This window comes from Pseudomonas sp. W3I7 (assembly GCF_030816095.1).
GTDB classification, from domain to species: Bacteria; Pseudomonadota; Gammaproteobacteria; order Pseudomonadales; family Pseudomonadaceae; genus Aquipseudomonas; species Aquipseudomonas salomonii.
This window is the reverse complement of record NZ_JAUSXP010000001.1, coordinates 1,659,751-1,717,421: the sequence shown is the minus strand read 5'-3', so window position 1 is coordinate 1,717,421 and position 57,671 is coordinate 1,659,751. Positions and strand designations below refer to the sequence as shown.

General features: G+C 60.0%; 49 protein-coding genes, 1 tRNA gene and 1 pseudogene (1 of these 51 running past the window's edge). 12 read left to right on the top strand and 39 right to left on the bottom strand.

Annotated elements, in window-relative coordinates:
* The 8 genes and pseudogenes from QF043_RS08060 to QF043_RS08025 all read right to left on the bottom strand — a co-directional run.
* On the bottom strand, positions 1 to 789 hold the 5' portion of the coding sequence (locus tag QF043_RS08060) for a hypothetical protein (RefSeq protein WP_307418082.1). It extends 453 nt beyond the left edge of the window; the window shows 789 of its 1,242 coding nt (coding positions 1–789); the start codon lies at positions 787 to 789; the stop codon falls past the left edge of the window.
* A 16-nt stretch (positions 790 to 805) separates the two neighbouring features.
* Positions 806 to 2,068: a beta-ketoacyl-[acyl-carrier-protein] synthase family protein gene (locus QF043_RS08055; RefSeq protein ID WP_307418081.1), complete on the bottom strand. Its 1,263-nt coding sequence runs from the start codon at positions 2,066 to 2,068 to the stop codon at positions 806 to 808.
* Positions 2,065 to 3,207, bottom strand: coding sequence for a hypothetical protein (locus QF043_RS08050; RefSeq protein ID WP_307418080.1), 1,143 nt, complete (start codon positions 3,205 to 3,207; stop codon positions 2,065 to 2,067). Before QF043_RS08050 ends, QF043_RS08055 begins: the two co-directional genes overlap by 4 nt.
* Positions 3,200 to 3,562, bottom strand: a complete 363-nt coding sequence (locus tag QF043_RS08045; protein WP_307418079.1) for a phosphopantetheine-binding protein — start codon at positions 3,560 to 3,562, stop codon at positions 3,200 to 3,202. Before QF043_RS08045 ends, QF043_RS08050 begins: the two co-directional genes overlap by 8 nt.
* Before the next feature lie 261 nt (positions 3,563 to 3,823).
* The gene (locus QF043_RS08040) at positions 3,824 to 6,880 is read right to left on the bottom strand and encodes a multidrug efflux RND transporter permease subunit (protein ID WP_307418077.1); all 3,057 of its coding nucleotides are present in this window, start codon (positions 6,878 to 6,880) and stop codon (positions 3,824 to 3,826) included.
* Positions 6,877 to 8,032 (bottom strand): annotated as a pseudogene (locus tag QF043_RS08035) (efflux RND transporter periplasmic adaptor subunit). Before QF043_RS08035 ends, QF043_RS08040 begins: the two are co-directional and overlap by 4 nt.
* 288 nt (positions 8,033 to 8,320) lie before the next feature.
* Positions 8,321 to 8,396: transfer RNA gene (locus tag QF043_RS08030), tRNA-Asn, on the bottom strand.
* Between the two features lie 86 nt (positions 8,397 to 8,482).
* Entirely contained in the window at positions 8,483 to 9,367 is an 885-nt protein-coding gene (locus tag QF043_RS08025; RefSeq protein ID WP_307418076.1) for a LysR family transcriptional regulator, read from the bottom strand.
* Positions 9,368 to 9,468: 101 nt separating this feature from the next.
* Here QF043_RS08025 and lldD point away from each other — a divergent pair, with 101 nt between their 5' ends.
* Positions 9,469 to 10,611: an FMN-dependent L-lactate dehydrogenase LldD gene (gene lldD / locus QF043_RS08020; protein ID WP_307418075.1), complete on the top strand. Its 1,143-nt coding sequence runs from the start codon at positions 9,469 to 9,471 to the stop codon at positions 10,609 to 10,611.
* 281 nt (positions 10,612 to 10,892) lie between these two features.
* Positions 10,893 to 11,819 carry a GGDEF domain-containing protein gene (locus tag QF043_RS08015; protein ID WP_305454453.1) on the top strand — a complete coding sequence of 309 codons (927 nt, stop codon included), beginning with the start codon at positions 10,893 to 10,895 and terminating at the stop codon, positions 11,817 to 11,819.
* Positions 11,820 to 11,840: 21 nt separating this feature from the next.
* Here QF043_RS08015 and QF043_RS08010 read toward each other — a convergent pair whose 3' ends face one another.
* The 7 genes from QF043_RS08010 to QF043_RS07980 all read right to left on the bottom strand — a co-directional run bounded on the left by QF043_RS08010 (position 11,841) and on the right by QF043_RS07980 (position 19,703).
* Positions 11,841 to 12,614 (bottom strand): TenA family transcriptional regulator, encoded by a 774-nt coding sequence (locus QF043_RS08010; RefSeq protein WP_373460777.1) that lies wholly within the window; start codon positions 12,612 to 12,614, stop codon positions 11,841 to 11,843.
* Positions 12,615 to 12,692: 78 nt separating this feature from the next.
* The gene (locus QF043_RS08005; protein WP_307418073.1) at positions 12,693 to 15,167 is read right to left on the bottom strand and encodes an EAL domain-containing protein; all 2,475 of its coding nucleotides are present in this window, start codon (positions 15,165 to 15,167) and stop codon (positions 12,693 to 12,695) included.
* 65 nt (positions 15,168 to 15,232) lie between these two features.
* On the bottom strand, positions 15,233 to 17,035 hold the full coding sequence (locus QF043_RS08000; RefSeq protein ID WP_305454457.1) for an ABC transporter ATP-binding protein: 1,803 nt from the start codon (positions 17,033 to 17,035) through the stop codon (positions 15,233 to 15,235).
* Positions 17,025 to 17,630 (bottom strand): DsbA family protein, encoded by a 606-nt coding sequence (locus QF043_RS07995; protein WP_177034541.1) that lies wholly within the window; start codon positions 17,628 to 17,630, stop codon positions 17,025 to 17,027. Before QF043_RS07995 ends, QF043_RS08000 begins: the two co-directional genes overlap by 11 nt.
* A gap of 36 nt (positions 17,631 to 17,666) precedes the next feature.
* The gene (locus QF043_RS07990; RefSeq protein ID WP_065931357.1) at positions 17,667 to 18,608 is read right to left on the bottom strand and encodes a rhodanese-related sulfurtransferase; all 942 of its coding nucleotides are present in this window, start codon (positions 18,606 to 18,608) and stop codon (positions 17,667 to 17,669) included.
* 276 nt (positions 18,609 to 18,884) lie between these two features.
* Positions 18,885 to 19,178, bottom strand: a complete 294-nt coding sequence (locus QF043_RS07985; RefSeq protein WP_305454465.1) for a BolA family transcriptional regulator — start codon at positions 19,176 to 19,178, stop codon at positions 18,885 to 18,887.
* 6 nt (positions 19,179 to 19,184) lie between these two features.
* The gene (locus QF043_RS07980) at positions 19,185 to 19,703 is read right to left on the bottom strand and encodes a DUF2059 domain-containing protein (protein ID WP_181075663.1); all 519 of its coding nucleotides are present in this window, start codon (positions 19,701 to 19,703) and stop codon (positions 19,185 to 19,187) included.
* A gap of 192 nt (positions 19,704 to 19,895) precedes the next feature.
* On the opposite strand from QF043_RS07980, the gene QF043_RS07975 reads away from it, so the two are divergent.
* The gene (locus tag QF043_RS07975; protein ID WP_307418071.1) at positions 19,896 to 21,284 is read left to right on the top strand and encodes a class II fumarate hydratase; all 1,389 of its coding nucleotides are present in this window, start codon (positions 19,896 to 19,898) and stop codon (positions 21,282 to 21,284) included.
* Positions 21,285 to 22,081: 797 nt separating this feature from the next.
* Here QF043_RS07975 and QF043_RS07970 read toward each other — a convergent pair.
* The 13 genes from QF043_RS07970 to pap form a co-directional block, all read right to left on the bottom strand.
* Positions 22,082 to 23,041, bottom strand: a complete 960-nt coding sequence (locus tag QF043_RS07970) for a DMT family transporter (RefSeq protein WP_307418070.1) — start codon at positions 23,039 to 23,041, stop codon at positions 22,082 to 22,084.
* 79 nt (positions 23,042 to 23,120) lie between these two features.
* Entirely contained in the window at positions 23,121 to 24,077 is a 957-nt protein-coding gene (locus QF043_RS07965) for a fimbrial protein (RefSeq protein WP_307418069.1), read from the bottom strand.
* Between the two features lie 92 nt (positions 24,078 to 24,169).
* Positions 24,170 to 25,141 carry a fimbrial protein gene (locus QF043_RS07960; RefSeq protein ID WP_307418068.1) on the bottom strand — a complete coding sequence of 324 codons (972 nt, stop codon included), beginning with the start codon at positions 25,139 to 25,141 and terminating at the stop codon, positions 24,170 to 24,172.
* 81 nt (positions 25,142 to 25,222) lie between these two features.
* Positions 25,223 to 25,759: a fimbrial protein gene (locus QF043_RS07955; protein ID WP_307418067.1), complete on the bottom strand. Its 537-nt coding sequence runs from the start codon at positions 25,757 to 25,759 to the stop codon at positions 25,223 to 25,225.
* 11 nt (positions 25,760 to 25,770) lie between these two features.
* The gene (locus tag QF043_RS07950) at positions 25,771 to 26,250 is read right to left on the bottom strand and encodes a fimbrial protein (protein ID WP_307418066.1); all 480 of its coding nucleotides are present in this window, start codon (positions 26,248 to 26,250) and stop codon (positions 25,771 to 25,773) included.
* A gap of 13 nt (positions 26,251 to 26,263) precedes the next feature.
* Complete coding sequence (locus QF043_RS07945; RefSeq protein WP_307418065.1) at positions 26,264 to 26,758, bottom strand: fimbrial protein; 495 nt, start codon at positions 26,756 to 26,758, stop codon at positions 26,264 to 26,266.
* A 10-nt stretch (positions 26,759 to 26,768) separates the two neighbouring features.
* On the bottom strand, positions 26,769 to 27,353 hold the full coding sequence (locus QF043_RS07940) for a fimbrial protein (protein ID WP_307418063.1): 585 nt from the start codon (positions 27,351 to 27,353) through the stop codon (positions 26,769 to 26,771).
* Positions 27,354 to 27,378: 25 nt separating this feature from the next.
* Positions 27,379 to 28,137, bottom strand: a complete 759-nt coding sequence (locus QF043_RS07935) for a fimbria/pilus periplasmic chaperone (RefSeq protein WP_307418062.1) — start codon at positions 28,135 to 28,137, stop codon at positions 27,379 to 27,381.
* Positions 28,134 to 30,737, bottom strand: a complete 2,604-nt coding sequence (locus QF043_RS07930) for an outer membrane usher protein (protein WP_307418061.1) — start codon at positions 30,735 to 30,737, stop codon at positions 28,134 to 28,136. Before QF043_RS07930 ends, QF043_RS07935 begins: the two co-directional genes overlap by 4 nt.
* 20 nt (positions 30,738 to 30,757) lie before the next feature.
* Positions 30,758 to 31,318 (bottom strand): fimbrial protein, encoded by a 561-nt coding sequence (locus tag QF043_RS07925; RefSeq protein ID WP_307418060.1) that lies wholly within the window; start codon positions 31,316 to 31,318, stop codon positions 30,758 to 30,760.
* Positions 31,319 to 31,370: 52 nt separating this feature from the next.
* A complete protein-coding gene (locus tag QF043_RS07920; RefSeq protein ID WP_307418059.1) occupies positions 31,371 to 31,892 on the bottom strand; it encodes a fimbrial protein in 522 nt (173 codons plus the stop codon).
* 494 nt (positions 31,893 to 32,386) lie between these two features.
* Positions 32,387 to 33,571 (bottom strand): thiolase family protein, encoded by a 1,185-nt coding sequence (locus tag QF043_RS07915; protein ID WP_307418058.1) that lies wholly within the window; start codon positions 33,569 to 33,571, stop codon positions 32,387 to 32,389.
* Positions 33,572 to 34,923: 1,352 nt separating this feature from the next.
* Positions 34,924 to 36,438 (bottom strand): polyphosphate:AMP phosphotransferase, encoded by a 1,515-nt coding sequence (gene pap, locus QF043_RS07910; RefSeq protein WP_307418057.1) that lies wholly within the window; start codon positions 36,436 to 36,438, stop codon positions 34,924 to 34,926.
* A 156-nt stretch (positions 36,439 to 36,594) separates the two neighbouring features.
* On the opposite strand from pap, the gene mnmC reads away from it, so the two are divergent.
* The 5 genes from mnmC to QF043_RS07885 all read left to right on the top strand — a co-directional run bounded on the left by mnmC (position 36,595) and on the right by QF043_RS07885 (position 43,939).
* The gene (gene mnmC / locus QF043_RS07905; RefSeq protein WP_307418056.1) at positions 36,595 to 38,592 is read left to right on the top strand and encodes a bifunctional tRNA (5-methylaminomethyl-2-thiouridine)(34)-methyltransferase MnmD/FAD-dependent 5-carboxymethylaminomethyl-2-thiouridine(34) oxidoreductase MnmC; all 1,998 of its coding nucleotides are present in this window, start codon (positions 36,595 to 36,597) and stop codon (positions 38,590 to 38,592) included.
* A gap of 155 nt (positions 38,593 to 38,747) precedes the next feature.
* Positions 38,748 to 40,520 carry an N-acetylglutaminylglutamine amidotransferase gene (locus QF043_RS07900; protein ID WP_307418055.1) on the top strand — a complete coding sequence of 591 codons (1,773 nt, stop codon included), beginning with the start codon at positions 38,748 to 38,750 and terminating at the stop codon, positions 40,518 to 40,520.
* Between the two features lie 3 nt (positions 40,521 to 40,523).
* Positions 40,524 to 42,269, top strand: coding sequence for an N-acetylglutaminylglutamine synthetase (ngg, locus tag QF043_RS07895; RefSeq protein WP_056861134.1), 1,746 nt, complete (start codon positions 40,524 to 40,526; stop codon positions 42,267 to 42,269).
* Between the two features lie 167 nt (positions 42,270 to 42,436).
* Positions 42,437 to 43,621, top strand: coding sequence for an osmoprotectant NAGGN system M42 family peptidase (locus QF043_RS07890; protein WP_056861133.1), 1,185 nt, complete (start codon positions 42,437 to 42,439; stop codon positions 43,619 to 43,621).
* Positions 43,622 to 43,711: 90 nt separating this feature from the next.
* The gene (locus QF043_RS07885) at positions 43,712 to 43,939 is read left to right on the top strand and encodes a YheU family protein (protein WP_056861132.1); all 228 of its coding nucleotides are present in this window, start codon (positions 43,712 to 43,714) and stop codon (positions 43,937 to 43,939) included.
* 7 nt (positions 43,940 to 43,946) lie between these two features.
* Here the strand turns inward: QF043_RS07885 and csrA are convergent, their stop codons facing one another.
* Both csrA and QF043_RS07875 read right to left on the bottom strand, forming a co-directional pair.
* Positions 43,947 to 44,144: a carbon storage regulator CsrA gene (csrA, locus tag QF043_RS07880; protein ID WP_056861131.1), complete on the bottom strand. Its 198-nt coding sequence runs from the start codon at positions 44,142 to 44,144 to the stop codon at positions 43,947 to 43,949.
* 262 nt (positions 44,145 to 44,406) lie between these two features.
* Entirely contained in the window at positions 44,407 to 45,222 is an 816-nt protein-coding gene (locus tag QF043_RS07875) for an SDR family oxidoreductase (protein WP_307418053.1), read from the bottom strand.
* Between the two features lie 329 nt (positions 45,223 to 45,551).
* Between QF043_RS07875 and QF043_RS07870 the strand changes: the two genes are divergently transcribed.
* Positions 45,552 to 45,704, top strand: a complete 153-nt coding sequence (locus QF043_RS07870; protein WP_003236711.1) for a DUF3309 family protein — start codon at positions 45,552 to 45,554, stop codon at positions 45,702 to 45,704.
* A gap of 53 nt (positions 45,705 to 45,757) precedes the next feature.
* On the opposite strand, the gene QF043_RS07865 is transcribed toward QF043_RS07870, so the two are convergent.
* From QF043_RS07865 to QF043_RS07845, 5 genes are all read right to left on the bottom strand, one after another.
* On the bottom strand, positions 45,758 to 47,845 hold the full coding sequence (locus QF043_RS07865; protein WP_307418052.1) for an LTA synthase family protein: 2,088 nt from the start codon (positions 47,843 to 47,845) through the stop codon (positions 45,758 to 45,760).
* 409 nt (positions 47,846 to 48,254) lie between these two features.
* A complete protein-coding gene (locus QF043_RS07860; RefSeq protein WP_003172956.1) occupies positions 48,255 to 48,446 on the bottom strand; it encodes a PLDc N-terminal domain-containing protein in 192 nt (63 codons plus the stop codon).
* A gap of 67 nt (positions 48,447 to 48,513) precedes the next feature.
* Entirely contained in the window at positions 48,514 to 49,044 is a 531-nt protein-coding gene (locus QF043_RS07855; RefSeq protein ID WP_307418051.1) for a hypothetical protein, read from the bottom strand.
* Between the two features lie 40 nt (positions 49,045 to 49,084).
* Positions 49,085 to 49,600, bottom strand: coding sequence for an ankyrin repeat domain-containing protein (locus tag QF043_RS07850; RefSeq protein WP_307418050.1), 516 nt, complete (start codon positions 49,598 to 49,600; stop codon positions 49,085 to 49,087).
* A gap of 100 nt (positions 49,601 to 49,700) precedes the next feature.
* A complete protein-coding gene (locus tag QF043_RS07845) occupies positions 49,701 to 51,527 on the bottom strand; it encodes a long-chain-acyl-CoA synthetase (RefSeq protein ID WP_307418049.1) in 1,827 nt (608 codons plus the stop codon).
* 394 nt (positions 51,528 to 51,921) lie between these two features.
* Between QF043_RS07845 and QF043_RS07840 the strand changes: the two genes are divergently transcribed.
* Entirely contained in the window at positions 51,922 to 52,200 is a 279-nt protein-coding gene (locus QF043_RS07840; protein ID WP_016970113.1) for a DUF3509 domain-containing protein, read from the top strand.
* A gap of 62 nt (positions 52,201 to 52,262) precedes the next feature.
* On the opposite strand, the gene QF043_RS07835 is transcribed toward QF043_RS07840, so the two are convergent.
* The 4 genes from QF043_RS07835 to aroC form a co-directional block, all read right to left on the bottom strand.
* Positions 52,263 to 52,532 carry a response regulator transcription factor gene (locus QF043_RS07835; protein WP_307418048.1) on the bottom strand — a complete coding sequence of 90 codons (270 nt, stop codon included), beginning with the start codon at positions 52,530 to 52,532 and terminating at the stop codon, positions 52,263 to 52,265.
* Positions 52,533 to 52,740: 208 nt separating this feature from the next.
* A complete protein-coding gene (locus tag QF043_RS07830) occupies positions 52,741 to 53,271 on the bottom strand; it encodes an acireductone dioxygenase (RefSeq protein ID WP_307418047.1) in 531 nt (176 codons plus the stop codon).
* Positions 53,268 to 54,431, bottom strand: a complete 1,164-nt coding sequence (locus QF043_RS07825; RefSeq protein WP_307418046.1) for an MFS transporter — start codon at positions 54,429 to 54,431, stop codon at positions 53,268 to 53,270. The genes QF043_RS07830 and QF043_RS07825 overlap by 4 nt, the downstream gene beginning before the upstream one ends.
* An 88-nt stretch (positions 54,432 to 54,519) precedes the next feature.
* Positions 54,520 to 55,611, bottom strand: a complete 1,092-nt coding sequence (aroC, locus tag QF043_RS07820) for a chorismate synthase (RefSeq protein WP_099548922.1) — start codon at positions 55,609 to 55,611, stop codon at positions 54,520 to 54,522.
* Positions 55,612 to 55,754: 143 nt separating this feature from the next.
* Here aroC and QF043_RS07815 point away from each other — a divergent pair, with 143 nt between their 5' ends.
* Both QF043_RS07815 and QF043_RS07810 read left to right on the top strand, forming a co-directional pair.
* Positions 55,755 to 56,717 (top strand): alpha/beta hydrolase, encoded by a 963-nt coding sequence (locus QF043_RS07815; protein WP_307418045.1) that lies wholly within the window; start codon positions 55,755 to 55,757, stop codon positions 56,715 to 56,717.
* A 99-nt stretch (positions 56,718 to 56,816) separates the two neighbouring features.
* Entirely contained in the window at positions 56,817 to 57,623 is an 807-nt protein-coding gene (locus QF043_RS07810; protein WP_056861121.1) for a hypothetical protein, read from the top strand.
* Positions 57,624 to 57,671: the final 48 nt, after the last annotated feature.

Genomic DNA, 57,671 nt, shown 5'->3' with positions numbered 1-57,671 from the left:
GGTGACCAACAGTTCACCTTGCTCGCTGACCTCCACGAAAAACCAGTCGGAAAGCACCAGGTGGTGGCCCGCACTCATCTGTGGGGTATTGATCGCGGCAAACCCCAATTCCGTCGCACCGTAAATGCTATAGAAAGACGCCAGCGGCCACTGTTCACTGACGAACTTGCGCTTGGACAGGTGGAAGGCTTCGCCGACAAACACAATCTTGCGTATGGGCAACGACACGCCGGCACTCAGTGCGGCCTGAGCAACCTGCACAATCCCACTGGGTGACCCCACCAGGACATCAGCAGAAAAGCGCTCCAGCAAATCGAGCAAGAGTGCGTTATTGGACAGGGTATCCGGCCGGCCCACAGGCAGGATGGTCACCCCAATATTCTCAAGCAACCGGCACATGCCCTCGTAGCTGTTACCCAGGCCGCCAGCCGTGAGCAGGTTTGCCACAACGTCATTGGCACTGAATACGTGCTCGGCCATGGCCTGGCGTACTTGGTAGGGGTAGCTGTTTTCGGTAACACCCTGCAGGAACTTATTCGCCAGAATGACAGGGCTGCGGGTAGTGCCCGAGGTCGAAACGACATAACAGCCGTGCATTTTGCCGGCCGCCAGCAGTTGCCGACCCGACGCTGCCAAGGCGCTTTTATCCATGACGGGGTAGGCGTCGATAAACCCCTGATAGTCCGTTACCGTTTGCAGCGAACCTGGGTAATCCTCACTGATATACCCCATCACCATTTGATTAAACTTATCGACTGGAAAAGCGGTGCGGCGCTGGATTGTTTTCATTGTGCAATCCTTATAATCAAGCATCGACTCGGCGAAAAATCATGGATGCGGCAAGCCCGCCCATGCCAAAAGAGTTCTTGAGGCAATATTCAATATGAGCGCTGCGCGTTTCGCCTATGACATTGGCTGAACACTGCGGGTCTTTCACATCAAGATTACGCGTGCCGGGAATAAAGCCTTCTCTCAACGCAATCAAGGTATTAAGCGTTTCCATGGCCCCGGCGGCAGCGATCATATGCCCATGCAACGACTTGTTCGCGGTGACCGGAACAGCCTCGGACAACACCGAACAAATCGCGGCGGACTCATGCAAGTCGTTCAACACCGTCGACGTGCCGTGCGCATTCACCAAGCCTATTTGGCTTGCATTCAACTGGGCACTTGCCAATGCGCGCGTCATTGAGAGTTTCATTTCCCGGCTGTCAGGGTCCGGTTTCACAATATGACTCGCATTCATGCTCGCGCCATACCCCACGACTTCCAGTAACGGCACGGCCCCTCTCTTGAGCGCGCTGGTGTATGTTTCCAACAAGAACAGTACCGCCCCTTCCGCCGGCACATAGCCTGAGCGGCGCGTATCAAAGGGGCGCGACAATCCATCAGGCGGTAAAGAGGCATCGGTACAGATCACATCAACCGATTCCAGGCCAACATAATGTTCAGGCGTGACCTTGGCACTGGCGCCACCCACTATTGCCGCGTCGACTCGACCGCTCGCCACCTGTTCAAAGCCGGTGCCAATAGCTTGTAACGATGCAGAGCAAAGACCGACGTGCACCATGGTCGGGCCGTGGAACGGAACGTGCGCATGGACCTGACGTAACAACTGAGTCGGGTCCATACGGGAAAAGTCACTGATTCGATAGTGCCTTTCCATTACCGCAGCCATGTTTGTAAAGCTGTTATCCGCGCCTCGTTCCAAGTCGTAAACGAAGTCCACAGTCTGATGAATATCAGGAACAGGCTCATCCACCCCGAGAAAGCAACCAATACGCTCTGGCGCGAGATGACTTAAATCCGTGCCCGGCCAGGCCAACAAACCCTTGATAGCGTTGCTGATATAAAGCTCATCCCATGAGCGGCTGCGCCTGGAGGCCGACGCGGGTGTATTACCCACTTGTGGAATACCCGCGAAATGGCTCTTGAATGTACCCGTGTCAAACTTGTGGATTTCGCGAATCCCCGACGTTCCTTCGCTGAGTGCCGTTCTTACTGAATCGTAAGTATCACCCAAGGGCGTGCAGCAGCCGAGAGCGGTGATCACTACACGTTCTCTCATGATAGTTCTCCCGACGATGCGTGATCAGGAGTTAAATGCCGTAGCTTTTTGACTACCGCACAGGCACAACCAATCCCGATTCCCATCCCGTTCACCAATAGTGTGCGCCCGACCTCAATGCTTTCATCTGCCAAGGCACACGCCAGATCCACCAAGCCGCTGGTGCTACCGGCGTAGCCTGTGTAAGGCTTGTAACGGCGAACGTCGGCCTCAGGCATGATCTTGAAGACCGCAGCGTCCTCTACCTGGCGCAAGTTGGGTGCGCCATTGTCATACATGACGACCACAGGGTGCGTGTCAATAACCGCAGCCGGCAGGCAGTGCAGCAGGGCCTCCCAATCCGCTTGTTTTGAATATATCTGTGCGTCAAATCGGCTATAAACCGCAACGATTTCAGCCAGCGCAACATGACCGGAATGTTGCAACAGGGTGGTATTTTCAAGCATCAACGCCACCGCCCCGTAAGTCACGCTGACTTTATCGGCAGTGGCGTCGGCGGGGTCTGTTTCGACCAGCCCCATCTTCCGAAAAGCCTCCAGGTTATCGGCTTTGGTCATATCGCCGACCGCACACAACAAGGCACCGCCCTGCTCGGCATGTTGCAGCTTGAACAGCGCCTGTTCCAATAAAGACAGCCCGCCCAACGACATACTGCGTAAGGGATACCCGCCACCGGTAAAGCCAAAATATTTGGCAATGTGGTACAGGTTATTAGTCGGTAACTTGCGGAACAGCCTCAGTGGGTGGACAGCGCCTGCCACCCGACCTAATTCAGCGTGTATGGATTCTGCAGACAGTTCCGGGTGTTTCATTCGGTAGTCGTAGAGAATCTCATAAAAGTCGCGGACGATTTCTGCAGTTGTATAGACATTGATCTCTGCCCGCGCCGCTTGATCAAACGCGCCACCTTGTTCTGCCATGGCGCAGGCGGCGCCTGAGACCAATAGACTGTGTATGGCCGCATCGGACAAGATCGCCCGGTCTTCGCGGGCAATATGTTTAGCTAACTGTGCAGAGAGCACCGCCGGCACCTTGGCCCGTTGCTTGGCGGCTATGGGGAGGATGTCTTGCCGCCCAATATCCGCCAGGTCGAACCCTGATTGTCGTACGGCGAGGCCGGTGATGAAGACACTAGCCATGAGCAAGCGCCTCTAGGCGCCGAGAGCAAAACTCCGGCGTCCAGAAACTACCGATCTTATCCGGCTGAATAACAGTACTGTCAGGAACTTGAAGTATTTCGCTGGCCACTTCCCAACCCTTGGCTGTCCACTGGCGATCCACACAGAGTGCCGGATCAGCCTGCATCTTATGGAACGGCCATAAGTGTTCGGGCTCAACCTGGGGGTTGATCTGCGACTTAACTTCAAAACAGAAATCAATGAAGTCAATGGATGTAAATCCGATTTGGTCAAATGACTTATCGCTGGGTATTGCGTCGGGACCATCGAGAAACAGAATATCGGCTGCAATTTGTTTTACTTTGATCAGATACATAGCGATCACACCCCTTCTTCCATGTTTTGTAAAAAACGAGAGCGGCATAAAAGTCAGTCGACTTTATTGTTCTTATAATTGGATCCAATAGATGCTAAACAAATAGCTATAAGCTTGTCAAAATATTTTTTACGAAAAAAAACAAGACACGGATGAACGGTTTGCCGTAATTAGCAGATGATAAATATCGCAGCGCTTAGACTGGCACTGGACGGTCCCTCACTTGCTGTTTAGTTGACGCTACAGCCACTAATAAACCGGTTAGATGGGAGCCATGGCAACTTCACTTGTCACGTCCCTGTCACGTTTGGCCAACAACGTGTAGACGCAGGGCAAAACAAATAAGGTGAATAAAGTTCCGATCGACATCCCGGTGGCAATCACCATGCCGATGTCATATCGACTCACGGCTCCAGCCCCCGTCGCAAAAATCAGCGGCACCATGCCAAATACCATGGCAGCCGTCGTCATCAACACCGGCCTCAGGCGAATCGCCGCTGCTTGTTCCACCGCCTCCCGCGGCGATAGCCCCTTGTCTCTACGCAGCTGGTTGGCAAACTCGACGATCAGAATCCCATGCTTGCTGATCAACCCGATCAGCGTCACCAACCCTACCTGGGTATAGATGTTAAGACTCGACCACCCAAGGAACAGCGGAATCAACGCCCCGCAAATCGATAACGGCACTGTCACCAGAATCACCAGCGGGTCGCGGAAGCTCTCAAACTGCGCCGCCAGCACCAGGAAAATAATCGCCAGCGCCAAGCCAAACGTCACCCATAGCGCCTTGCCTTCCTGCACGAACTGGCGCGATTCCCCGCTGTAGTCGAACGCATACCCCGGCGGCGCCTCTTCAATGGCAATCTGCTTCACCGTCTCAATGGCCTCCTCCATGCTGACCAGTGGAAAACCCGAGATCAATGCAGAATTGAGCTGCTGGAACTGGTTCAACTGCCGTGGCCTCGCGCGGTCTGTAATGCTGATCAAGGTCGACAGCGGCAATAATTCACCCTGGGTATTTCTGACGTAGTAGCTGTTCAGCCATTCGGGGTTGTCACGGTAGGCGCGCTCAACCTGTGCAATGACCTTATAGCTGCGCCCTTCGAGGGTGAACCGGTTTATTTCCGCCTCACCCAACAGCGTCGCCAGCGTGCTGCCGAGGTCCTGCATCGACACGCCCATCTGCGATGCCTTGGCGCGATCGATCTCCACCACCACTTCCGGCTTATCAAACGCCAGGTCGATATCGACAAAACCGAACTTGCCCGATTGCATCGCGCGATTTTTTACGCGCTCGGCCACTTTCAGCAGCGACTCATAGTCCTGGGCAGTATTGATGACGAAACCAAAGGGCAGCCCTTCGCCAGTACCGGGCAGAGAAGGCAGGTTGATACCAAATATTTGCAAACCTGGGATCTGCGCCAGGTGCGCCTGCAATTCAGGCAGGATCTCCATCTGAGTGCGACTGCGCTCATTCCACGGCTTGAGCAGAAAACCGCCTATTCCTGACTGCACCCCGTTGTAGCCGTTGATCTGGAACGACGAGTAGTACTCTGGGAATGTCTTGAAGATCTTGATGAATTCATCAGTGTAGGTATTCATGTAATTCAGGTTGGTCGGCTGAGGTGCGCTGGCCATCATGAAAATGATGCCCTGGTCTTCAGAAGGCGCCAATTCCGCCTTGGTGAATGTGAGAAACACCGGAATCAGGCACAGCACGATCAGCGCGAAGACCACCACCACCGGCCGCGTGTTCAACGTACCGTGAAGCATGCGTTGATAACGTCGTTTGAGCCGGTCAAATACCCGGTCCAACCGGCTCGCCAGCCCGGAAGCGTTTTTGTCATGGCGCAGTAGCAGGACACACATCATTGGCGAAAGTGTCAGCGCGACAACGCCGGAAATCACCACGGCACCGGCCAGGGTCAACGCAAACTCTTTGAACAGTGCTCCGGTCAGCCCGTCGAGAAAACCGATCGGGGCATAGACCGCCGCCAAGGTGATGGTCATTGAGACCACCGGCAGGGCAATTTCCCGCGCGCCCTCCAATGCTGCGTCCAATGGACGCTTGCCGTCCTCGATATGTCGGTGAATATTTTCGACCACCACGATCGCATCATCCACGACCAGGCCGATGGCAAGCACCATCGCCAGCAGCGTCAGCAAATTGATGGAGTAACCCATCATCTGCATGAAAAACAGCACGCCGATCATCGACAGCGGAATGGTGATCACCGGTATCACCACCGAACGAAGCGCCCCCAGAAACAAGAACACCACCACGATGACAATCAGCACGGCTTCAAACAGCGTTTTCACCACCTCGTTGATGGACGCCTGGATAAACAAGGTGGCGTCGTAGGCAATATCGACCTTGAGGCTGGGCGGCAACTGGGCCTCCAGCTCAGGCATGATTTTGCGCACTTCCTTGATCACCTCCAGTGGGTTGGCGCTCGGCGCGGCTTTGATTGCGATGTACACAGAGGGCGTGCCACCAAAGGAACTGATCGCGTTGTAGTTTTCCGCGCCCATCTCCACCCGTGCTACATCGCGCAGCAGCACCCGGCTGTCACCGTCGGTTTTGAGCGTGATAGCCGCGAAGTTTTCGGCGGACTTCAGTTCGGTAGTGGCGTTGATACTGGTAACCACATACTCGCCCTTCACCTCGCCTGCGGCCGACAGATAGTTGTATCGGCGCACCGCTGTCGTGACGTCATTGGCAGTCAGGCCGAAGCCGGCAAGCTTCACAGGGTCCAGCCAGATACGCATGGCAAATACCTGGCTGCCGAGGATTTCGGCTTCGGCCATACCGGGCAGTGTGGCGAGCTTGGGTTGAATGACCCGCGAGAGGTAGTCGGTAATCTGCGAGTTATTCAATTGCTCGCTGGAGAAGCTGATATACATCAGCGCGGAGGCTTCGGCGGACTCCTTACTCAGCACAGGATCTTCAGCATCCGCAGGTAACTTGTTCTTGACCTCGTTGGCCTTGGCCAACAACTCGGTAAACAAACGGTCGCTGTTGGCACCAATGCGCGCGTAGATCGAAATCACCGAAAAATTCTGGCGACTGACCGACGTCATGTAGTCAATCCCCTCGGCACTCGCCAGGCTTTGCTGCAAAGGCTGAGTGATGTAGCCCTGAATCGTCTCGGCATTGGCGCCAGGGTAGGCAGTGGTGACGGTGATCAGGGCGTTTTCCATTTTCGGAAACTGGCGCAGCGCCAACTTGCTGTAGGCCTGAAACCCCAGCAGCACGATGAGCAGGCTGACCACCAGGGCCAGCACCGGCCGACGGATGAAGATGTCGGTGAACTTCATAGCGCACCTTCAACACGAGCCTGTCGATCGGCCGACTGGTTCTTGTCAGGGCTGATGGTGATAGGCGTTCCCGTATCCAGCTTCAGCTGGCCAGCGCTGACGACTTGCTCGCCCTGCTGCAACCCGCGGGTCACCAACACAAGGCCACCCCGCCGCTCTCCGGTTTCAACAAAGCGCCGCTCGGCAATCAGCAGGGGCTGGCCGTCTGCATCTTTCTCCACGCTGCCGTCCTCGGCCTTCTTTTGCGCGACCGCGTACACCGAATTACCGTAAAGGGTGTAGGTAATCGCGCTTTCCGGTACCACGATATGAACCGTCGGGTTGGGCAGCAGCACCTGTAGATTGGCGAACATGCCCGGGAGCAGTTTGTTATCCGGGTTCGCCAGGGTAGCGCGCACCAACACATTACGTGTGGTGGTCTCGACCTTGGGGTTGATCGCGCTGACGGTGCCAGGAAACATCTGTTTCGGATAGGCCGAGACTTCTACCTGCACGCCTTGGCCGATCGCAATCTTTGGCACCGATTGCTCTGGGATATAGAAGTCGACGTAAAGACTGCTGAGGTCCTGCAACGTGGCAATCACTGTCCCGCTGGCCAGGTAATCCCCAACGTCCACCTGACGAATACCAATGACGCCGCTGAAGGGCGCAAGAATGTGCTTCTTGGCGAGGGCGGCCTTTAGCTGGTTCACCGTGGCTTTGTTTTTTTGCAACTGGGCTGAAAGGCGGTCGAACTCACCCTTGGAGATGGCGTGATCACCAACGAGTTGGCTGCCGCGCCCATAATCCAGCTGTGCCAGTCCAAGATCTGACTGGGCGGTTTCCAATTGCGCCTGCTCTACCGCACTGTCCAGCCGGACCAAGGGTTGGCCGACTTGAACCTTTTGCCCCGACTCGAACTGCACGTCCTTGACCGTCCCGGCGGTCTCCAGGCTCAGGCTCACACCGCGCAACGCCTTGAACGCCCCCACGGCCGGCAGGCGCTGCTGCCAGGGCTGCTCAACCGCGGTCACCACTGCCACGCTGACGGGCGGTTGAGGCTTGGTAAAACCCCTGAATCTGTTGATAGATGGCAAACGCTTTATAGGCCGCCAACAGCAACACCACCACCAGAGAAACACCCAACATGATCAGCATGCGACGGCGCAACATATTCCTAATCCTTGGAAAAATTTGAACACGCGAAGATGAATCAGGGAGCACATTACTCCGAGTATCAAAATGTTTCCAAGAGAGATTTTTGACAGTTTTTCGCACGAAGAAGGCAAATCATTGTGCTAGAGCCCTGCGCGTCATTCGAGGGTCTGGCGTTCGACGGATTCTGTCGCGGATCGGTAAGAAAATGCCGTGGGTGGCGGGAAAAGCAGCTGCGCAGGGGCCGATTGGCGCACCAAATCCAAGGCAAAAAAAAGCCTGCATCGCTGCAGGCTTTTCTCTATCTGGCTCCACGACCTGGACTCGAACCAGGGACCCAATGATTAACAGTCATTTGCTCTACCAACTGAGCTATCGCGGAATGCGCCGTATGTTACTGATTAAAAAGAAGAAGTCAAGCACTGAGGTGCATTTGGACGAAAACCTGCAAATCATGGCTGCCGCCCGCTATACCGGGCTGGCCATTTCCTTGGCCAAATCCAGCCACGCACGCGCCGCCGGTGGCAGGTGTGCGCTGGCGCGCCAGGCCAGGGCGATGTGCCAGTCGGTGTGGGGTTCGTCCAACGCAATCAAGGCAATACCCGCGTGTTGATGTTTGAGCGCGAGCATGCGTGGCAGGAAGGCGACGCCCAGCCCGGCCGCCACCAGGTCAACGATAAAATCGATCTGCCCGCTGCGCGCGGTCACTCGGGGCGTGACGCCTTTGCGCTCACAGGCGGCGAGGATCTTGGCGTTCAGGGCGAAGCCGGCTTCGAACAAGATGAACGGTGAATCGGCCAGGTCGGTGAAGTCGATGCGTTTGCGCGTGGCCAGTGGGTGGCTGATGGGCAGTACCGCCATCAGCGGTTCATTGCGCACTGGCTGGTAGTCGAAGGCTTGGTCCACCGGCAACAGCAGCGCGGCGAGGTCGACCTCCCCTGCTTCCAGGCATTCGCGCAGTTTTTTGCTGCCGTATTCGGTGAGTTCGATTTCGATCTCCGGGTAGCGGCTGCGGTATGCCGCGAACATCGCCGCAAACAGCACGCCGCAGCCTACCGGTGGCAGGCCGATGCGCAGTACGCCGCGTTTGAGGCCGCGCAGGTCGTTGATCTCGGCCACTAGGTCATTGTGTTCGGCGAGCAACACCAGGGCGCGGCGGTAGGCGATTTCGCCGGCCGCCGTCAGCTCGTTACGGTGGCCCAGGCGGTTGAGCAGCGGCGTGCCGAGCTCGTCTTCGAGGGTCTTGACCGCCTTGCTCACAGTGGATTGGGTCAGGGCCACCACTTCAGCCGCCTGGGAGAAACCGCCCTGGCGCACCACTTCGACAAACGCCCGCACCGTTCTCAGGTTCATCGGTATTCCTATAGCGACTGGATACTAGTAATAAAAGTTGTTTTTATCATGCCAGCTTTTTGCTTATGGTGGTGCGACCCAGCTCTGTGGAGAACCCGTTCATGATCATCTCGTCCGCCTCCGACTACCGTGCAGCCGCCAAACGCAAGCTGCCGCGCTTTCTGTTCGATTACATCGACGGCGGCGCCTACGCCGAGCACACCCTGCGCGCCAACAGTTCGGACCTGGCCGAGATCAGCCTGCGCCAGCGCATCCTGCGCAATGTCGACAACCTGAGCCTCAAGACCCGCTTGTTCGGCCAGGAACTGGCCATGCCGGTGATTCTCAGCCCCGTGGGCCTGACCGGCATGTATGCGCGACGTGGCGAAGTGCAGGCGGCCAAGGCGGCAGCCAACAAGGGCATCCCGTTTTGCCTGTCGACGGTGTCGGTGTGCCCGATTGAAGAAGTGGCGTCGCAAAGCCCGCAGTCGATCTGGTTCCAGCTTTATGTGCTCAAGGACCGCGGCTTTATGCGCAATGCGCTGGAGCGTGCCCAGGCAGCGGGGGTGACCACGCTGGTGTTCACCGTCGATATGCCCACACCCGGCGCGCGTTACCGTGATGCGCATTCGGGCATGTCCGGGCCCTATGCGGCGCAGCGCCGAATGCTGCAGGCCGTGTGCAAGCCGCAATGGGCCTTTGATGTGGGCCTGATGGGCCGCCCGCACGACCTGGGCAATATTTCCAAATACCTCGGCAAGCCCACCCACCTGGAAGACTACATTGGCTGGCTGGCGAACAATTTCGACCCGTCGATCAGCTGGAAAGACCTGGAGTGGATCCGTGAGTTCTGGAAAGGCCCGATGATCATCAAGGGCATCCTCGACCCCCAGGACGCCAAGGACGCAGTGAGTTTCGGCGCCGACGGCATCGTGGTTTCCAACCACGGCGGGCGCCAGCTTGATGGCGTGCTGTCAACCGCCAAAGCCCTGCCGCCGATTGCCCAGGCCGTGGGCGATGACCTGACCGTGCTGGTGGACTCCGGCATTCGTTCCGGGCTCGACGTGGTACGCATGCTCGCCCTGGGCGCCAAGGGCTGCCTGCTGGGGCGCTCGACTGTGTATGCGCTGGCCGCCGCCGGCCAGTCCGGGGTGGAAAACCTGCTGGATATCTTCGCCAAGGAGATGCGCGTGGCCATGACCTTGACCGGCGTGACCTCGATTGATCAGATTGACCACACCACGTTGGTTCAAACAGCCAAATAACTGACGTCAGGGCGCAACGGCTGGGGTGAGCTTTTTAAACAGTCGTTGATTTATAAGGCGTTTTTTTAAGTTAAACAAACTGGCATGAATCTCGCTCTAACCCCTTTCAAGCAGGTTAAGCAATGACAAGACGTGTGGCAGGGCCCAGGGGTTATAACCCATGGCAAAGCGGTTTAAACTGTTTCCAATGTTTTACGGAACTGAAGGAACAGTAAGACGCTTGGCATTTGCCACTCTCGTGCAGCCTGTAAGACAGTTAAGTGCTTAGAGGCCGTCAGTTTATGAAATCACCTACCCAGACCAACGCAATTGACTTCGACAGTGCCAAATTGCAACGCCTGGGGTTTGGTCAGCCTGCCCTGCTTCCACGTCGCCCCACCACACTTGCGCAACTTCGTCAGCAACTGAGCCAGCAATTGCAAACCAGCCTTGAGCCGGAACGCATCCTGGCGCTGTTCTTTCGCGAAGTTCAGCGGCTGGTGCCGTTGGACGCACTGCAATATCGCCATGAGGCCAGCGACTTGCGCCTGGAGTTTGGCCATCGCGGCCATCACTCGGTGAGCTACACCTTGAGCCATGAAGGCGAGCATCTGGGCGAGCTGATATTCCGGCGCAACCAACGTTTGCTGGACGACGAGTTGGCGCAACTGGAGTCGTTGCTGTCGACCTTGCTGTACCCGATGCGCAATGCCCTGCTCTACCGTGCCGCCACCCGCAGCGCCCTGCGTGACCCGTTGACCGAAACCGGCAACCGCATTGCGATGGACCAGACGCTGCAACGGGAAATTGACATGGCCCGGCGGCACCTGAGCCCGCTGTCCTTGCTGATGCTGGACATTGACCACTTCAAGAAAATCAACGACACCCACGGCCATGCGGCGGGCGACATCGTATTGCGCGCGGTCGCCGACTCGATCAAGAGCCAGTTGCGCAATGTGGACATGGTGTTTCGGTTTGGCGGGGAAGAGTTTTTGATCCTGCTGTCGAACACCGGCCGGGACGCGGCAGGCATGGTCGGCGAACGCCTGCGTCGGGCGGCAGAGGCTCAGGACTATTGGGCCGATGGCAAGCGGATTGAACTGACGGTGAGCCTGGGTTGCTCGACGCTGTTGGCGGCCGAGTCGGCAGAAAGCCTGTTGCGGCGGGCCGACAACGCCCTGTACGTGGCCAAGCGCGAAGGTCGCAACCGCTTGGCAATGGCGGGGTAAAACCCCGCCATCACGCTTACATCACGCCTCGCTGGCGACGCGAACCTGACGTTCGCGAATGGCTGCTGGCGCCTTTGCTTTTTCGTTCTCTAACCGCATGCAACTTTCCAAAAACAGGTACATATAGTCGTAGCTCTTGCACACCGCCTGGCGCAGTTCTACCTGCAAGGCTTTGCTCGGGTTCATCCCCGCCAATGTGCAGATGATTTCCAGCGCTTCCCAAGGGTGGGCGTCGTCGTATTGCGCGTGCATCTTCAACCACTTCATGGCGCGCTTGCGGTCTTCTTCAGGGAAGGCAGCCGCATACACACCGGTCGAGCACACCACGGCGGACCACTCCCCAGTCGCCCCCTCGATCGCGTAGTTGGTCGCGGCAATCGCGACGATCAACGAATCGGCCGAGCTGGTGTGCCAGCACCAGTGACTCAGTGCGTGCAGCTCCGGTGGTACGTTCTGCGCTTGCAACTCTTCCAGGCTTACGCCGTGGGCGCGCGCCCAGTGCACCCAATAGTCGGCGTGGTTGAGTTCCACGCGAATATTGCGCATCAGCCACCGGCGCGCCATATCTTCCCCTGGATGACGGGCAAACTTGGTCTTGGTGAGGTTCTGTGCCATGTACAAGGCAAACTGTTCAACCACTGGCCAGCCACCGATCAGGTAGTGGCGCATGGTCTTGGCGCTGAGCGTGTTGTCACGCATGCGCTGGTACAGTTCGTGTTCGACAACCCGGCGCTTGCTCTCACTACAGTCCTGGATCAGTTGTTGCGCCCAGGCTGGGTAACTCGAGGCTTCCATAAGCGGGCCGGTTCGGTTGAAGGTGTCGATCACTGTAGGGCTCCTTTTCTAGTGTGATTGTACAGACCGTCGAATGCTTCAGCGGAAGGTGCCGGGCGCCTTTAGCAACAGTGGCTGCGGCCGCACAGGTCGGCATTGCAGACTATCAAAGGTAAACAATTGCGGACGTTCGATCAGGTAGCCCTGAGCATAATCCACACCGATCTCAAGTAAAGCCTGCTCGATCAGCGGTGTTTCAACAAATTCGGCAATTGTGCGCTTACCCATGACGTGGCCGATGTGGTTGATCACTTCGACCATGGCACGGTTAATCGGGTCGTCCAGCATATCCTTTACGAAACTCCCGTCGATCTTCAGGAAGTCTACAGGCAAATGTTTAAGATAGGCGAATGAAGACATTCCGGCACAAAAGTCATCAAGTGAAAAATGGCAACCTAAGGCCTTGAGTTCATTAATAAAGCGGATTGCACTGCCCAAATTGGCAATCGCACTGGTCTCGGTTATTTCAAAACAAATCATTTCCGGCGGAATGCTGTAAGCCTCGAATTTCTCACGTAAAAATCCGAGAAAATCATCATCTCCAATAGTTATGCCTGACAGATTAATCGCACACATAGCCATAGGACGGCCTGCACGCTCTTGCATACAACGGGCAATAATCTTAAATACGTTTTCCACCACCCAACGGTCCAGCGAAGTCATCAAACCGTAACGTTCGGCAGCCGGAATAAAACTGTCCGGCAGGATGATCCGACCCGCCTCGTCATGCAGGCGCAGGAGAATCTCAATATGACCATTACCACCATCGGTGTGACCCAGGGGTGAGATTTCCTGGGAATAGAGGCAAAAGCGATCTTCTTCCAAGGCCATGTGCAGACGCTGCACCCAGGCCATTTCGCCAAAGCGCAGGGACAATTCCGAATCATCGGCATGGTAGACCTGCACCCGGTTGCGGCCCTTTTCCTTGGCCATATAACAGGCCATATCAGCGGCGCGCAGCGAGGTTTCAAGGGTGGTCGGCGATTGCGAGATATGCACCAGGCCAATGCTCACGGTGGTCATGAACGGCCGGCCTTTCCACACAAAGTGCAGGCTTTGCACGGTATGACGCAGGCTTTCGGCGATCTTTTCCGCCACCGCTGCCGGGCAGTTCTCCAACAGGATGCCGAACTCGTCGCCGCCCAGGCGCGCCAGGGTGTCGCCTTCGCGCAGGTCCGATTGCAGCAACGCACAGATATGCCGCAACAGCTCATCACCCGCCGCATGCCCGCAGGTGTCGTTGACCAACTTGAACTGGTCGAGGTCGAGGAACATCAAGGCATGACGCCCGCTCTGCTGGCGCGACACTTGTTGCAACACCTGCTCCAGGCGGAACTCGAATTCGCGGCGGTTGGCCAGGCCCGTCAACGCATCGTGGGTCGCCTGCCACGACAGGTTGGCGATGTACTGGCGCTCCTGAGTCATGTCGTGCAGCACCAGCACCGCGCCGCTGACCTTGCCGGCACTGCGGATCGGCGCGCCTACCAGGGTGACTGACACCGTGCTGCCGTCCACGCGCTGGATCAGCTTGGAATGCCCGCTGCTGCCACTGAGTTCGCCCTTGATAATGTGTTCGATCAGGGCGAACCCATCGGGCTCGGCATTCTCATCGAGCAGGTTGAATAACGCCGCCAACGGCAGCCCTTGGGCCTGCGCGTTTTTCCAATGGGTCAGCGCCTCGGCCGCCGGGTTCATGTAGGCAATCGCGCCGTCGACATCCGTGGTGATCACGCCGTCACCAATCGACTCCAGGGTGATCTGCGCCCGCTCCTTCTCGGCTTGCAGCGCGGTGGCAAAGGCATGGCGCTGAGTCAGCAGCTTGTGGGTACGCAGCAGCGCCAGCACGATCAAACCCAGGGCAGTGGCCAGGTTGGTGATCAGCAGCAGGCGCAGGATCATCCGCGAACCTTCGCCCAAGGCATCGCTGAACGCCTTGGCGGCCGGCGTCACGCCTTCGTTGATGGCGATGATGCGCGCCTTCCAGTCGGCAATGTCGCCAGAGCTGACTTGATCGTTGTGGATCGCGCGGTGCATCGCCTGGGCCAGGTCATCGAGTTGCACCAGGTAACCATCGCCGACGGTCCACAGTTCGATGGCTTTTTCCAGGTAACTGAAATGACGAAAATTGAGGTACAGCCAGATCAGGCTGGACACGTCATCGGGGTGGTTGCCGCCCTTGAGGATACCCAGGCGCGCGGCCGCAAGATCGGGCGTGGGTTGGTCCAGCGCCACCCGCAACTCGTGGCCGCCCTGGGGCACGGCGATGGCCTGCTGGTATTTGAGGAAGGTCGCTTCGTCGCGGTTATCGGCGTAAAGGGTCAGATAGTAGATGGCATCTTTCTGGCCCTTGGACCACAAGCTCTCGCCTGCCACGTAGCCGCGCACTGCTGACAGCACGTAGAGGCTGACGCAGCCCAGCAATGCCTGGAACAGCACGACGGCGATAAAGGGCCAGACAATGCCCAGCAACCGAGGCCTGCTTAACGTCGCTCCGAGAGTACGCTTTTGCTTCATGAGGTCCCTTGCACATGCACTGCTTGATACGCACGCGAAAATCCGCTCTCGATAGCTCAGCTAAATCAACGCACTTGTTGCAGATGCCCGTAGAGCTTGGCGTATAACCCTCCATCGGCAATCAACTGCTGATGGTCGCCATCTTCGGCGATATGCCCGCCATCAAACACCAGTACCCGGTCGGCCTGCTTCACCGCAGAAAGCCTGTGGGCGATGATCAGTGTAGTACGCCCACTGAGAAACCGCGCCAGCGCCTGGTGCAGGTTGTACTCGGTGGCGGCGTCCAGGGCCGAGGTGGCCTCGTCCAGTATTACCACTTTCGGCTCGGCCAGCACCATGCGCGCGATCGCCAGGCGTTGGCGCTGCCCGCCGGAAAAACGCACACCCGAACGCCCCACCACACTGTCCAGGCCCAACGGCAGTGCCTTGACGGTAGCATCCAACTGGGCGATTTCCAGTGCCTGCCAGCAGGCTTGGTCGCTGCGGGCGCGGCCCATGGTCAGGTTGGCGCGCACGGTGTCGTTGAACAGCGCCGGGTGTTGCAGCACCACTGCGACGTTCTCGCGGATGGTCGCCAGGCCGATTTCCTGCTGGGTAGCACCGCCGAAACGAATACTGCCGGCCTGTGGCGTATAGAGCCCCAACAGCAGTTGCACCAGGGTACTTTTGCCGCCGCCGCTGGCGCCGACAATCGCGACCTTCTCGCCGGGTGCGATGGTCAGGTTCAACTGGTTGAGTACCAACTCTTCGCCATAGCCGAAGTTAAGGCCGCGCACCTCGATGCCGACGGTCTCACGCCCGGTGAACGGGTCTTCGCCGCCAGCATATTGCGGCTCATCGGCCCGCGCCAGCAGCTCGTTGATCCGCGTCAACGCACCACCTGCGGCGTAGTAGGCATATTGCAGGTTCAGCAGTTGCTCCACGGGGCCGATCATGAACCACAGGTAGCTGAACACCGCGAGCATCTGGCCGATGGACAGGTCGGAAAACAGCACGGTGAGCATCGCCGCCGCGCGAAAGATGTCGATACCGAACTGGAACAACAAGCCACTGGCGCGGCTGGAGGCGTCGGTTTTCCATTGCGAGTGGATCGCGTAGTCGCGTACTTCCTGGGCACGCTGGCCCAGGCGCCCGAGGAAAAACCCCTGGCGATTGCCGGCACGTACTTCCTGGATGGCGTCGAGGGTTTCGGTCAGCGCCTGGGTAAAGCGCGACGTGCTGTCGTTCTCCAGCTTCTTCAGGTGTTTGACGCGTTTGCCCAACTGCACCGTGGCGTAGATCACCAAGGGGTTGAACAGCAGGATCAACAGCGCCAGTTGCCAGTGCATCCACACCAGAATCGCCGAGGTGCCGACCAGCGTGAGCATGGCCACCAGAAAGCGGCTGAGGGTTTCACCGACAAACTTGTCCAGCGTGTCCAGGTCGGTGACCAAATGCGTGGTCACCGTACCACTGCCCAGGCTTTCGTATTCGCCCAGGGAAATCCGCTTGAGCCGTTCGATCAGGCGCACGCGGATGCGGTACACAATATCCTTGGCCAGCCGCGCAAACAGCCGCGCCTGCACCACGTTGAACACCAGCGCGCCGCAGCGCAGGCATAGGGTCACCAACAGCATCAGGCCGATATACCCAGCGGCCTTTTGCCAGCCCAGTGGCAACGCGTGGTTCATCACCTTGAGCGCGGCATCGCCGTGGCCCAGCAGCACTTCGTCCACCAGCAGCGGCAACAGCAAAGGAATAGGCACGCTGCACAGGGTCGCCAGCACGGCAACGCCATTGGCGATCCACAGGGATTTCTTGTGACGCAGGGCCAGGCGGCGAATTTCCGCCCAGGTCAGTCGGTCGGTGCGTTTGGGCTCATCCTGCACAGGTGGCACGCTCCAGCCATCGGGCGAGCAAGGGCGACAGCTCGGACAACGGCTGATAGCCGTTGGTCAGCAACGCCAGCTGGCCATTACGCTCGGCCAGCAGCGTCGGGAAACCGGCAATGCCCAAATCCTGCACCCAGGTAAAATCAGCCGCCGTCGCCGCATGTTGCTCGGCGCGGTCGAAGGCGCCGGCAAACTCGATGCGCGGAATGCCCGCCTGCTCGGCCAGTTCCACCAGCACGCTGGCGAGGGTCACATCGCGGCCCTCGACATAAAACGCACGCTGGATCAGCCCCAGCAGTGTCCAGGCGCAATCCGGCGCCAGGCTGCGCGCGGTGACGATGGCGCGGCATGCAGGCTCGGTGTCATAGACAAAGCCGTCGGGCAACGCGCCTTCGCGCTTGAACGGCTGGCCGGTGGCGTCGGTGACGGCCTGCCAGTGCTCAAGGATATAGCGCCGCGTAGTCGGCTCCAGCGCCGCGCCGCTGCCGGTGCGCAGACCGCCCACCACCAGGTGCACATCCACGCCGGCCGCCTGGGCCTGCTCAACCAGCGCCTGTGCCACCGGGGCAAAGCCCCAGCACCAAGAACACATCGGGTCCATCACATAGAGCAGGCGCGCGGTCATGGGTCAGGCCTCGGAAGGGGTTTGCTTGTAGTTGAAGCCAATCGGGTGCGGCATGTTGCGGGCCTTGGCCAGCTCGATCTGCTTTTGCCGATCGATGGCGCTGCGACGGGTCTTCTCCGGCAGCTTATCCCAGCAATGCGGGCAACTGATGCCAGCCACATAATGCTCGGACGCGCGGTCTTCTACGCTCACCGGTGTGCGACAAGCATGGCATTGATCGTAGTCGCCTTCGCTGAGGTCGTGGCGCACGGTGACGCGATTGTCGAACACAAAACAGTCGCCCTGCCACTTGGTTTCTGCCTGCGGCACTTCTTCGAGGTATTTCAGGATCCCGCCTTTAAGGTGATAAACCTCGTCGAAACCTTCGCTCAGCATATAGCTGGAGGCTTTTTCGCAACGAATGCCGCCGGTGCAGAACATCGCGACCTTCTTGTGCTTGGCCGGGTCGAAGTTGGCTTTGATATAGTCGGGAAATTCGCGAAAACTGGTGGTTTTCGGGTCGATTGCGCCTTCAAAGGTGCCGATCGACACTTCGTAGTCATTGCGCGTGTCGATCAACAGCACTTCCGGGTCGCTGATCAGCGCGTTCCAGTCCTGCGGGTCGACGTAGGTGCCGACCTTTTTGTTCGGGTCAACGCCTTCGACGCCCAGGGTCACGATCTCTTTCTTGAGCTTGACCTTGGTGCGGTAGAACGGCTGATCGTCGCAGTACGACTCTTTGTGGTCGATGTCGTCCATGCGTGGGTCGTTCTTGAGCCAGGCCATCAGGCCGTCAATGCCTTCGCGGCTGCCGGAAACGGTGCCGTTGATGCCTTCTTCGGCGATCAGCAAGGTGCCTTTGATGCCATTATCGACCATTGCCTGCAGCAGTGGCTCGCGCAGGGCGACGTAATCTTCGAGGGTGACGAACTTATACAGTGCCGCCACGACAATCGGTTGAGTCATGGGTGTTCTCTCCAGGTGGCTACCCTCGTAAGGGGTGAACCGGATGCAAAAAAAAACGCGCCGGCTAAGCGGCGCGTTGCGGATTCTAACAAAATTGGCGACGTTTATGGGCCGCCTCTTTACTGTGGCGAGGGAGCTTGCTCCCACTGGGCTGCTAAGCGGCCCCGATAAGGCGATTGTGACCTTTCACAAAGATCGCAGTGATGGGCATCAGGGCTGCTGCGCAGCCCAACGGGAGCAAGCTCCCTCGCCACATAACGCCAATGCGCCACAGTGTCAGTGCCCGCCGGCGCAGGTCGGCGAGGCCGGGGCTGCGTCGATTTTCGCCCATTCTTCAGGCGTATAGGTATGCAGCGCCAACGCATGAAACTCGCTCATCAGGTCACCCAGGGTGGCGTAGACCGTCTGGTGGCGCTTGACGCGGTTGAGCCCCTCGAACTGCTGGCAGACCAGCACGGCCTTGAAGTGGGTCTGCAACCCACGGCTGTGCATGTGGCTTTCATCCAGCACGCTCACGTGTTGCGGGCTCAGGGCGGCGAGCGCCGTTTCGATACGCTGTTGCATGGTCATTCCTGCTTACTTCTTCTTGGCCGGTGCGGGGGCTTTAGGTGCCAGCTCGTTGGTCATGTCTTCGAGCAGCTTGTTCACCACCGGCACGGCGCTTTCCAGCTTGGCCTGGGTCATCTGGGCCGATTGCTGGGTCAGTTGCGGCATTTTTTCCAGGACTTTCTTGCCCAGTGGCGACTGGTAGAAGGCTACCAGATCCTTGAGCTCGGATTCGCTGAAGTTGGTGGTGTAGAGCTTGACCATGTCCGGCTTCAGCTTCGGCCAGCCGATGGCCTGGTCCAGCGCAGCATTGGCCTTGGCCTGGTAGCTGTCCAGTACGGACTGCTTGGCGGCAGGTGCCTTGGTCTGTTCGAAACGCTGGGCGAACATTTGCTGCACTTGCATGTACACCGGGGTACCCAGCTTGTCAGCGTGGGCCAGGGTCAGGAAGGCTTCGGCACTGGCGTTATGGCTGGCGGTATCGGCAAAAACCTGGCCGCTGGCGCAAACCAGAGCAACCGCGGTACAGATGGCACGAAGACGAGTCATCGAGTTTCCTTTCTAGCAGGCGAGGTAAAACCCCAAGGGCGACCATTCTGCGCCTAAAAAACGCCATGTCTCAACCCCGGAGCTCTTCGCGCCTACATTCGCGGTGGATTAATCCGGTGAAAAGTCTTTTATGGAACCCCACCAACGGATCACAGCCTAAACTGCGCAAACGAACCTGAAGGAGTGTGCCCGATGAGCCGTATCGAAACCGACAGCCTGGGAGACGTCCAAGTCCAGGATGACGCTTACTGGGGCGCCCAGACCCAACGCTCGCTGGTGAACTTCGCCATCGGCGAGCAACGCATGCCGCTGGCGGTGTTGCACGCGCTGGCCCTGATCAAGAAAGCCGCAGCACGGGTCAACGACCGCAATGGCGACTTGCCCGCCGACATCGCCCGCCTGATCGAACAGGCTGCCGATGAAGTGCTCGATGGCCAGCACGACGACCAATTCCCGCTGGTGGTATGGCAGACCGGCAGCGGCACCCAAAGCAATATGAACGCCAATGAAGTGATCGCCGGCCGCGCCAACGAGCTGTCGGGCAAGGCCCGTGGCGGCAAAAGCCCGGTGCACCCCAATGACCATGTAAACCGCTCGCAAAGCTCCAACGACTGCTTTCCCACGGCCATGAGCATTGCGGCGGTACAAGCGGTTCATCAACGCCTGTTACCGGCGCTCGCCACGCTTTCTGGCGGTTTGGCCGAGCTGGCCGCTCGCCATATGAAACTGGTGAAGACCGGCCGCACCCATATGATGGATGCCACGCCGATCACCTTCGGCCAGGAAGTCTCGGCCTTTATCGCCCAACTCGACTACGCCGAGCGCGCCATCCGCAGCGCCCTGCCCGCCGTGTGCGAGCTGGCCCAGGGCGGTACCGCCGTGGGCACCGGGCTCAATTCGCCGCACGGTTTTGGCGAGGCGATTGCCGCCGAACTGGCGGCGCTGTCCGGCTTGCCGTTTGTGACCGCGCCGAACAAGTTCGCCGCCCTCTCCGGCCACGAGCCGCTGGTGACCTTGCACGGCGCACTGAAAACCCTGGCGGTGGCGCTGATGAAACTCGCCAACGACCTGCGCCTGCTCGGTTCCGGCCCACGCGCCGGGCTGGCCGAGGTCAAGTTGCCGGCCAATGAGCCGGGCAGCTCGATCATGCCGGGCAAGGTCAACCCCACCCAGTGCGAAGCGCTGTCGATGCTGGCCTGCCAGGTACTGGGCAATGACGTGACCATCGGCATCGCCGCCAGCCAAGGGCACTTGCAACTGAACGTGTACAAGCCGGTGATCATCCACAACCTGCTCGAATCGATCCGCCTGCTGGCCGACGGCTGCAACAACTTCCAGGAACACTGCATCGCCGGCCTTGAGCCGGATGCCGAGCAAATGGCCGAGCACCTGGAACGCGGCTTGATGCTGGTAACGGCGCTCAACCCGCATATCGGCTACGACAAGTCCGCGCAGATCGCCAAGAAGGCGTATGCCGAAGGCTTGACGCTGCGCCAGGCCGCGCTGGATCTGGGTTACCTGACTGATGAAGAGTTCGATCAGTGGGTGCGCCCGGAAAACATGCTGGAAGCCGGGCACTAGGAGAACGGGCGAAAAAGCACCCTGTGGCGAACGCGGTGTCTGTGGCGAGCAGGCTTGCCCTGCGCTGGGTGGCGAAGCCGCCCTGATCCAGGCAACGCGCTCTGTCAGACAAACCTCGTCGGCGGGTTTTGGGGCCGCTGCGCAGCCCAACGCAGGGCAAGCCTGCTCGCCACAGTGGGCGTGTTCGTCCTTGATCGTTCACACGCTCCGCGTGGTGATGCATCCAGTGACGCTCCGCGTCGCCTTCAAGGTAGCCGTGGCCTGCGGGACGCGGAGCGTCCAACGCGGCATGCCCACGCGGAGCGTGGGAACGACCCTGCATCCTGTGGCGAACGCAGTGTCTGTGGCGAGCAGGCTTGCCCTGCGCTGGGTGGCGAAGCCGCCCTGATCCAGGCAACGCGCCCTGTCAGGCAGACCTCATCGGCGGGTTTTGGGGCCGCTGCGCAGCCCAACGCAGGGCAAGCCTGCTCGCCACAGTGGGCGTGTTCGTCCTTGATCGTTCAAACGCTCCGCGTGGTGATGCATCCAGTGACGCTCCGCGTCGCCTTCAAGGTAGCCGTGGCCTGCGGGACGCACAGCGTCCAACGCGGCATGCCCACGCGGGAACGATCCAGCACCCTGTGGCGAACGCAGTGTCTGTGGCGAGCAGGCTTGCCCTGCGCTGGGTGGCGAAGCCGCCCTGATCCAGGCAACGCGCTCTGTCAGGCAGACCTCATCGGCGGGTTTTGGGGCCGCTGCGCAGCCCAACGCAGGGCAAGCCTGCTCGCCACAGTGGGCGTGTTCGTCCTTTAAGGGTATTAAGAGGACGCCATACGCACCCTTCGCGCCTTGAGCCCGGCGAGCAGCGACGGTGCCAGTGCCACGGTTGCCGAGCCCAGCACCACTACAAATGCCCCGAAATAGCCTATGGCGTTGATCTCTTCAGCCTGCACATAGTCCGGCCACAACCACGCCGCCAACGCCACCGCCACAAACGTCACCAATGGCGTCAGCGCCAGGGTCGCACTGACCCGCGACGCTTCCCAATGCGCCAGCGCCTCGGCAAACGCGCCATACGCCACCAATGTGTTCATGCAGCAGGCCAATAGCAACCAGCCTTGCAGCGGGCTCAATTGCAACGCCTCCAGCGGATGCGCCCACGGCGTAAGCAACAGCGCGCACGAGAGATAGATCACCATCATCACCTGCAACGAATTCCACACGGTCAGCAATTGCTTCTGGCCCAGGGCGTAGAACACCCAGATGGTGGTCGCCAGCAGGATCGTCAGCACGCCGGCCGTGTAGGTGCCCATGGAGGTCAGCAGCTCGGCCAGGCGCTGGTTGAAAAACAGACCAAAGCCCAGGATCAGCACCACCAGCCCCATGCCCTGCCCCAGGCTGAAACGCTCCTTGAACACGAACACACTGGCGATCATCAAAAAGATCGGCCCCATCTGCACCACCAGTTGTGCGGTGCCGGGGCTGAGCATTTTCAGGCCCACCAGGTACAACACGTAGTTGCCCACCAGCCCGCACACGGCCATCGCCACCAGCCAGCCACCCTTGGGGCCCAGCACCTTGCGACTCGGCAAGCGTTTGCTCAGCGCCAGGTAGATAAACAGGCAACTGCCGGCCACCACCAGCCGAAACCAGGTGACAGTGACCGGGTCCATCACCTGCAACACTTGTTTGAGCTTGATCGGCAGAATGCCCCAGAGCAGCGCGGTCAGCAGGGTCAGGAGAAAACCATAGACCCAGCGGCCCGAAGAAATGTGCATGAGTGCCCCAAAAAACCAGAGGTGGAGGAGCGGGCATTCTAGGGCGATGCACTGTGCTTTGGGTATCGATGATTGTGTGTCAGGGCACGCCCATCACCAGTACACCGCTGCCACTAATAGCCCCTGGAGTCGGCAGGGAGCCACTGCGCCGTACCAGCGAAAACGTCACATCGTCGCCGCCCACGCTGTTGGTGATGCGGGTGAGGAATGAACCGTTTACCGGCACCGCGGTTCCCGCGCGCACCATGGCCGTGCCCACGTCCGGATTACTCATCATCAGCAGACGCGTGTCGAATCCTGTTCGGGTGCCTTTGTAGGTGATCGTGATCGGCGTGTTGATCCCGCCGTCCGGGCATGAGTAAGTGAGCCTGCGGTTGCTGACGACGGTCGATGTGAGTGGGTCAGTGCCGATTGCGCGCTGGTGCACAGTGCCAAAGTTGATCTCGATCGGGTTGTTATTGTTGATCGTGCAGGTAGAGGGGGAGACGGTAAAGTTATTAGCCGCGGTGTAAGTGACGGTGAGCTGCGGTCGGGTGCCGTCGTAGTTGTTCGAACTGGTGAGGCGCAACAGACCCAGGTTGTCGCCGATGCGAACATCGAACGGATTGGACGGGTAGTTACGCAGCAAAATATAGGGCGTGACATTGATCGGGTAAAAGACCCCGTTGTTGGGGATGTTCGCGATCCCGATGCCGGACGGCACCGGTGTATTTAGGAAAATTCCGTTGATGCGCAAGCCGGTGCCTTCGCCAGCAAATTTTGGACCGGGAGTCCAGGCCGTACCTGCAGCGCTTCCACTGGTCCAGAAGTCCGTATGCCAAGCGGGGCCGCCACTGTAGGTAAATCGGCATTCCAGCCTTGCACCTTCGAGCATGAGCCGCGTGCGATCTGCAGCCAAGGTGACCGTCACCGGCACCTGCAGGTTCGGGTTGCCGTTCTGCCAAGGCCCGCCGTTAACACGGCAGTCGACGGCATGTGCGGTTGTGGTAAAACCCGCCAGAGCGAGAAGCGCCAAGGCGCCATAGAGTCGTTTCATTTTATTTCTCTTTATTCTTGTACCCAGGCGCCGCCCGAGAAACAGTCAGGAGTATCGAGATTTGTAGGGTTGGCTTTTGGCGGGCTTGGGCCTTATGGCACACCCATCACCAGCACACCGCTGCCGCTTATGGCGCCTGCGGCCGGTAAGGAGCCATTGCGGCGCACCAGCGAAAACGTCACATCGTCGCCGCCCACGCTGTTGGTGATGCGGGTGAGGAATGAACCGTTTACCGGCACCGCGGTTCCCGCGCGCACCATGGCCGTGCCCACGTCCGGATTACTCATCGTCAGCAAGCGTGCGTCGAACGCCGAACGGGTGCCTTTGTAGGTGATGGTGATCGGCGTGTTGATGCCGCCGTCCGGGCACGAGTAGGTGAGCCTACGGTTGCTGACGATGGAGGTTGTGAGCGGGTCAGTGCCGATTGCGCGCTGATTCACCGTGCCGAAGTTAATCTCGATGGGGTTGTTATTGTTGATGGTGCAGGTGGATGGGGAAATAGAGAAGTTGTTGGCGGCCGTGTACGTAAGCGCGAGCGTTGAGCTGCCGGAGTTATAGTTATTTGTCTGGTCTAGATTTAACCTTCCGAGGACGTCGCCTAATCGAACGTCGATAGGATTGGTCGGATTGTTGCGCACCAAAATATAAGGTGTGACATCGACCGGCACGCCGATGCCGTTATTAGGCATGGTCGTCGTTCGGATACCATTCGGGACTGGGGTATTTTGATAGCTGCCGTTGATGCGTAAGCCGGTGCCTTGACTGGTGAACTTCGGGCCTGGCACCCAGGCCGGCCCCACTCTTGCCGACGTAGCCCAGTAGTCCGTATACCAAGGCTGGCTACCGCCAAAACCCGAGAATCGGCACTCTAACCTTGCCCCTTCGAGCAGGATACGCGTTCTGTCTGCGCTCAGTTGAACCGTAACGGGAACTTGCAGGTTTAACGTCCCACCTGCACCTACAAATATCCAGGACCCGCCATTTACACGACAATCAGTTGCACTCGCAGCCGTAGTGATTCCGATCAGCACAAGAAGCACAAGAGCTCCATAGCGTTGTTTCATTTTTTGATCTCTCGCGGCTTATATCTACCTGAATGTGCCCACTGGGCACTCGCGGCTCACGTCATCAAGAGGACGTAGCCGCTACGGATAGTCCAACGTAAAAGTAGAGGTCACCGTGTACGCACCGTGCCCAATGGTTTGCTCGCGGATAGCCGTCGGCTCGCCTTTCACGTAAGCCTTGAGTTCGATCACATTGCTGCCATCGCTCAGTACCTGTTCATCGCTGACGGCATTCAAGGGCAATGGCTTATCGTTTAATGTCTCGATACCGACGCCAATCCCAGAGGCGCCACTGCCACCGTCCAGCGCGAGCAAACCCGGAAGTTCGCCATTTTCGGCACCGCCGAAGGTGATGGTCACGGTGTTGCCAATGGTGGTGTCACACTCCTCAAGGTGCAGTTGGAAGCGCTTGCCCACCGTTCGCGTGTTGATATAAAGGTGCTTGCTGGTGACGTCCCAAAGTTCCAGCGCGATGGCCTCATCGCCCGGGCGGATGGTGCAGGCCTCTTCCACCAGGTTGCCCTTGAACATCAGGTTGTCCGCGCCGTGCCCCAGAGGGATCAGGCCGAAGGTGAGCAGCAGCGCCAGCCCGCCCTTATGCACAATTTGGTCTCGCATCGACTCAACTCCTACTGGTATTCAGCCAACAACGTGGCCACGGCCGTAAACCGCGCGGGGGTCAGAATTGCACCGGGCTGTTGCACGGGTACCACCTCCAATGTCGGCGGTGACGACAGGGTGATGTCCAGCGGTGTATTGAGTGGAAACGGCAGGTTGTTCTGAAAAATCCGAATGCCCAGCGCCGGCACGCTGGTCTGCACCGCTGCACCGTCAAACGACGAGGCTGTGCCGTTCACGCTCAATTTGAGCTCCCACGGCAACGTGTCGGTGCCACAGTTGATGGCGTAACCGACACCTCGGCGGTATTTCACACCATCGATGCGCTTTACCCCCACATCGCCAAAATCCACCTCAATGGTGTTGCCGCTGTCGATCGTGCACGGCGGCGGTTCATTCAGCGTGCCGCTGAAGGTCAAGTTGGCCGACGCACCACTGCAAAGGCCGATGGAACACACGGTGAGCAACACACGTTGCTGCCAAAATGTCATTGAGCATTCCTCGTCATTGGTAATCGACCACCAGGGTGGCGGCGGCATCAAATGCCCCGCCGGTCAGCTTGCTGCCCACGCGTTTGACAGGCACCGCCTGTACCGCCGGGAAGTTGGGATAGGTAAAATTCACCGCTGTGTTCAACGGCCAGTCAGCGCCATTGACGAACAGCTTGACCCCCAGGTCGGCCTTGCGGGTCGACAGCACGCGGCTGTCAAACCCGGCGCCGGTGCCCTTGAGTTCCAGGGTCAGAGCGTTACTGAACGGCGAGTCACAGGTGACGGTATAGGGCACGTCACGCCGGTAATTAACCCCGTCTACCCGTGACGTCTGCAGGTCATTGCCAAACGGCACGTCCAGGGTTGCGCCACTGTTAATCACGCAAGGCGGCGGCGCGATGATGACCGCGCGGATGATCAGGCTGGTATCGGCCTGCACACCTTGGCCGGCAGCCCACAGCAAGCCGCCACCGAAAAGAATGGCCCACGGGCCGAATGATTTAGCCATCGCTCTGCCCTTACTCATAGTTGAGCCTGAATTGCACCACGGCCTTGAATGCCCCACTGGTCAACGGCGCCGAGGTGCGCGTAGGTCGAACACGCCAGGTCTGGGTGTTGCGGCCTACGGGCAAAAACAAGGGCTGGCCCCTTGAACCCAACTGTACGTCCCGGCCCAAAGCGTCGGTCAATTGCAGGCCCATCCCGGTGATGCCTTGCACTTTGACCAGCCGTGGGTCATCGGCATCGGCCGGCGCATCAAAGGTTACCGACAGCACCGGTTGGTAGGCACTCCATGTCAGGTTTCCCGTGCGTTCGTTGCGCACACGGCCGGCAGTGCGAAGGCAATCGGTAAACCGCAGCTGAAATGCCTTGGCCGTCGCCTGGTCGCCGGGGCGTTGCAATTGGCTGCTCGACACGTCGTCCAGGTCAACCGTCTGATGCAGTGAGGTCATATCCAGGCTGCAAGGCGACTCATGCATAGAGCCGAGCACATTCAACATCCCACTCATTCCTTCGATATCTTCGTCGTCCTCGGCGGCGTGAACGCCCGCCGCCAAGACCCATAACAGGCCGCCCAAGACCTTCACACGTTGCGACTTCATGATGTTCTCCAGCAGCTGGCATTACTCAATTAGGCGATGAGGCCTGCACGTTCACGTTGCACGTGTCACCCGTGCAGGTGAACGCCAAGAGCGGACGCCCGCCGTAATCATTCACATAGGCCAGGTAAGGGGTTGAACCCAGTGCCTTGGCGGAGGGCCCCAGGGTCAACGACTCCTTGGGCGCAATCATCAGGGGCGCAAAGCCCTCCACGGTTTTGCCCTCCTTGCTGCTGCGCGCATCCACCAGGGTCACGTAGTAAGGCGTCGGGTTGTGCACCCGGTACTGGTCGCCTTCGCGGGTCAGGGTGAGTTTCTGCTGCCAGGGGTTGGACAGGTCCTGCTGGCTCGGCGTAATGGCTTGCGGCCGGTAGAACAATTTGATCCGGGTCTGCAAGGCAATTTGCAGGGTGTTGGACTTGTCGCTGCGCGGCGGAATTTCCCGCAGGTTGAAGTAGTAGACCGTCTCCCGGTCCTGGGGCAGCGACTTGGCTGCCGGCAGTGCCTGGACTTTCACCTGGCTTTGTTTGCCAGGCTCCAAGCGTTGAACCGGTGGCAGCACGATCAACGGCGAGGTGATTTTTTGACCCGCCTCGTCCTCGATCCAGCCCTGGGCCAGATACGGCAATTGGGTATTGTTGTTGGTGATATTCACGCTGGTGGCATCTTTGCCGCCATCAAAAATCACGCGGGTACGGTCCAGGCCGACTGCGGCGTTGGTGCTCTGGCTCAGGGCCAGGACCAGCAGTGCCAAGGCCTGGGAGGTGATGCGTGGATTGAGCTTCATGAGGATGTGTTCTCCGTATCGGTGGGCTGGCCGGTCAGTACGGCGGGGTCAGCCAAGGATGGGTCTGTGGCTACCAGCTGGCAGCGCAGTTGCAGGGCGTCGGTCAAACCATCCGCAGGCAACGTGGCCGGCAGCGTGAGCAGGCAGCGTTCGTCACCGCCCCAGCTGACGACCATCTGCTCGCCGGCTCGAATACCGCTCAGGTAGACGTTGCCGCCGTCGTTCACAATCCCGGTGTCCTGTTGCTTGAGGTTCTTCACCGTCGCGCCGAAAGGCGGCAGGCTGCCATCCGGCAGGCGCACAACGGCCATGGCCTTGTCACCGGCGATCACAGCCAGCGAGCGGTAGCCGATCGCGCCTTCGGTGAGGGTCAATTGCGTGACCGATTGAGTGGCTTCGACGTTGCTGGGCAAGCGCTCCAGATCAACACTGGCCGCTGTGCGCTGGTAGCTGCTGATGTCGGAGATCACCGCCTTGCCGAATACGTTACTGCGGGTCGGTGAGCCATAACCACGCACAGGCACGTCGGGTACGCCACCGGTGTCGATCATCAGGCGAGTGCCGCCGGTGCTGGTCGTACGATGGAGTGCGCCACCGTAGGGTGTGAGCGTGCCGCCGCCACGTGCCGACAGGCCGACGCTGCTGTAGCCGCCCTCCTGGGTGCTGGCGCTCAGGTCGATATCGGCCTGGTCGCCCATATGGCTCAAGTAACCACTGGCGGACGAGTCGCTGGCACTGAGCTGGTAGCTGTTGCGCTCATCCAGGCGATCGCTGTAGCGCGTCGCGAAGTTGTTCCGGCCGGCAGTCCGGTTGGCGTCCATCGACAGTGTGCCGGTGCGCCCCAATGGCAGGCTGACCGTCAGCGCCATGCCATTGTCTTTGTAGTTGTATTCCTCGGTGCGGTACATGTTCAGGGACAGGCTCATGTTCTTGACCGTGCCCACATTGAAGTAGCGTGACAGCGACAGGTTCCAGCGCTGGGTGTCCGGCCGATCCCAATAGGTTTGCTTGTTGTAGCTGGCGTAGACGGTGGCGCCCAGGTCACGAAACTGCTTGTTGACGGTGACCGTATACAGCGCCTTGCTGCCGCCAATCGGCTTCCAGCCTTCATTGGGGTCGCGGTAGTCCCCACGCCCGCCGAGTTCGCCGTTCAACCCGTAATGCCGGGCGTCCAGGTACTCGCTCATGCTCAGGAAGTTCTTCTCGGAAAACCGGTAACCGGCGAAGGTCACCTGGCTGTCGTACTCTTCGAAGTTCTTGGAGTATTGAAGGCGGTAGGATTTGCCCGAGAGCGTCTGGTCCCACACCTGGGCGTGCGACTGCGTCACATCCAGCGAAACGGCGCCGAACGCCAGCAAATCCCGACCTGCCCCGACCGATAACGCCCGGTAGTTGTTATCGGTCATACCGCCACCGAACAACGACCAGCCATTGCTGATACCCCAGGAAAACTCGCCGGTCCCGAAAACATTGCCATTCGAGCCGTTCTGCAGATTGGACGGCCGGCCCGTCGCCAGCTTGTAGCGAACCTGCCCTGGGCGTGTCAGGTACGGCACGCCGGCGGTGTCCATCTGGAAGCTGTGCACCGAACCATCCTGCTCTTCCACCCGCACATCCAGCTTGCCCGTGACCGCGTCCTGCAGATCCTGGATGCGAAACGGGCCGGCTGCGACCAGGGTTTCATAGAGCACGCGCCCCTGCTGGCTGATGATGACCTTGGCATTGGTCTTGGCCACCCCGACCACTTCCGGCGCGTAGCCACGCAAGTTGGGCGGCAACTGGCTTTCATCCGAATTAAGCGCGGCACCGGTGAAGCGGAAGCTGTCAAACAGGTCCGAATACAGGTAATTCTCGCCCACCACCAAACGCGCCTTCAGCGCAGGAATGGCGCGGTACGCGTAGTAGCGGCTCCACTCAAGCTTCTGCGGCCCGGCCGCTTCCTGCCGGCCACGTTCGACACGCCCTTGCCAGTCGGCCCGCAAGCGCCAGGCGCCGGCGTTGGCCCCCACAGTGCCATTGCCACTGAGGTTATTGCGGTTGCCATCGCCGCGCTGGTAGTTGGACTGCGCCGTAAGGCTATAGTCGACCAGCAACCCCGGTACACCTTCATCCCAGCGCGAAGGCGGGTCCCAGTTGATGGCGTTGTACTCAAAGTACGCCTGGGGCAAGTTGATACTCAGCGTGGAGGTGGCCAGGTCTCCACTGACTTCCATGCCTGGCAAACTTTGAATATCCAGACACTCGCCGCCCTTCCACCATGCCAGCTTGTCGGCATCGGAGACTTTCAGGCTTAACTGTTCCACCAGGCTGCGCGACAAACACGCCTGACTGCCTTTGGGGTCTTTGTCCGGTGGGTAGAACGCCACTGCCTGTTCAGGAATAGGCTGGCCATTGACTTGCACCACCATCGTGTAAGTACCCGGCAAAATAAACCCGCTGCGGGCAAATTGAGACAAGTCAATATTGCTGCGATCAATCAGGTCGAGCACATCCGTATTAAACTCGACATCCCCGGCGCCCAGTGCTGTTCCTGCCAGAGACATCAACCCGCCAAACAGGCTAGGGCGCAGCGTATTTTTGAACTTCGCTGTATTCAACATGAACGCCTGTCCATCACTATTCAAAAGTATTCCAACTTGAACCGCACGGCGGCGGTATGAGCGCCCACGACCAACGGCAGTCCGTTACCGACCAGATAAAATCTGTAGTTGAGTGTCATGTCGCCCTCCGACAGAGGGGTCGGCGCCATCCGCTGCCCGGGAATACTCTCCTCGCCGGCAGCGTCCACAATGTGCAGCGCAACCCCCTGTGAGGCACCCGACACAGCGAACGAAAGCCCTGCCCGGTCGGTTGCTCCGTCAAACGTCACCCGCATGTGCTCCCAGTCAGGCAGGGTCGCCCCTGGGCGCGACGGGTCCGGGCGAGTCAGCGTGCAATTGACCAGGCGCAGCTGGAAGGGGTGGTCTTCGCCGCGTGTATTGCGTAGCAGCCGGCCTACCGGCTCCGGTGGCATCTCGATGGTCTGATCGATACTGCCCAGTTCCAGCCCACAGGCTGAGTCAACGACCTCTCCTCCGAGCACCACGACGCCATCACCCTGCGAAGCCGCCTGGGCGAACCCACCGGGGTTGATGAATGTCGTCAATGAAGAGGCGAGTGCGAGGCGTATGAATGTATTCACCTGGTTCTCCCGTCAGCGTCCCCCCGCCACACAAGGTGGCGGGGAGCAAAACTTACTGATAAGCCAAGGTGAAGTTGGTGACGGCGCTGAAATCGCCCGGGATGATCGGGTCGGTGGCGGCGCCTTGCACGTAGGCACCGAACTCCAGGGTGTTATTACCGGTGGCGATGGCCTGCGGGGTAGTAGGCTTGCCCAGCTCAACCAGGGCACCGCCGTGAGTCATCATGATGCCCACGCCGCCTGCACCACCGACCGTACCGATCGCACCAGGCACAGCGCTGGAAGGTGCGCCGGTAAAGGTGGTGGTCACGGTGTTATCGGTCAAGCCGGACAGGTCGCAGCCTTCCAGTTCAATCAGCACAGGGCGCGCCTCAGACTTGCCGCCCGATTCCAGTTGGTGTTTGGCAATCGCCCCCAGGCGAACAGTCTGGTCCACAGAGTCAGGCTTGATAGAGCAAGCACCCGAGTGCACCGACCCCAGAAACGTAACCGTCCCATCCGCTGCCTGCGCAACAGAGATCGAGCCGGCCATCAGACCGATAGACAACAGCGCAGCTTTCATTTTGGTTTTCATGTACAGATTCCCACTTATTCACAAGTGTCATTAAAGAAGCCCGGCCACAGGTCGGTGCAGGGCTGATTAAACGAGCGGTTATAACCCGTGCTGTTAAGCCGATGATTCCTGAGTTGTTTTCCAATTAGTTGTATTGCAATTCAGGGATCAGCTCAACGCCAGGCAATTCTCCACTTCACACTTGAGCAAGTAAGCCATCTATTTCCGCAAACCAAGTAGCCGTGATACGCCACGACGCGCAGGAAAAACATGGCAATTTGCCAAAACTTTAAAAACAGCTGAAGGAAAAAGACTACATGCGGACTAATGAGAATAATTCAAACCAGACCGCATCTGTAAGATGAGGATTACACGCATTAAAAAATAACCGTGTTTACGCCATTAGATCAACTAAACAAACAAGCAAAGCCGTACCTGAGTATTACCAAACAGCGAATGTGCAAAGGGGGAGCACGCTCCCCCTTTATTTGGATAAGGTGCGAACTGTCGGTTGACTAACGCACCGCCTCAAACAATCCGGTCGCGCCCATGCCGCCGCCCACGCACATGGTGACGATGCCGTAGCGCAGGTTACGGCGCTGCAACTCGCGCACCAGGTGCCCTACCTGCCGCGACCCGGTCATGCCGAACGGATGGCCGATGGAGATGGAGCCGCCGTTGACGTTGTACCTGGCGTTGTCGATTTGCAGGCGATTGCGTGCGTAGAGGCACTGGGAAGCAAACGCTTCGTTAAGCTCCCACAGGTCGATATCCGCCACCTGCAAGCCCTTGGCCTTGAGCAGTTTGGGCACCGAGAACACCGGGCCGATGCCCATTTCGTCCGGCTCGCAACCGGCCACGGTAAAACCACGGAAAAACGCCTTGGGCTTGAGCCCCAGTTGCAGGGCTTTTTCCAGGCTCATCACCAAGGTCATCGAAGCGCCATCGGACAACTGCGAGGAGTTGCCCGCTGTCACCGAACCGTCTTCGGCAAACACCGGCTTGAGGCCATTGAGGCTGGCCAGCGTGGTGTCAGGGCGGTTGCAATCGTCGCGGTCGACCACGCCATCGAGTACCTGCACCTGGCCGGTATTTTTGTCTTCGACCTTGTACTGGACCGCCATCGGCACGATTTCATCGTTGAACAAGCCGTCGGCCTGGGCCTGGGCGGTGCGCTGCTGGCTTTGCAGGGCGTACAGGTCCTGGTCTTCGCGACTGACGTTATAGCGGCGCGCGACGATCTCGGCCGTCTGGCCCATGGGGAAGTAAATGCCCGGCACCTGTTCCTCGAGCAGCGGGTTGATCAGGTTGTCGGTGTTGACGCTTTTCATGGTCAAGCTGATGGACTCGACGCCACCGGCAACGATGATATCGCTGCAACCCGAGGCAATCTGGTTGGCCGCAATTGCAATGGCCTGCAAGCCCGAGGAACAGAACCGGTTGAGGGTCATGCCCGCCGTCCCGGTGCCCAGTTGCGAGAGCACCGCCACGTTACGCCCGATGTTGTAGCCCTGGGCGCCTTCGTTGGAGCCGGCACCGACGATGCAATCCTCGACCGTCGCCGGGTCGATGCCATTGCGCGCCAGCAGCGCGTTGACGCAATGGGCTGCCATGTCATCCGGGCGTGTCTGGTTGAACTTGCCACGAAAAGACTTGGCCAGGCCGGTTCGCACGCTGTCGACGATCACTACTTCACGCATGGGCTACCTCGATCTTATTGTTGGGAGATGGACCGAGCATAGATCCGGGCCTGCCCAACGGCGATGATCATTCACCTGGCATATACAAAAGCATGACCCCCTTACTTACCACAGGACTTGAAGACGACGCAGACTGTGGCGAGCGAGCTTGCTCGCGTTGGGCTGCGAAGCGGCCCCAAAACCCGCCGACGAGGTGTGCCTGAAAGAATGCGCTGCCTGGGTCGGGGGCTGCTGCGCAGCCCAACGCAGGACAAGCCTGCTCGCCACAGAAGCCTCGCTCACCACAGAACTTGAAGACGACGCAGACTGTGGCGAGCGAGCTTGCTCGCGTTGGGCTGCGAAGCGGCCCCAAAACCTGCCGACGAGGTGTGCCTGAAAGAACGCGCTGCCTGGGTCGGGGCTGCTGCGCAGCCCAACGCAGGGCAAGCCTGCTCGCCACACAAGCCTCGCTTACCACAGAACTTGAAGGCGACGCAGACTGTGGCGAGCGAGCTTGCTCGCGCTGGGCTGCGAAGCGGCCCCAAAACCTGCCGATGAGGTGTGCCTGAAAGAACGCGCTGCCTGGGTCGGGGGCTGCTGCGCAGCCCAACGCAGGGCAAGCCTGCTCGCCACAGAAGCCTCGCTCACCACAGAACTTGAAAACGACGCAGACTGTGGCGAGCGAGCTTGCTCGCGCTGGGCTGCGAAGCGGCCCCAAAACCCGCCAATGAGGTCTGCCTGAAAGAACGCGTTGCCTGGATAGGGGGCTGCTGCGCAGCCCAACGCAGGACAAGCCTGCTCGCCACAGAAGCCTCGCTCACCACAGAACTTGAAGACGACGCAGACTGTGGCGAGCGAGCTTGCTCGCGTTGGGCTGCGAAGCGGCCCCAAAACCTGCCGACGAGGTGTGCCTGAAAGAACGCGCTGCCTGGGTCGGGGCTGCTGCGCAGCCCAACGCAGGGCAAGCCTGCTCGCCACACAAGCCTCGCTTACCACAGAACTTGAAGGCGACGCAGACTGTGGCGAGCGAGCTTGCTCGCGTTGGGCTGCGGAGCGGCCCCAAAACCCGCCGATTAGGTCTGCCTGAAAGAATGCACTGCCTGGGTCGGGGGCTGCTGCGCAGCCCAACGCAGGACAAGCCTGCTCGCCACAGAAGCCTCGTGCACCACAGGACTTGAAGGCGGCGCAGACTGTGGCGAGCGAGCTTGCTCGCGTTGGGCTGCGAAGCGGCCCCAAAACCCGCCGATGAGGTCTGCCTGAAAGAACGCGCTGCCTGGATAGGGGGCTGCTGCGCAGCCCAACGCAGGGCAAGCCTGCTCGCCACACAAGCGTCGCTCACCACATGAGCCTCACCACAGGAAGTGCCGCCAGCTTTATTTCTTTTTCTTTTTATCGTGCTTGTCGGTCTTCTCGAACGCCTCTTCCAGCGCGCGGTTGATGGTGCGCAGCACCTTGACCCGCGCCCAGCGTTTGTCGTTGGCTTCCACCAGGGTCCAGGGCGACACCTCGGTGCTGGTGCGGTCGACCATGTCACCCACTGCCGCCCGATAATCGTCCCACTTGTCGCGGTTGCGCCAGTCGTCTTCGGTGATTTTGAAGCGCTTGAAGGGGATTTCCTCACGGGCCTGGAAGCGCTCCAGTTGCGTGTCTTTGTCGATGGCCAGCCAGAACTTGACCACGATCACGCCCGCATCGCGCAGTTGCTCTTCGAAGTCATTGATTTCGCCATAGGCGCGCATCCAGTCCGCCGGGGTGCAGAAGCCTTCGATGCGCTCCACCAACACACGGCCGTACCACGAGCGGTCGAACACGGTGAACATCCCGCGTGCCGGAATCTTCTGCCAAAAGCGCCACAAATACGGCTGGGCGCGCTCGTCCTCACTCGGCGCGGCGATCGGCACGATATGGTACTGGCGCGGATCCAGCGCCGCCGCCACCCGGCGGATCGCCCCGCCCTTGCCTGCCGCATCGTTGCCTTCAAACACGGTGATCAATGCGTGCTTGCGCATGCGCTTGTCGCGCATCAGGCCGGAGAAGCGCGCCTGCTCGGTAATCAGCTGTTCTTCGTAATCGTCTTTGTCCAGGCGCAGGGTCAGGTCGAGGCTGTCGAGCAGGCTCTTCTTGTCCACCGAGGCAATCAACGGCGCCGGGTTCATGCCGCTGGCCTTGCCCTTGGGCAGCTTCAAGGCGTTTTGCAGGCTTTCGAGCAGGATCTTGCCCACCGTGAGGCTGCGGTAATGCGCATCCACGCCTTCGATCACATGCCAGGGCGCGTAATCGCGGCTGGTGCGGCGCAGGATACGCTCGCCGAAATGCACAAACTTGTCGTAGGTTTCGGACTGCTGCCAGTCCAGCGGGCTGATGCGCCAACTGTGCAGCGGGTCGTCGGCCAGCGCCTTGAGGCGTGCCTTCATCTGTTTTTTCGACAAGTGAAACCAGAACTTGAAAATCAGCGCGCCTTCATCACAGAGCATCTTTTCCAGGCGCTCGGCACCGGCGATGGCCTGGTCCAGGCGCGCGTCCTTGATCTGGTCATGCACGCGGCTTTGCAGCATCTGGCTGTACCAGTTGCCGAAAAAGATGCCCATGCGGCCCTTGGCCGGCAGCTGACGCCAATAGCGCCACGCCGGTGGCCGTGCCAGTTCTTCGTCAGTCTGCTGGTCGAAGGTGCGCACCTCGATCAGGCGCGGGTCCATCCATTCATTGAGCAGCTTGACGGTTTCGCCCTTGCCCGCGCCCTCGATGCCATTGATCAGGATGATCACCGGGAAGCGCTTCTGCTGTTGCAGTTCGTACTGCACTTCCAGCAAGGCTTCACGCAGGGCCGGCACTTCGGCCTCATAGGTGTCTTTGTCGATGGCGTGACCGATTTCCGCAGATTCGAACATGGGCAGCTCCATTTCAAGATGGCTCAAGACTAGCGGATTGGGCAACAACACGCGGCAGGAAATTCAACCCGCGCTTGCCGTGGGTCAATTCATTACCGGTTGATCGGCTAGAATGGCCGCCGTGCCTTTGCCCGCCGTTATTTTTATGAGCCGCCCATGACCCCCATCACCTACGCCCAGCTCGACTGGGATGACCAAGGCCGCCCGCACTCGCGGGTGTTCGACGACGTGTATTTTTCCGACAAGTCGGGCCTTGAAGAAACCCGTTATGTGTTCCTTGAACAGAACCGTTTGCAGGAGCGCTTTGCCGCCTTGCCGGTGAATGGGCGGTTGGTGATCGGTGAAACCGGGTTTGGTACGGGGCTGAATTTCCTGTGCGCCTGGCAACTGTTCGAACAACACGCGGTGGCAGGGGCGCGCCTGCATTTTGTCAGCGTGGAGAAATACCCGCTGAGCCACACCGACCTGCAGCGCGCCCTCGCCCTCTGGCCCGAGCTGCAGCCTTTTGCAGAACAACTGCTGGCGCAGTACATCGCCATCCACCCAGGCTTCCAGCGCCTGGTGCTGGATAACGGCCGCGTGACCCTGACGCTGCTGATCGGCGACGCCCTGGAGCAATTGCCGCAACTGGATGCGCAGGTGGACGCGTGGTTTCTCGACGGCTTTGCCCCGGCGAAAAACCCCGACATGTGGACCGCCGAGCTGTTTGCCGAACTGGCGCGCCTGGCGGCGCCGGGCTCGACCATCAGCACCTTCACCAGCACCGGCTGGGTACGTCGGCTGATCAATGCCGCCGGGTTCAAAATGAAACGCACGCCGGGCATCGGCCATAAATGGGAAATCCTGCGCGGCGAGTTTCTCGGTTGGCCCGACGATACGCCACCGCCGGCCACACCCAAACCCTGGTTTGCGCGCCCGGCAGTCGTGGACGGCGAGCGCCATGCCATGGTCATCGGCGGCGGCCTGGCCGGTTGCGCCACTGCCGCCAGCCTGGCCGCCCGGGGTTGGCGCGTCAGCCTGCTGGACCGTCACGCCGCGCTGGCCCAGGAAGCCTCGGGCAACCCGCAGGGCGTGCTGTACCTCAAGCTGTCGGCGCATGGCACAGCGCTGTCGCAACTGATACTCAGCGGTTTCGGCCATACCCGGCGCCTGCTGGAGCACTTGCAGCGAGGCGTTGACTGGGACGGTTGCGGCGTCCTGCAACTGGCGTTTGACGCCAAGGAAGCCCAACGCCAGGCGCAACTGGCCGAGGCCTTTGCACCGGATCTGTTGCACGTACTGAACCAGGAACAGGCCCAACAACAGGCCGGCATCGCATTGGCCCAGGGCGGGCTGTTTTTCCCGGAAGGTGGCTGGGTGCATCCACCGGCGCTGTGCCAATGGCAAGCAGCGCATCCGCTGATCAAGGTGCTCACCCATCACGAGGCGCTGGAGCTGCACCGCGTCGACGACCAATGGCAAGCCCGTGACGGCGACGACGTACTGGCCAGCGCCAGCGTGGTAGTGCTGGCCGGTGCAGCCGAAATCAAGCGCTTCCCCCTCAGTGCGGACTTGCCGCTCAAGCGTATTCGCGGGCAGATCACGCGTTTGACGCAAACCCCGGCGAGTGCGGCATTGGCCACCGTGGTGTGCGCAGAAGGTTATGTGGCACCGGCGCGCCTTGGCGAACACACCCTGGGCGCCAGTTTTGATTTCAACAATGAAGACCTCACGCCCACCCTCGCCGAGCACACCGGCAACCTCGAGATGCTGCGCGAGATTTCCGAAGACCTGCTGCTGCGCCTTGGCGCTGACTCACTGAACGCCGAACACTTGGAAGGCCGCGCCGCATTTCGTTGTACCAGCCCTGACTACCTGCCAATCGTCGGCCCCTTGGCCGATAGCGCTGCGTTCCAACAGGCTTACGCCGCACTGCGCAAAGACGCCCGGCAACTCCCGGATACGCCCTGCCCGTGGTTGCCGGGCCTGTATATCAACAGCGGCCACGGTTCACGCGGGCTGATCACCGCGCCACTGTGCGGCGAACTGCTGGCCGCGTGGTTGAGCGACGAACCGCTGCCGGTACCGGCCAGCGTGGCGCAAGCCTGCCACCCGAACCGCTTTGCATTGCGTGCGCTGGTGCGAGGAAAACCCGCGACACGCCGATCACCATGAAGGAAAAAATAACGCCGTTACGAGCATCGCGGCTATTTGCCTTATAACTTATCGGTCTAAAACTCCACGCATAGCACTGGGTCAGTTTCTGGGTACGCGCCCTGTCGGGCGTATTGAGTATTGCCCTCCCCAACGGAAAAACCGGTAAGGAATTTATGTGTGGATTAGCTGGCGAGTTACGCTTTGATCATCAACCTGCCGACCTGGCAGCCGTGGAACGCATCACCCATCACCTTGCGCCCCGAGGCCCAGACGCCTGGGGCTTCCATGCCCAAGGGCCGATTGCCCTGGGCCACCGCCGCCTGAAAATCATGGACCTGTCGGACGGCTCCGCCCAACCGATGGTCGACGCCCAGTTGGGGCTGTCCCTGGCGTTCAATGGTGCAATTTATAATTTCCCGGAATTGCGTGAAGAGCTGGAAGCCCTGGGCTACGCCTTCTATTCCGGCGGTGACACCGAAGTGCTGCTCAAGGGCTATCACGCCTGGGGCGAAGCCTTGCTGCCCAAGCTCAATGGCATGTTTGCCTTTGCCATCTGGGAGCGTGACGCCCAGCGCCTGTTTATCGCCCGTGACCGTCTGGGCGTGAAGCCGCTGTACCTGTCGCGCACCGGCCAGCGCCTGCGTTTTGCCTCAGCGCTGCCGGCACTGCTCAAGGGCGGCGATATCAACCCGATTCTTGACCCGGTCGCACTCAACCACTACCTCAACTTCCATGCCGTGGTGCCTGCACCGCGCACCTTGCTGGCAGGCATCGAAAAACTGCCGCCGGCAAGCTGGATGCGCATCGACGCCAACGGCGACACCGAGCAGAAAACCTGGTGGACGCTGCCCTACGGCCCGCACGAGGATGAGAAAAACCTCAGCCTCGAAGACTGGACCGACCGCGTGCTCGACAGCACCCGCGAAGCCGTGGCGATCCGCCAACGTGCCGCCGTGGATGTCGGCGTGCTGCTCTCCGGCGGTGTCGATTCGAGCATGCTCGTGGGCCTGCTGCGTGAAGTCGGCGTGCAGGACTTGTCGACCTTCTCCATCGGCTTTGAAGATGCCGGCGGCGAGGCTGGCAACGAGTTTCAATACTCGGACCTGATCGCCAAGCACTACGGCACCCGTCACCACCAATTGCGCATCGCCGAAAGCGAAATCATCGAGCAACTGCCGGCAGCCTTCCGCGCCATGAGCGAGCCGATGGTCAGCCATGACTGCATCGCCTTCTACCTGCTATCGCGGGAAGTGGCCAAGCATTGCAAAGTGGTGCAGAGCGGCCAGGGCGCCGACGAGTTGTTCGCCGGCTACCACTGGTACCCGCAGGTGGACGGCGCCAGCGACCCGTATGCCGCCTACCGCGACGCTTTTTTTGACCGCAGCTACGACGACTACGCCGCCACCGTCGCGCCCAAATGGCTGACCGCCAATGACGCCGCCGGCGACTTTGTGCGCGAACATTTTGCTATGCCAGGCGCCGATGCCGCCGTGGACAAGGCCTTGCGCCTGGACAGCACCGTGATGCTGGTGGACGACCCGGTCAAACGTGTCGACAACATGACCATGGCCTGGGGCCTGGAGGCGCGCACGCCGTTCCTGGACTATCGCCTGGTGGAACTGTCGGCCCGCGTGCCGGGCAAATTCAAATTGCCCGATGGCGGCAAGCAGGTGCTCAAAGAAGCCGCGCGCCGAGTCATCCCCAGCGAAGTCATCGACCGCAAAAAAGGCTACTTCCCGGTGCCGGGCCTCAAGCATTTGCAAGGCGACACCTTGAACTGGGTGCGCGATTTGCTGATGGACCCAAGCCAGGATCGCGGCCTGTTCAACCCGGCCATGCTCGACCGCCTGCTGACCGACCCGCAAGGCCAACTGACGCCGCTGCGCGGCTCCAAACTGTGGCAACTGGCGGCGCTGAACCTGTGGCTCAGCGAACAAGGAATCTGATTGATGAAACCTCTTGCAGCGGCTTACAGCCAACGCTTGCTCAAGGGCCAGGCGCCGACTTACGAACGCCTGCAGGCGCGCCTGGCCGAAGACGGCAGCCCACTGGCCGCCGAGCCGATCGCCGTGCATTGCGGCTGGGGCCGATTGTTGATCGGGCACACCTTCCCCGACCCGGCCAGCCTGGCGCAGGAACTGCTCAATGAGCAGGCGGGCGAGCGCGACATTGCGCTGTACGTGGCAGCGCCCCAGCAGATCCTCGGGATTGACCCGCAGCAATTGTTCCTCGACCCCTCCGACACCTTGCGCCTGTGGTTCAGCGATTACCGCCCCGCTACCCGGGTATTTCGCGGCTTTCGCATTCGCCGGGTGCAGAGCGAGGCCGATTGGCAGGCGGTCAACCAGCTGTATCAAGGCCGTGGCATGCTGCCCGTCGACGCCGAGCGCCTGACACCCCGCCACCAAGGCGGCCCGGTGTATTGGCTGGCCGAGGATGAAGACAGTGGCGCGGTGATCGGCAGCGTGATGGGCCTGAACCATCAAAAAGCCTTCCACGACCCGGAAAACGGTTGCAGTCTGTGGTGCCTGGCGGTCGACCCGCAATGCACGCGCCCAGGCGTGGGTGAGGTGCTGGTGCGCCACTTGGTGGAGCACTTTATGAGCCGTGGCCTGAGCTACCTTGACCTGTCGGTGCTGCACGATAACCGTCAGGCCAAGAGCCTCTACGCCAAGCTCGGTTTCCGGGCGCTGACCACCTTTGCGATCAAGCGCAAGAACGGCATCAACCAGCCGCTGTTTCTCGGCCCCGGCCCGCAGGCAGGCTTTAACCCGTATGCACGCATCATTGTCGAAGAAGCCCATCGACGTGGCATTGATGTGCAAGTCGATGACGCCGACGCCGGCCTGTTCACCCTCAGCCACGGCGGGCGCCGTGTGCGTTGCCGCGAGTCGTTGAGCGACCTGACCAGCGCCATCAGCATGACCCTGTGCCAGGACAAGAGCCTGACCCACAAGGTGCTCAGTGCGGCAGGTTTGAAGTTGCCGTCACAACAATTGGCCGGCAGCGCCGACGACAACCTGGAGTTTCTCGATGAGCATCAGCGCATCGTGGTCAAGCCGCTGGATGGCGAGCAAGGCCAGGGCGTGGCAGTGGATCTGCAGACCATCGAGGAGGTGCAAAAAGCCATCGAGACCGCGCGTCAATTTGACAGCCGTGTGCTGCTCGAAAGCTTCCACGAAGGCCTCGACCTGCGCATCCTGGTGATCGGTTTTGAGGTGGTTGCCGCTGCGATTCGGCGGCCTGCCGAGGTCACCGGTGATGGTCAGCATTCTATCGGTGCCTTGATCGAAGCCCAGAGCCGTCGCCGCCAGGCGGCCACCGACGGCGAAAGCAAAATCCCGCTGGACGCCGAAACCCAACGCACGCTGCACGCCGCCGGTTATGACTACAGCAGCATTTTGCCCCGTGGCCAAACCTTGGCGGTGCGCCGTACCGCCAACCTGCATACCGGCGGCTGCCTGGAAGATGTCACCGCGATTCTGCACCCGACCCTGGTGGACGCCGCCGTGCGTGCCGCCCGTGCACTGGACATTCCCATGGTCGGCCTGGACCTGATGGTGCCCGCCGCCGACCAACCCGAGTACGTGTTTATCGAAGCCAACGAACGCGCCGGGCTGGCTAATCACGAACCGCAACCGACAGCGGAGAAGTTTGTGGATCTGTTGTTTCCGCACAGTCAGCCGACCGCCTGACAACCCGTGGCGAGGGAGCTTGCTCCCGCTGGGCTGCGAAGCAGCCCTGAAACCTGCCACTGCGCTTTAACTGAAAGAACAGGGTGAATTGACTGGGGCTGCTGCGCAGCCCAGCGGGAGTAAGCTCCCTCGCCACAAAAAGCGCCCTCAACTCATCAGGAGTTTCCATGACCCGAACCATCCCCGAACCGGATCTCAACTACCTGCAAAAAGTGCTGCTGGAAATGCTCGCCATTCCCAGCCCCACCGGGTTTACCGACACCATCGTGCGCTATGTCGCCGAGCGCCTGGAAGAACTTGGCATTCCCTTTGAAATGACCCGGCGCGGCACCATCCGCGCCACCCTCAAGGGCCAGAAAAACAGCCCCGACCGCGCCGTCTCCGCGCACCTGGACACCATCGGCGCCGCCGTGCGTGCGATCAAGGACAACGGCCGCCTGACGCTCGCTCCGGTGGGCTGCTGGTCCAGCCGTTTTGCCGAAGGCAGCCGCGTCAGCCTGTTTACCGACAACGGCGTAATCCGTGGCAGCGTGTTGCCGCTGATGGCCTCCGGGCATGCGTTCAATACCGCCGTGGATGAAATGCCGGTGAGCTGGGACCACGTGGAATTACGCTTGGACGCCTACTGCGCGACCCGCGCCGATTGCGACTCGTTAGGCATCAGCATCGGTGACTATGTAGCGTTCGACCCACTGCCCGAGTTCACCGAGAGTGGGCATATCAGCGCCCGCCACCTGGACGATAAAGCCGGTGTGGCCGCCCTGCTCGCCGCACTCAAGGCCATTGTCGACAGCGGCGAACCATTATTGATCGACTGCCACCCGCTGTTCACCATCACCGAAGAAACCGGCAGTGGCGCGGCGGCCGCCCTGCCCTGGGATGTCAGTGAATTTGTCGGCATCGACATCGCCCCGGTCGCGCCCGGCCAGCATTCCAGCGAACACGCCGTGAGTGTGGCCATGCAGGATTCCGGCGGGCCATATGACTATCACCTGTCCCGTCACCTGCTGCGCCTGGCCTCGGAGAATGAATTGCCGGTGCGTCGCGATCTGTTTCGCTATTACTTCAGCGACGCCCACTCGGCGGTCACCGCCGGCCATGACATTCGCACCGCGCTGCTGGCGTTTGGCTGCGATGCAACCCATGGCTATGAGCGCACGCACATTGACAGCCTGGCCGCGCTCAGCCGCTTGTTGAGCGCGTACATCCTCAGCCCGCCGGTATTCGCCAGCGACGCACAACCGGCCCAGGGTTCGCTGGACCGGTTCAGTCATCAGATCGAGCACGAAACGCAAATGGAGAGCGACACCCGCGTGCCGTCGGTGGACAGCCTGGTCGGTCAGAAGTCCTGACACCGGCAACTACGGGTAACTGATGGTAACTGCTGGTAACAAGGGCCCCCGGCGCAGTAGCATCGCCGGGTTCCCACCTCCGAGGCTTGTATGCTGATTCCCTACGACGCACTTGAAGTCGACACCCTGACCCGCCTCATCGAAGACTTCGTCACCCGCGACGGCACCGACAACGGCGACGACACGCCCCTGGAAACCCGGGTACTGCGCGTGCGCCATGCGTTGACCAAGGGCCAGGCCCTGATTGTGTTTGACCCGGAAAGCGAGCAATGCCAGTTGATGCTCAAGCACGACGTGCCCAAGCATCTGTTTGACTGAGCAGGTGTCAGCGGTTGGGTACGGCGTGGGTTTCTGCGGCCTGGCGTTCGAGGATCTTCTGATACACCTCGGCCCGATGGACATTCACACCCGCCGGGGCGGCGATGCCGAATTTCACTTGAGTACCGTTGAGTTCGAGAATGTGCAGGGCGATGTCATCGCCGATGGAGATGATTTCGCCTACAGCGCGGCTTAAAACCAGCATGGCGGTTGTCCTTTTGGAGTGACAGGACCTTGACCATGCGTGATTGGATTTGGCGCAGCAATGGCTTGCGGTAAAATCAGGCGAGGCCTACGCAGACCGGTAATTTTGCTGACAGACAAGCCCCCATAAACAACCTGTGGCGAGGGAGCTTGCTCCCGCTGGACTGCGCAGCAGTCCCACTCCTTTGAAGCAAAAGGCGGGGGCCGCTTCGCAGCCCAGCGGGAGCAAGCTCCCTCGCCACAGTGACAGCACCTGCCCTGACTTAGCCTTTAGTTGCCTGCGCCTTGGCGCGCATCTTGTCGGCCATCGACGTCATCTCGTCATACAGCAACTGCGGGTTCTTTTGCTTCAACGCCCACGCCATACGCCCCTGCTCGTGGGGCAAAATCATGAACTCCCCTTCCGCCACCCGCTGATAAATGTAATCGGCAATATCCGCCGCCGAAATCGGTGAGCTCTCCAGCAACTTGCCGACCTGGGCCTTCATCGCAGGCGTTGGCCCACGGAATGAATCCAGCAGGTTGGTCTGGAAAAACGACGGGCACACCACATGCACACCGACTTCCTGCTGCTTGAGTTCCACCAGTAAACTCTCCGACAACGCCACCACGCCAGCCTTGGCCACGTTGTAGTTGCTCATCGCCGGCCCCTGCATCAGCGCAGCCATCGAGGCGATGTTGATAATCCGGCCCTTGCTCTTTTCCAGCAGCGGCAGGAACGCCTTGCAGCCCTTGACCACGCCCATCAAGTTGATCGCAATTTGCCAGTCCCAATCTTCCAGGGACAACTCGGCAAAGAACCCACCCGAGGCGACACCCGCATTGTTGACGATCACATCAATGCCGCCCAGCTTCACTTCACATGCCTGGGCAAAGGCGGTGAGCTGGCTGTAGTCACGCACGTCGCAGCGCTGGATAAAACCATCGCCACCGGCCTCGCGTACCAACTTGAGGGTTTCCTGCAAGCCGGGCTCGCTGACGTCCGACAAGGCCAACTGCCAACCCTCGCGCGCCCAGCGCAGCGCGATTTCGCGACCCAGGCCAGACCCGGCACCAGTGATCATCATGCGATTTTGCATAGGTAAGCAGCCTTGTAGTTCACGGAAGAAGTGATCGGCAGTGTAGCGAAGGTTTTTCCTGCACCCACGCACCATCCAATTGATGAATGCCTCAGGCAAACCGCCGACCGGGTAGCAGCGCGGCTTATAGCGTAAGTTCAATCTTTTTCAACTAAGTGCACGGCATTGCGAACGCATTAAAAGAAATAAGCCTGTTTGCGAAATGCTTTAAGAAACTATGGAATTTTCTGCACAACAGCGCAGTCGGAGTTATTAAGGCGTCCGTAAATAAACCCACGGGCCTGTCGATAAACAACCGGTCTTTTCAGAAGGCCCACAAGGAAAAAAACATGAGCCTGATTCTGATCATTATCCTGATCCTGCTGCTGGTCGGCGGCCTGCCGGTGTTCCCGCACTCGCGTAACTGGGGCTATGGCCCGTCGGGTATTCTCGGTGTGGTGCTGGTGGTGCTGGTGGTGCTGTTGTTGCTCGGCCGGATATAAAATCCGGACAAAAAAAGAGGCCTCTGGAAGGCCTCTTTTTTATGCCCGGATTATTAGTCCGGCTTGCCGTCGATCACACCGGCGGTGTTATCCAACAGGCTCTTGGTGGCCGTCTGCAGGAACGACTCAAGTTTCTGCTTCAGCGCGGCTTCGTCCGGCGATTCAGGAATCACCTTACCGGTCGGGTTAGCGCCCAGCTCGTATTCCCACAGTTTCGGCGGCATCTCTTTAGGCAGTACCAGGATGCGGTCCGCAGTGACCAGGGCGACGGTCTGGTCGCTGCCCGACGGCTTGATCACGCCAAAGCCCTTGTCGCCTTCCGGCAGGTTCAGCAGGTCGCGGCCCCAGCACTGGTGCAAGGTGTCGCCACCGAGGCGGCCCATGATGGTCGGCACGATGTCGATCTGGGTGCCCACGGTGTGGTCACGCTCGCCGAACTTTTCCTGCATACCCGGTGCAATCATCAGCATCGGTACGTTGAAGCGGCCCAGGTCCATCTCGGTGATCTGCTGTTCATTACCAAAACCGTGGTCACCCACGATCACGAACAGGGTTTCCTTGAAGTACGGCTCTTTACGCGCCTTTTCAAAGAACTGGCCCAGGGCCCAGTCGGAGTAACGCATGGCCGTCAAATGCTCGTTGAGGCTGCCACGGTCGGTGACTTTTTCGACCGGCAATGGCGTCGGCAACGCATACGGCGTGTGGTTGGACAGGGTTTGCAGCAGGGCGTAGAACGGCTTGCCGCCTTCGCGGGCCTTCAACTCTTCCAGGCCACGGTTGAACATGTCCTGGTCGGACACGCCCCACGTCGGGTCGGAGAACACCGGGTTAACGAAGTCATTGCGCCCGATAAAGTTGGTCATGCCCTGGTTGCTGAAGAAACCCGACTGGTTGTCCCAGGCGAAATCGCCGTTGTAGACATACACGTCGTCAAATTTGCGCGCGCTGAGCAACTGCGGCAGGCCCGACAGCTTGTGACTGCCTTCCGGGGTCTGCATCAGGTATTCGAAGCCCGGCAGGTTCGGGAAGCACGCCATGGTGGCGAACATGCCCTGGTGGGTGTGGGTGCCGTTGGAGAAGAAACGGTCGAACAGCAAACCTTCCTTGGACAGTTTGTCGAAGTACGGCGTGATATTGCCCGGGCGACCCAGTGCGCCGACCGAGTGACCGGCGAAGCTTTCCATCAGGATCACCACGACGTTCTTGATCGGCAGGGTTTTCTCGGCCGGTGGCGTGTAGTCACGGCGCACGGCGGCGGTGTCGGTATCCACCAGTTTCTCTTGCGGCAACACCAGCATGTCGCGCACGGTCTGGGTGGCCAGCGGTTGGTCCAGCGTGGCTTTCCAGATATTCGAGCGCTCTTCGGAGAAGCGCGACTTGGCCGCAGCGATCAACGACAGCGTGCCGTTCAAGCCCAACTGGTTGGCGAAGTTGGAGTCGGTGGTGTAGACATCACCCCAACGCAGCGGCGGGCCCTGGCGCAGGGTGCCACGGATGGCGACCACGGCGATCAGCAGGCACACCACAAACACCGCAATGCGGCTGTACCACGGCGCCACCTGGCGAGTGCCGACGGTGCCGCCGCTGAACGGGCCACGTGGGCGCGTCGCGCGGTCGGCGCCCTTGAAAGCGATGCTCAGGATCAGCGTGCCCACGGCCCAGGCCAGCAGGTAGCGCACCACCGGGAAACCGTACCAGAGCATGCTCATCACGGTTTTCGGGTCTTCCTTCACGTACTGGAACACCAGGCCGTTGAGGCGCTGGTGGAATTCGCGGTAGAAGTCCATCTCCATCAGGCCCAGGAACAGGGCAATGCTGGACACCACGGTCAGCCAAAAACGGAAGAACCCACGCGCCGCCATGGCCCGTACGCTGAACAACGCCAGCAGCAGCGGAACCAGTGCATACATCACAAAGCGGATATCGAAGCGCGTGCCGTTGACGAAGGCTTCGAGGAAGGTCGAGGCCGGCGTGTCGAGGATCATCTCGCGGTTGTAGACCAGCAGCGCCAGGCGCAGCAGGGAGAACATCACCATCATGACCAGCGCGCAAAGCAGCGTGTATGCCAGATGGGATTTGACGGTCGGTTGCAGCAAGCGATTAGAAGCTCGCTGCTGACTCAGGGCGTCCGGGTTTGCCATGTCGTTTCTAGGACCCATTGGAAGTTTAAGTTTCGAAATAATGCAGTGGCGTCCGACCCTCGCCCAGGCTGGCTGGGGTAGGCGGTTAACGCGGTGGCGCAAATGGTGCCCGATCAACGGCATCAACGCTATTAATTACTGAACGTGCGCCCGGGACCTGCCTTTAATGGCACCCGAGTTAGAGCCTTGGCAGAGCCGTAAAACCGCCGAATTGTCTTGGAAAAGATGTGAAAATTGTGTGCAGCGAATAGTTTCGACACACAAAACCCTGAGTATGCTGAAAACCAATGTGGGAGCGGGCTTGCCCGCGATTGCAGTGTGTCAGTCAAAACATCTGATACTGATACACCGCCATCGCGGGCAAGCCCGCTCCCACAGGGAGGGTGCTCACTTCAAATTAAGTGAACGATCAGATCCGCACGTTACCGCGCGGCCCGGCAATCGCCCAGATGATCAGGCCCAGAACCGGCAGCAACAGGATCAGCAGGATCCACAGCACTTTAGCGCCGGTGCTGGCGCCACTTTTGAACACGTTGATGATCGCCCAGATATCCAGCGCCAGGATGATCAGGCCGATAAGACCGTTGAAAGTGGAACCCATGGTGTCGCTCCTAAGTGAGGGCATGCACTTGTAGGATAGTCAGCCCTGGCAGGGGTTCCGTTTTATTTCAGACGTGGACGGCGACTTTCAAGGCTTCCAGGGACGGCTCGGCCTTGATCCCGACTTCGGCGCACAGTTGCAGCACGCGCGGCAGGTCATTGCCATACACCAGCACCGCCTGGATCTCGTCATCAAGCAATTGGCTGAAGTTAAGCAGCACATAGCCACCATCCTCTGGGCTCAACGCGCTCATCTGGATCTGAATGCGATTCAGCGCTACGAGGTCCTCGGTCTTGGCCAACTGCTTGGGCTTGAGGTTGAACGCCACGCCGGGGCCGAACGAGGCGACGATCTGTGCGAACAGATCGCCATAGGTGTCGGCCTGGAACAGCACCGTGTCCGGCAGGCTGCCAACGACTACCCACTCACCCAACGGGATAGGGAAAGTGTCGTCGTAGTTGATATCCGGGTTCGCCGTCAGAAACGCCGCCGGGTCCGCATAGGCCTGGGCGGCTTCTGTGGCGATGCGTACCACCTCTTCCTCGCCCATGACGCCGGCACTGATTTTACTGATAAGTTCGACGAGGGCGGTGTGCATGGGAAGGTCCTGTGGCGGCTGGTTTTTGAGGGCGCGTAGCCTACACCAGTTTCTGCAACTGCGCCGCCGTATCCGCCGCGCCCATGGTGTGCGCCGCCGCCAGCGCAGTCGCGCCCTGGGCATCGGTGGCCTTGGGATTGGCGCCTTGAGCGAGCAGGTAGTCGACCATTTCAACGCGGTTGAACATCGCGGCCAGCATCAGCGCTGTGCGCCCGTCCGGTGAGGTTGCATCCACTGGCGCGCCGCCTTCGATCAACGCCTTGACCACCGGCAGATTGCCTTTGAACGCGGCACCGGCGATTGGCAACTGGTTCTTGTCGTTGGCAATCTGCGGATCGGCGTTGAACTCGAGCAACACTTTTACCGCTTCGACATGGCCATGGTAGGCCGCAAGCATCAACAAGGTGTCGCCGTTGTGATTACGAAAATCGGCCGGCAAGCCTTTGGCCAGCAGCGCAGCCAGCATCGCCGCATCGCCTTTGCGGGCCACGTCGAAAACCTGTTCGGCGAATTCGGCGGCTTCATCGTCGGTCATTTGTTTGGGCTGGTCTGACATGCAGGGAGCTCCTTGTCTGGGAATGTGTATAAGGCGCCCAGTGTCGCGAGGGAGTTCCCCGCTGTCATGGCTTTTTTGTCAAAAGCATTCATAGCCAGAATCAATAACGGAACTGCCCGCCCTGGATCTGCGCCAGCAATTGCCCGGTGACCGGTACATAACTGTCGGAGCCCGGCAGCCACGCGAACACCGGGTCGTTACCGGCCTTGTCCGGGTCGAAGGCTTCCTCCTTGAGCTTGACCTTCTGGTATTTGAAGGTGCCGGTGGTTTCCATCTTGACCTTGATGCGCAAAAACAACGGCACCGCATAGTGCGGCAACTGGCCGTGGGCAAACTGCAGCAGCTCGCGCATGTCCAGAGCTGCCAGGGATTCACTGGGGGTGATGGCAACCATGCCGGCGCGGCCATTGGTGTTGTCGATCTCGACGCCATAGGCCACCACTTCGGCGATCTGCGGATGCTGCAACAGCACGTTTTCCACTTCGGTGGTGGAGACGTTTTCGCCCTTCCAACGGTAGGTATCGCCGAGCCGGTCGACAAATTGCGCATGGCCAAAGCCAATACTGCGCAACAAGTCGCCGGTATTGAAGTAGCGGTCGCCCTTCTCGAACACGTCCGTGAGCACCACCTTGCGGTTCTTTTCCGGGTCGGTGTAGCCATCGAACGGCGACTTTTCATCGATCCTCGCCAGCAGCAAGCCCTGCCCGCCGGTTCGCACCTTGCGCAGGAAACCATCGCTGCCTCGCAGCGGCTCGCCGGTTTCGTGGGCGTACTCCACCAGCGCCCAATGCTGCAGGCAAAAGCCAATGGTGTTGTCGAAGTTCAGCACATTGGTAAACCCGATGTTGCCGTCGCTGGCCGCATACAGCTCGCAGATGTGCTCCACGCCATAACGCTGCTTGAACTGCGCCCAGACACCGGGGCGCAGGCCATTGCCGACCATCTTGGTGACTTTATTGTCGCGATCCTGTGCACTGGCCGGCTGATCCAGCAGGTAGCGGCACAGTTCACCGACATACCCCAGGGTGGTTGCGTTGAATTTGCGCGCATCGTCCCAGAACTGGCTGGCGCTGAATTTACGCCGGATGGCGAAGCCCGACGCGCCGATAATCGCCGAGCCCCAGCACACACACAGGCCGGTGGCGTGGTACAGCGGCAAGGTGCAATACAGGACGTCTTGCGGCCCCATGTCCAGGGCGATGCTGCCGAAACTCACCGCCGTCTTGGTCCAGCGCCCGTGTTTCATGATGCCGGCCTTGGGCAAACCGGTGGTGCCGGAGGTGTAGATATAGAAGCACGGGTCGTTGAAGAAGATGTGCCCGCTGCTGGCAGGGTTGTCCAGCGGGCTGTCGGCGCTGGCGGCCAGCAGGTCGGTGTAGCCTTGCGGCACCACGGTTGAGGATTGATCCGCGACAAACCAGCTGCGTTCAGCCGCGATCGACACTTGATCGCGTACCGCCGCATAGGCGTCGAGCAATTCCGCGCCTGCCACGATCGCCACCGGGTTCACCAGGTTCAGGCTGTGCACCAGCGCCGCCTGGGTTTGTGCGGTGTTGAGCATGGCGCAGATGCCCCCCAGCTTGGCCACGGCCAGGACGCTGAGGAGCAGCTCCGGGCGATTTTCAATAAACAGCGCGACCACATCACCCTTGCCGATGCCCTGCTCATGCAGGTAATGCGCGATACGATTGGCGCGCTGGTTGGCTTCGCGGTAGCTGAGCACGCTGTCGCCATACAACAACGCCGCGCCATCGGGGTTGCGCAACGCAGCCTGTTCAAAGTGCCAACCAAGGCCGCAAGGCTGCGCGGGGTCGGTGACATTCGCGGCGCGCATGCCGCGCACCACGCGTGGCAGGCCGCGAACAATCGCAGGCACCTTACGCAAAAGCTTGCCCCACGTGATCATGTCGTCTTGTTGATGGCTCATGGCGCAACGTCCTTTTTCTTATTCTTCGTATGATCCAGGGACAGCGGCAGCCCTGTAGGCAGATGCCGAATGCCATGCAGGAAAATACGCCCGCCATTCTTTGACTGTACATGTGGGATTTGAAAAGTTTTGTATCCCGAGTCGGCCTTCCACCGAAAAGGAATTTTGCCCCGCCGAGGCGGTCTTTATCTTCGAGGCTGACCTGAAACTGCTGGCGCGAATAACGCAAAATGCAGGATGCACGATGGCCATTCATGCAAATTGCACGAAACCGAAAATCTGTAAAATTTTTAACTGATTGATTTATAACGACTTTTTAAGATATTCAATACTGGCACAATCGCTGCACCTATCTCTCCATGCTTGCCAACTTGAGCCAACGGAGCTGATAGACATGAGCCTGATCCAAGATAAATTCGCTTCTGTATTCTCCCAATACGACGTCACCACTCAGCCACGTCCAGACGGCGGTATCCTGCTGACCCTGCGCAACAGCGAAGGCAAACAGGTCAAGCGTTCGATCTCGTATCAACAGCTGCATACCGCTGACCAACTGACCTGGGTGATCAGCGCGATCCGCCGCGACCTGGCCGAACAAGCCAGTGAACTGCCACAGATTTCGATGCTGCAAAGCCAGAACCGCTTTGCCCTGCCGACCTATCACTCGGCATAAACCACCGATAACCCAAAAGGGCCGCGACGCTGATAGGCGTCGCGGCCCTTTTTTGTGTGGCGTCAGCACAAGCCTTGTCGGCTGGCCTCATTCATCGCCTGTACGCGGTTGGTGACTTCCAGCTTGCCGTAGATATTGCGCAGATGGAATTTAACCGTGGCTTCAGAGGTTGCCCGGATCTGACTGATTTCCCAGACGGTCTTGCCTTCCGAGGCCCAGCGCAAAATTTCCAGCTCTGTCGGGGTGAGGGGCTTGCCGCCCAGGCTCAGACGTCTTCTAACGGTCATCGGCGCGTCCACCGGCGTGTGACACGACTGTTCTGGGCCACTCATTGTGCTCTCTCCTTTTGTAGTGGATGCCCTATCACCTTTCGGATTCCTGCTATTGACAGGTGATATAAACATCGAGTCCACAGAGAGTTACATAACGAATGGATTGAAGGCACAGGGCGCAGCAGAAACAGCTACGCCCTACAGATAATCAGGCTTATTCCCACAGCAACTTCCAACTTGCCTGGGTTGAACATTTAACTATCTGTGCTTAGTCGTCCAAGCCCGGGAAACCATCGGCAATAGCATCGCCGGTGAGTTGCGGCTCACAGCCTTTAGCTGTGTTGAACAAACGCAAGGTGACAAAGTGCGGGTTCTCGCCCATGTCGAACCAATGGGGCATGCCGGCCGGAATCACCAGCAGGTCATTTTTCTCACAGCGCACGGCATATACGTAGTCGCCCACGTGCAGGTTGAACAGGCCCTGGCCTGCGACGAAGAAACGCACTTCGTCTTCGCTGTAACGGCGCTCATCGAGGAACTGTGCGCGCAGTGCAGCGTTCTGTAGAAGGTCGCCCGCCGCCCTGAGCACTTGCACAGCGGCGTAGCCAAGGGCATCGATCTGCGGTTGGTAGGCGGCGATGATATCTGCGTCGCTGGCGCCCTTCTCAATCGGCGCCGGCTGCCAGCGCGCAAAGCGCACAGCGTGTTCGGCCAGCGTCGAGACGATATCGTCGAAATGGGTCAGGACCTTGTTCGGGGTATCCGGTGTGGCGGCAGCGTAAACAGCGACGTAACTCATTGCTCGGTTCCTGTAGTCGGTTCTTGCAATCGAAGGCCAATGATAATGGCAGCGGCCAGGGCGGCGACGCTGGCGATGCTGAAGGTCAGAGTCGGGCCCAACAGGTTCCAGCTGTAACCGGCGTAGAGGGCGCCCAACGCGCCCCCGGTGCCGGCCAGCGCGGCATACAGCGCCTGGCCCTGGCCTTGTTGTCTGGCGCCGAAGCTGCGTTGCACAAAGGCAATGGCGGCCGCATGAAAGCTGGCGAACGTAGCGGCGTGCAGCACCTGCGCCAGCAGCAATACCCAGAAGATTTCGGCGAATGACCCCAGCAGCAACCAGCGGATAGCCGCCAACACAAAACTGGCCAGCAGCACCCGTCGCACCGAAAAACGCGTGAGGATGTGGCTCATGGCCAGGAACATCAGCACCTCCGCGACCACGCCCAGCGCCCACAGCATGCCGATCACGCCCCGGCTATAACCCAAATGTTCAAGGTGCAGGGTGAGGAAGGTGTAATACGGGCCATGGCTCATTTGCATCAAGGCCACGCAGGCATAAAACGCCAGTACGCCGGGGCTGCGCAATTGCTTGAAAAAACCGTCACCGGCCAGGCGGTTGCCCTGCACGGCGGGCTGCGCGTTCGGCACCCACAGGCTGGCGCCAATAATGCCGGCCATGATCACCACGACCACCACCGGGTAAATGTCCAGGCTCAGCCCGTCGAACAGGCGGCCCATGATCACCACGGTGAGGATAAAACCGATGGAGCCCCACAGGCGGATCTGACTGTAACGTGCGGTCTGCTGTTGCAGGTGCGCAAGGGTGATCACTTCAAACTGCGGCAACACTGCATGCCAGAAGAACGCATGCAACGCCATCACCAGGGCCAGCCAGGCGTAGGTTTTGCTGAAGAAGATCAGCGAGAAACTCGCCAGGGTGCACACCGCGCCAAAGCGCACGATGGCCAGGCGCCGACCGGTGTAGTCGCCGAGCCAGCCCCACAGGTTGGGCGCCACGCAGCGCATCAGCATGGGGATGGCCACCAGCTCGCCGATACGCGCGCTGGAGAACCCCAGGTGGTCGAAGTACAGCGCCAGGAACGGCGCCGTCGCCCCGAGCAGGGCGAAGTAGAAGAGGTAGAAGCTGGAGAGGCGCCAGTAGGGGAGGCTTTGCGTCATATTGTGGGGGGCTGCTGCGCAGCCCAGCGGGACGGTGCGACGATTCGACAAGCGCCCTCGCCACAGCAAGCTCGCTCGCCACACACCGTCACAGCTGGCCCAACACCGGCGTACTCACCTGCACATCGGCATTTTGCCCACGGTTGCGCAGCAGGTGGTCCATCAACACGATGGCCATCATTGCCTCGGCAATCGGTGTGGCGCGGATGCCCACGCATGGGTCGTGGCGGCCCTTGGTGATCACGTCCACCGGGTTGCCGTGCACATCGATCGAACGGCCCGGCGTGGTAATGCTCGACGTGGCCTTAAGCGCCAGGTGCGCAACAATCGGCTGGCCGGAGGAGATGCCGCCGAGAATGCCGCCCGCGTTGTTGCTGAGGAAACCTTGCGGGGTCATCTCATCGCGATGCTCGGTGCCGCGCTGGGCGACACAGGCGAAACCGGCGCCGATTTCCACGCCCTTGACCGCATTGATGCTCATCAGCGCGTGGGCCAGTTCGGCGTCGAGGCGGTCGAAGATCGGCTCGCCCAGGCCGGGTTTGACGCCTTCGGCGACCACGGTGATCCTGGCACCCACAGAGTCCTGATCGCGGCGCAACTGGTCCATGTAGGCTTCCAGTTCCGGCACCTTGTCCGGGTCGGGGCTGAAGAAGGCGTTGTCGTCGACGCTGTCCCAGGTCTTGAACGGGATTTCAATCGGGCCCAACTGGCTCATGTAGCCGCGGATCACGATGCCCTGGGTGGCCAGGTATTTCTTGGCGATGGCACCTGCGGCCACGCGCATGGCGGTTTCGCGCGCCGAGCTGCGGCCACCGCCACGGTAGTCGCGCTCACCGTATTTGTGGTGGTAGGTGTAGTCGGCGTGGGCCGGGCGGAACAGGTCCTTGATCGCCGAGTAGTCTTTGGACTTCTGGTCGGTGTTGCGAATCAACAGGCCGATGGCGCAGCCGGTGGTGCGGCCTTCAAACACGCCGGAAAGGATCTCGACTTCGTCGGGCTCCTGGCGCTGGGTGGTGTGGCGGCTGGTGCCGGGCTTGCGGCGGTCGAGGTCACGCTGCAGGTCTTCCAGAGACAACTCGAGGCCTGGCGGGCAGCCGTCGACAATGGCGACCAACGCCGGGCCATGGCTTTCGCCCGCGGTGGTGACAGTGAACAGCTTGCCGAAGGTATTGCCGGACATGCAGGGCGCTCCGTGAAATCAGTTGAATCAACTCAACCGTAATAACTTAAGGCGGCCAGTATACGCAGGCTAACCGACTAGTTCATCCTCGAAACCTTACCGGTCGACGTTGGTCCAACCGGCACCTTCCTGATGATGGCGCGATGATGCTGCGAGTTTTGCTTTTGACCCTTACCCTGTTTTCCAGCCTTGGCTTCGCCGCCTCCCCTGTTGTGCTGCAACGGCCGATCAGCCTGGACACCGGCAACGGCGAGCTGTTTGGTTCGCTCCTGCTGCCCAAATCCGACAAACCCGTGCCCGTGGTGCTGATCATCGCCGGCTCCGGCCCTACCGATCGCAACGGCAACAGCGCCGATGGCGCGCGTAACGACAGCCTCAAGCGCCTGGCCTGGGTGCTGGCGCGCAACAACATCGCCAGTGTGCGCTACGACAAACGCGGCGTGGCCGCGAGCCTGGCCGCCACACCCGACGAACGCAACCTCAGCCTGGATGCCTATGTGGCCGATGCCGTAGCCTGGGGCAAGCTGCTCAAGGCCGACAGCCGCATGGGCCAGTTGATCGTGCTGGGCCATAGCGAAGGTGCGCTGGTGGCCGCCCTGGCCGCGCCGCAACTCGACCCGGCCGGGGTTATTTCGCTGTCCGGCAGTGCCCGGCCAGTGGACCAGGTGATCCGCCAGCAACTGGCCGATCACCTGCCGCCGGCCCTGTTGCTGCGCAGCAATGAAATCCTCGACCACCTCAAGGCCGGCCAGGTGGACGCCGATGTGCCGCGCCCGCTTGAAGGGATCTTCCGCCCCAGCGTGCAGCCTTACCTGATCAGCCTGTTTCGCGCCGACCCATCGGCCGCCTTCGCCAAACTGACGATGCCGGCGTTGATCATCCAGGGCACCAATGATATCCAGGTGGGCGTGGCGGATGCCCAGCAGTTGCAAGCGGCCAAGCCGGACGCACAACTGAGCGTGATTCAAGGCATGAACCATGTGATGCGCATCGTGCCCAAGGGTGTGAAGGAACAGCTGGAGTCGTACAACGACCCGAAACTGCCCCTCGCCGCCGAACTGGGCCAACGTATCGTGCGCTTTATCGACGGACTTCAACCCCGTTAAGCGACTATTTGCCTCCAGTCCTGAATAAAACGGCCGATAAGCCCAGAGTCGACAGTAAAAAGACTGTCGACTCGCAGGGCTTGGACAGGATCGCGCCGCATGACTACCACCGAAGCAACACCCGACTCTACTGCCGACAACCCGGCTGAAAAAACCGAGGCTGTCGAGGCCGCACCCCTGCCGTGGGCGGACGTCCAGGCCGAACACTTCAAGATGCTGCGCCTGGCGCCCCTGGCCACCGATCGCGCCACCGGCGCGCGGCCGCTGCGGTTTGTGCAGTTCGGCTATACCGAGCGCCACGACAAGAAGCACAGCCTGTTGCGCATGGTGATCCAGTTGCCGGGCCAGCGTGTGCGCCGCGAGCAGAACCACCTGGATATCTGGGTCGACCACGAAACGCACCGTGTGCATTTCGGCCCGGGCAACAGCCTGGAAATCGAACCGGCCAACCGGGGCCTGGGACGCTTTCTGGTCGCACAGGGCGCCGCGTGGGCAAAAAAGAAGTGGTCACATTACCGCGTCGACGGCGTGGACCTCGCCAACAAGGATGCACTCAACGAAGCCACGCGCCTGCGCCGCGATCACTTCCTGCGCATCCAGGGTTTTGATGTGGCCTACGCCGATGTGCAGCACCTCAAAGGCAACGTGCAGCCGGGCAAAGTCAGCGAAGTGCTGGACAGCTGGAACACCGAGAAGGTGCAGTACGTAGAAATCCTCGAGGCGGCGCAGATGCTGCAGCAGGCCGAGCAGAACCTGGCCGAGCAGGAAGTGAAGCTGCGCAAGGAAGAGGAAAAGGTCACCAAGTTCAAGCGCGAGGACAGTGGGTTGCGCTTTACCATTACCTGCCTGGTGGCGTTTACGGTGTTTCAGGCGGGGTTGTTGATCTGGATTGCAACACATCGCTGAAAGGCTGGAATGCATTCCAAATGTGGGAGCTGGCTTGTCGGGTCGCCG

Excerpts from the sequence above, each read along its gene's own strand:
- QF043_RS08055 (WP_307418081.1), bottom strand. The coding sequence starts at position 2,068 with ATGAGAGAACGTGTAGTGATCACCGCTCTCGGCTGCTGCACGCCCTTG.
- QF043_RS08050 (WP_307418080.1), bottom strand. The coding sequence starts at position 3,207 with ATGGCTAGTGTCTTCATCACCGGCCTCGCCGTACGACAATCAGGGTTC.
- QF043_RS08045 (WP_307418079.1), bottom strand. The coding sequence starts at position 3,562 with ATGTATCTGATCAAAGTAAAACAAATTGCAGCCGATATTCTGTTTCTC.
- QF043_RS08040 (WP_307418077.1), bottom strand. The coding sequence starts at position 6,880 with ATGAAGTTCACCGACATCTTCATCCGTCGGCCGGTGCTGGCCCTGGTG.
- QF043_RS08025 (WP_307418076.1), bottom strand. The coding sequence starts at position 9,367 with ATGAACCTGAGAACGGTGCGGGCGTTTGTCGAAGTGGTGCGCCAGGGC.
- lldD (WP_307418075.1), top strand. The coding sequence starts at position 9,469 with ATGATCATCTCGTCCGCCTCCGACTACCGTGCAGCCGCCAAACGCAAG.
- QF043_RS08015 (WP_305454453.1), top strand. The coding sequence starts at position 10,893 with ATGAAATCACCTACCCAGACCAACGCAATTGACTTCGACAGTGCCAAA.
- QF043_RS08010 (WP_373460777.1), bottom strand. The coding sequence starts at position 12,614 with ATGGAAGCCTCGAGTTACCCAGCCTGGGCGCAACAACTGATCCAGGAC.
- QF043_RS08005 (WP_307418073.1), bottom strand. The coding sequence starts at position 15,167 with ATGAAGCAAAAGCGTACTCTCGGAGCGACGTTAAGCAGGCCTCGGTTG.
- QF043_RS07995 (WP_177034541.1), bottom strand. The coding sequence starts at position 17,630 with ATGTGTTCTTGGTGCTGGGGCTTTGCCCCGGTGGCACAGGCGCTGGTT.
- QF043_RS07990 (WP_065931357.1), bottom strand. The coding sequence starts at position 18,608 with ATGACTCAACCGATTGTCGTGGCGGCACTGTATAAGTTCGTCACCCTC.
- QF043_RS07985 (WP_305454465.1), bottom strand. The coding sequence starts at position 19,178 with ATGACCATGCAACAGCGTATCGAAACGGCGCTCGCCGCCCTGAGCCCG.
- QF043_RS07980 (WP_181075663.1), bottom strand. The coding sequence starts at position 19,703 with ATGACTCGTCTTCGTGCCATCTGTACCGCGGTTGCTCTGGTTTGCGCC.
- QF043_RS07975 (WP_307418071.1), top strand. The coding sequence starts at position 19,896 with ATGAGCCGTATCGAAACCGACAGCCTGGGAGACGTCCAAGTCCAGGAT.
- QF043_RS07970 (WP_307418070.1), bottom strand. The coding sequence starts at position 23,041 with ATGCACATTTCTTCGGGCCGCTGGGTCTATGGTTTTCTCCTGACCCTG.
- QF043_RS07965 (WP_307418069.1), bottom strand. The coding sequence starts at position 24,077 with ATGAAACGACTCTATGGCGCCTTGGCGCTTCTCGCTCTGGCGGGTTTT.
- QF043_RS07960 (WP_307418068.1), bottom strand. The coding sequence starts at position 25,141 with ATGAAACAACGCTATGGAGCTCTTGTGCTTCTTGTGCTGATCGGAATC.
- QF043_RS07955 (WP_307418067.1), bottom strand. The coding sequence starts at position 25,759 with ATGCGAGACCAAATTGTGCATAAGGGCGGGCTGGCGCTGCTGCTCACC.
- QF043_RS07950 (WP_307418066.1), bottom strand. The coding sequence starts at position 26,250 with ATGACATTTTGGCAGCAACGTGTGTTGCTCACCGTGTGTTCCATCGGC.
- QF043_RS07945 (WP_307418065.1), bottom strand. The coding sequence starts at position 26,758 with ATGGCTAAATCATTCGGCCCGTGGGCCATTCTTTTCGGTGGCGGCTTG.
- QF043_RS07940 (WP_307418063.1), bottom strand. The coding sequence starts at position 27,353 with ATGAAGTCGCAACGTGTGAAGGTCTTGGGCGGCCTGTTATGGGTCTTG.
- QF043_RS07935 (WP_307418062.1), bottom strand. The coding sequence starts at position 28,137 with ATGAAGCTCAATCCACGCATCACCTCCCAGGCCTTGGCACTGCTGGTC.
- QF043_RS07930 (WP_307418061.1), bottom strand. The coding sequence starts at position 30,737 with ATGTTGAATACAGCGAAGTTCAAAAATACGCTGCGCCCTAGCCTGTTT.
- QF043_RS07920 (WP_307418059.1), bottom strand. The coding sequence starts at position 31,892 with ATGAAAACCAAAATGAAAGCTGCGCTGTTGTCTATCGGTCTGATGGCC.
- QF043_RS07915 (WP_307418058.1), bottom strand. The coding sequence starts at position 33,571 with ATGCGTGAAGTAGTGATCGTCGACAGCGTGCGAACCGGCCTGGCCAAG.
- pap (WP_307418057.1), bottom strand. The coding sequence starts at position 36,438 with ATGTTCGAATCTGCGGAAATCGGTCACGCCATCGACAAAGACACCTAT.
- mnmC (WP_307418056.1), top strand. The coding sequence starts at position 36,595 with ATGACCCCCATCACCTACGCCCAGCTCGACTGGGATGACCAAGGCCGC.
- QF043_RS07900 (WP_307418055.1), top strand. The coding sequence starts at position 38,748 with ATGTGTGGATTAGCTGGCGAGTTACGCTTTGATCATCAACCTGCCGAC.
- ngg (WP_056861134.1), top strand. The coding sequence starts at position 40,524 with ATGAAACCTCTTGCAGCGGCTTACAGCCAACGCTTGCTCAAGGGCCAG.
- QF043_RS07890 (WP_056861133.1), top strand. The coding sequence starts at position 42,437 with ATGACCCGAACCATCCCCGAACCGGATCTCAACTACCTGCAAAAAGTG.
- QF043_RS07885 (WP_056861132.1), top strand. The coding sequence starts at position 43,712 with ATGCTGATTCCCTACGACGCACTTGAAGTCGACACCCTGACCCGCCTC.
- csrA (WP_056861131.1), bottom strand. The coding sequence starts at position 44,144 with ATGCTGGTTTTAAGCCGCGCTGTAGGCGAAATCATCTCCATCGGCGAT.
- QF043_RS07875 (WP_307418053.1), bottom strand. The coding sequence starts at position 45,222 with ATGCAAAATCGCATGATGATCACTGGTGCCGGGTCTGGCCTGGGTCGC.
- QF043_RS07870 (WP_003236711.1), top strand. The coding sequence starts at position 45,552 with ATGAGCCTGATTCTGATCATTATCCTGATCCTGCTGCTGGTCGGCGGC.
- QF043_RS07865 (WP_307418052.1), bottom strand. The coding sequence starts at position 47,845 with ATGGCAAACCCGGACGCCCTGAGTCAGCAGCGAGCTTCTAATCGCTTG.
- QF043_RS07860 (WP_003172956.1), bottom strand. The coding sequence starts at position 48,446 with ATGGGTTCCACTTTCAACGGTCTTATCGGCCTGATCATCCTGGCGCTG.
- QF043_RS07855 (WP_307418051.1), bottom strand. The coding sequence starts at position 49,044 with ATGCACACCGCCCTCGTCGAACTTATCAGTAAAATCAGTGCCGGCGTC.
- QF043_RS07850 (WP_307418050.1), bottom strand. The coding sequence starts at position 49,600 with ATGTCAGACCAGCCCAAACAAATGACCGACGATGAAGCCGCCGAATTC.
- QF043_RS07845 (WP_307418049.1), bottom strand. The coding sequence starts at position 51,527 with ATGAGCCATCAACAAGACGACATGATCACGTGGGGCAAGCTTTTGCGT.
- QF043_RS07840 (WP_016970113.1), top strand. The coding sequence starts at position 51,922 with ATGAGCCTGATCCAAGATAAATTCGCTTCTGTATTCTCCCAATACGAC.
- QF043_RS07835 (WP_307418048.1), bottom strand. The coding sequence starts at position 52,532 with ATGAGTGGCCCAGAACAGTCGTGTCACACGCCGGTGGACGCGCCGATG.
- QF043_RS07830 (WP_307418047.1), bottom strand. The coding sequence starts at position 53,271 with ATGAGTTACGTCGCTGTTTACGCTGCCGCCACACCGGATACCCCGAAC.
- QF043_RS07825 (WP_307418046.1), bottom strand. The coding sequence starts at position 54,431 with ATGACGCAAAGCCTCCCCTACTGGCGCCTCTCCAGCTTCTACCTCTTC.
- aroC (WP_099548922.1), bottom strand. The coding sequence starts at position 55,611 with ATGTCCGGCAATACCTTCGGCAAGCTGTTCACTGTCACCACCGCGGGC.
- QF043_RS07815 (WP_307418045.1), top strand. The coding sequence starts at position 55,755 with ATGATGCTGCGAGTTTTGCTTTTGACCCTTACCCTGTTTTCCAGCCTT.
- QF043_RS07810 (WP_056861121.1), top strand. The coding sequence starts at position 56,817 with ATGACTACCACCGAAGCAACACCCGACTCTACTGCCGACAACCCGGCT.